This window comes from Azotobacter chroococcum (assembly GCF_004339665.1).
GTDB classification, from domain to species: Bacteria; Pseudomonadota; Gammaproteobacteria; order Pseudomonadales; family Pseudomonadaceae; genus Azotobacter; species Azotobacter chroococcum.
The window spans coordinates 1-54,473 of record NZ_SMMU01000012.1; the positions used below are offsets into that span (position 1 = coordinate 1).

Consider the following 54,473-nt stretch of genomic DNA (forward strand, 5'->3'; position numbering starts at 1 on the left):
CGGTCAAGGTGGAAGACGGCGATGCCGTGGTGTTCATGAACTTCCGCGCCGACCGCGCCCGCGAGCTGAGCCGCGCCTTCGTCGAGAAGGACTTCAAGGAGTTCGAGCGCAAGCGCGTGCCGCAGGCCGGCTTCGTCACCCTCACCCAGTACTCCGCCAGCATCCCGGCACCCTGCGCCTTCGCCCCGGAAGCACTGACCAACGTGCTCGGCGAGTACCTGGCCAACCACGGCAAGACCCAGCTGCGCATCGCCGAGACCGAGAAGTACGCCCACGTCACCTTCTTCTTCTCCGGCGGCCGCGAGGAGCCCTTCGCGGGCGAGGAACGCATCCTGATTCCCTCGCCGCCGGTCGCCACCTACGATCTGAAACCCGAGATGAGCGCGCCGGAGGTCACCGACCGCCTCGTCGAGGCCATCGAGCAGCAGCGCTTCGATGTGATCGTCGCCAACTACGCCAACGGCGACATGGTCGGCCATACCGGGGTGTTCGCGGCGGCGGTCAAGGCGGTCGAATGCCTGGACGCCTGCCTCGGGCGCGTCGTCGCGGCGCTGGAGAAGGTCGGCGGCGAGGCGCTGATCACCGCCGACCACGGCAACGTCGAGCAGATGGAGGACGAGAGCACCGGCCAGGCGCACACCGCGCACACCTGCGAGCCGGTGCCGTTCATCTATGTCGGCCAGCGCCCGCTGCGCATCCGCGGCGGCGGCGTGCTGGCCGACGTGGCGCCAACGATGCTGAAGCTGCTCGGCCTGCCGCAGCCGAAGGAAATGACCGGCCAGCCGCTGGTCGAGCCGGCCTGAGGCGGAAAACGGCGTGGGCGGGCCTCCGGCCTGCCCACCGCCTGTCCGCAGCTGCTGCAATGCCCTGCAGCCTGACGACGGATTTTTAGGCATACTTAGGCCGATCCACTCCCCCCGATGCCGCCCGCCATGCACCGCACCCTCTCCGCCCTGATCCTCGCCCTCGCGCTCAGCCCGGCGCTCGCCGACGAGCGCAGCGAAACCCTGCAGCAGCTGGAGCAGGCCCGCCAGGACATCGCCGAGCTGAAGAAGCTGCAGGAGCAGCTGAACCAGGAAAGGGGCGGCGTGCAGAAGGAGCTGGGCAGGACCGAGCGGGAGCTGGGCGACCTGGAGAAGCAGGTGCGCGAGCTGCAGGATGAACTGGACGGCCGCGAGCGGGAGATCCGTCGCCTCGACCAGGAAAGGCAGACGCTGCAGAACGCCCGCGACGAACAGCAGCGGCTGATCGCCATCCAGGCCCGCGCCGCCTACCAGGGCGGTCGCCAGGAATACCTCAAGCTGCTGCTCAACCAGCAGCAGCCGGAACTTGTTTCCCGCACCCTGACCTACTACGGCTACCTCGACCAGGCGCGCCGCAAGCAGCTCGAAACCTTCGACGCGACCCTGCGCCAGCTGGCTGCGGTCGAGCAGGAACTCGCCACCCAGCAAACCCGGCTCGGCGAACGCAAGGACGAGCTGGAGCGGCGCCGCGAGCGGCTCGCCGCCCTGCGCCAGGAGCGCCGGCAGGTGCTGGCCCGGCTGAACCGGGAGTACGCCAGCGGCGCACAGAGGCTCAAGGCCCGCGAGGAAGAGCAGGCCGAACTCGGCCGGGTGCTGCAGCGCATCGAGGAAACCCTCGCCCGCCAGGCGCGCGAGGCCGAGGCAGCGCGCCAGCGCGCCCTCGCCGAACAGCGCCGCCAGCAGGAGCTCGAAGAGCAGCGCCAGCGTGCCAGAACGGCCGAGCCCGCCACTGAAAAACCGCAGCTGTCCAGCCGTCAGGAAGCGGCCCCCGACGGCCCCTTCGCCCGCGCGCGCGGCAGCCTGCCGTGGCCGGTCGATGGCCGTCTGCTGGCGCCCTACGGTTCAGCACGCAGCGAAGATGCCCGCACCCGCTGGGATGGCGTGCTGATCGGCGCCAGCGCCGGCAGCCCAGTGCGCGCCATCCATGGCGGGCGCGTGGTGTTCGCCGACTGGCTGCGCGGCTCGGGCCTGCTGGTCATTCTCGACCACGGCAATGGCTACCTGAGCCTCTACGGGCATAATGAGAGTTTGTTGAAAGGCGCCGGCGACATGGTCAAGGCCGGCGAGCCGATCGCCACGGTCGGCACCAGTGGCGGGCAGGACATGCCTGCGCTTTACTTCGCCATCCGCCAACAGGGCCGCCCCAGCGATCCCGCCCTGTGGTGCCGCGCGCAGGGATAGCGCCGCTTTCACTCGAGGAGTTCGTTTTCATGCCGCACCTGCCCCGTCCCCTCTCGCTGGCCCTGGCTGCCGCCCTCGCGCTCGGCGCCCCCTTCCTGCACGCCGCGGAGGCGCCTGTGCCAGTCGAGGAGGCGCCCACGCCAGCCGCCGAGACGCGAGGCAAGCCTCTCCTGCCGCTCGACGAGCTGCGCACCTTCGCCGAGGTCCTCGACCGGATCAAGGCCGCCTATGTCGAACCGGTGGACGACAAGACCCTGCTGGAAAACGCCATCAAGGGCATGATCAGCAACCTTGACCCGCACTCGGCCTACCTCGAACCTGAGGAGTTCCGGGACCTGCAGGAGAGTACCAGCGGCGAGTTCGGCGGCCTCGGCGTCGAGGTCGGCATGGAGGACGATCAGCTCAAGGTGGTCTCGCCGATCGACGACACGCCGGCGGCCCGGGCCGGCATCGAGGCCGGCGACCTGATCGTCAGGATCGACGGCCAGCCGACCAAGGGCATGTCCATGCTCGAAGCCGTGGACAAGATGCGTGGCAAGCCCGGCAGCAAGATCGAGCTGACCCTGGTCCGCGAAGGCGGCCGGCCGTTCGAGGTCGAGCTGACCCGCGCGGTGATCAAGGTCAAGAGCGTGAAGGGCCAGCTGCTCGAGTCGGGCTATGGCTACCTGCGCATCACCCAGTTCCAGGTCAACAGCGGCGAGGAAGTCGGCAAGGTGCTGGCACGCCTGAAGAAGGAAAACGGCGGGCAGAAGCTCAAGGGCCTGGTACTGGACCTGCGCAACAACCCCGGCGGCGTGCTGCAGTCGGCGGTCGAGGTGTCCGACCACTTCCTCACCAAGGGCCTGATCGTCTACACCAAGGGCCGCATCGCCAACTCCGAGCTGCGCTTCTCGGCCGACCCGGCCGACGCCAGCGAAGGCGTGCCGCTGGTGGCGCTGATCAACGGCGGCAGCGCCTCGGCCGCGGAGATCGTCGCCGGCGCCCTGCAGGACCACAAGCGGGCCGTGCTGATGGGCACCGACAGCTTCGGCAAGGGCTCGGTGCAGACCGTGCTGCCGCTGAACAACGACCGCGCCCTGAAGCTGACCACCGCCCTCTACTTCACCCCCAACGGCCGCTCGATCCAGGCCCAGGGCATAGTCCCGGACATCGTGGTGGAACGTGCCAAGCTGACCCAGGATGCCCAGCCGGAACACCTGCGCGAGGCGGATCTGGCCGGCCACCTGGGCAACGGCAACGGCGGGCCGGACAAGCCCAGCGGCAAGGATGGCCAGGGCAGCAAGGTACGTCCGCAGGACGACGACTACCAGCTGAGCCAGGCGCTCAACCTGCTCAAGGGACTCAACCTGACGCGCGGTCAGCAATAGGTCACACAGCGAACGGGTGGAAAGCCGCGCCTGCGCCTTCCACCCGGCGCCGGGCGGCTCAGCGCACCACGATGCCGCGGGCGGCCAGATAGGCCTTGGCTTCCGGGACCGTGTACTCGCCGAAGTGGAAGATGCTCGCCGCCAGCACCGCATCGGCCTTGCCTTCGAGGATGCCGGCGGCCAGGTGCTCGAGGTTGCCGACGCCGCCGGAGGCGATCACCGGAATGCCCACCGCCTCGCTGATCGCGCGAGTCACGCCGAGATCGTAACCGCTCTTCACGCCGTCCTGATCCATGCTGGTCAGCAGGATCTCGCCGGCGCCGTAGCCCTCCATCTTCTTCGCCCACGCCACCGCGTCCAGCCCGGTGGGCTTGCGTCCGCCGTGGGTGAAGATTTCCCAGCGCGGCGCCTCGCCCGGGCCGGACACCTTCTTGGCGTCGATGGCAACGACAATGCATTGCGAGCCGAAGCGCTCGGCGGCCTCGCCGACGAACTCCGGAGTGAACACCGCGGCGGTATTGATCGACACCTTGTCGGCACCGGCATTCAACAGGTTGCGGATGTCCTGCACGGTGCGCACGCCGCCACCGACGGTCAGCGGGATGAACACCTGGCTGGCCATGCGCTCGACGGTATGCAGGGTGGTGTCGCGCCCCTGGTGGCTGGCGGTGATGTCGAGGAAGGTGATCTCGTCGGCGCCCTGCTCGTCGTAGCGGCGGGCGATTTCGACGGGGTCCCCGGCATCGCGGATGTTCTCGAACTTGACGCCCTTGACCACGCGGCCGTTGTCCACGTCGAGGCAGGGGATGATGCGTTTGGCGAGGGCCATGGCAGTCTCTCTCGTCGGTTGCATGCCGGCAATGGGCATGCGGCTTCTCGTGCTGATGGTTCCCACGCTCCGGCGTGGGAACCTCGCTCGGGACGCTAAGCGTCCCCGGTTGCGCTCCCACGCCGGAGCGTGGGAGCGATCAGTGGGGATAATCAATCAGGCGATCAGCCCTTGAAGCTGTCGCACAGCGCCTGGGCTTCGGCCACGTCGAGGGTGCCCTCGTAGATGGCGCGGCCGGTGATGGCGCCGACGATGCCGGGCGCGCGGGCATCCAGCAGCTTCTGGATGTCGCCAAGGTTGTGGATGCCGCCGGAGGCGATCACCGGAATCCGGCTCGCCGCGGCCAGGGCTGCGGTGGCCTCGACGTTGCAGCCCTGCATCATGCCGTCCTTGGCAATGTCGGTGTAGACGATGGCGGACACCCCGTCGGCCTCGAAGCGCCGGGCCAGGTCGACGACCTGCACGCTGCTCACCTCGGCCCAGCCGTCGGTGGCGACGAAGCCGTCCCTGGCGTCCAGGCCGACGATCACCTTGCCCGGGAAGGCGCGGCAGGCCTCGCCGACGAACTCCGGCTGCTTGACCGCCTTGGTGCCGATGATCACGTAGCTGACCCCGGCCTTCACATAATGCTCGATGGTCTCCAGGGAGCGGATGCCGCCGCCGATCTGGATCGGCAGGTTCGGGTAGCGCCTGGCGATGGCGGTGACCACCTCGCCGTTGACCGGCTGGCCCTCGAAGGCGCCGTTGAGGTCGACCAGGTGCAGGCGGCGGCAGCCGGCCTCCACCCACTTGGCGGCCATCGCCACGGGATCGTTGGAGAACACGGTGGCATCTTCCATCAGGCCCTGGCGCAGGCGCACGCAGGCACCGTCCTTGAGATCGATTGCGGGGATAATCAGCATGTCTTTTTCCTAACGTCAGAAGAGCCCGTAGGGTGGAAAACCGCGCAGCGTTTTCCACCAGAATCCTGCGGCGCCTACCAGCGCCCGTCCCAAGCGGCGAAGTTCTGCAGCAGCTGCAGGCCGTGGGTGTGGCTCTTTTCCGGGTGGAACTGCACGGCAAAGCGCGAGCCCTCGGCCAGCGCAGCGGCGAAGTCGACCCCGTAGTGGCCGCGGCCGACCACCTGGCGCGGGTTGCCGGCCTCGATGTAGTAGCTGTGCACGAAATAGAAGCGGCCGTTGTCCGGGATGTTGTGCCAGAGCGGATGGTCGACGCTCTGGACGACCTCGTTCCAGCCCATGTGCGGCACCTTGAGGTGTTCGCCGTCCTCGACCAGGCCCTTGCCGAAGAAGCGCACCTGGCCGGGGAACAGGCCGATGCAGTCGACCCCGCCGTTCTCCTCGCTGCGCTCCATCAGCGCCTGCATGCCGACGCAGATGCCGAGGAACGGCCGGTCGACGCTCACCTCGCGGACCAGCTGATCGAAGCCCAGCCGGCGGATCTCCGCCATGCAGTCGCGGATCGCGCCGACGCCGGGAAACACCACCCGGTCGGCCTCGCGGATCACCTGCGCGTCGCTGGTGATCAGCACCTTGCCGGCGCCGACGTGCTCCAGCGCCTTGGCCACCGAGTGCAGGTTGCCCATGCCATAGTCGATCACGGCTACCGTCTGCATCACAGGCACCCCTTGGTGGAGGGCATCTGCCCGGCCATGCGCGGGTCGAGCTCGATGGCCATGCGCAGGGCGCGACCAAAGGCCTTGAACACCGTCTCGATCTGGTGGTGGGTGTTGCTGCCGCGCAGGTTGTCGATGTGCAGGGTCACCTGGGCGTGGTTGACGAAACCCTGGAAGAACTCCTGGAACAGGTCCACGTCGAAGCTGCCGACCCGGGCGCGGGTGTAGGGCACCTGCATCGAAAGGCCGGGACGGCCGGAAAAGTCGATCACCACGCGCGACAGCGCCTCGTCCAGCGGTACGTAGGAGTGGCCGTAGCGGACGATGCCCTTCTTGTCGCCGATGGCCTTGGCGAAGGCCTGGCCGAGGGTGATGCCGACGTCTTCCACGGTGTGATGGTCGTCGATATGCACATCGCCCCGGCACTCGATATCCAGGTCGATCAGGCCATGGCGGGCGATCTGGTCGAGCATGTGCTCGAGAAAGGGCACGCCGATGGCGAAGCGGGCCTTGCCGCTGCCGTCCAGGTTGATCGAAACCTTGATCTGGGTTTCCAGGGTGTTGCGCTCGACGCAAGCCGTACGTTCGGCCATCACAGCTCCGCTAGTCGTGGGACGAAAGGGCGTCATTATAGGCGCAAACCCCAAGCCTGGATAAGCCGTCCGGCGCGGCCCGCCCGGTGCGCAGACGGGCTCCGCTGGTTATCCTTGACGATCCAGCAAGCGACAAGGCCCCCGAAAAACCATGCCCGTCCACGTCGAAACGCTCACCACCGCCAGCCCCCAGGACCGCCTCGACCTGGCGAAGATCTATGCCGATGCCCCCGACTGGCTGCTCAGCCCGCATGCCGATGCCGAGCAGCTGATCGCCGCCGGCCTGGAAAGCGGCACGCTGATCGCCGGCCGCTTCAACGACCGTCTGCTCGGCGCCGCCCTGCTGGCAAGGAACGATGACTGCTGGCGGCTGTCGCACCTCTGCGTGCGCAGGATCACCCGCGGCCGCGGCGTCGGTCGCCGCTTGCTCGACGAGGCCCGGCGCCTGGCCGAGGCGGCCGGCAAGCCCCTGCACCTGTCCGCTCCCGCGGATCAACTGGAAAGCCAGGCCCTGGCCGCCCGCACCCAGCTGCCGCTGGACACCCTCTGAGGCCCGCCCCGGCGCACAGTCGCCGGGCACGCGGCTCGGCCGCCATGACCGGCCGCTATACTCGGCGGCCTGTACCCCTCGCGAATCCCAACAAGGACTCCGCCCATGAAAACGCTCGGCAAAATCCTTGGCCTGATCGTCCTCGGGCTGCTGCTGGTCGTCGTCGCCCTCGGCTTCGCCCTCACCCAGCTGTTCGATCCCAACGACTACAAGGACGAGATCCGCCAGCTCGCCCGCGACAAGGCCAACCTGGAACTGACCCTGAACGGCGACATCGGCTGGAGCCTGTTTCCCTGGCTCGGCCTGCAGCTGCAGCAGACCAGCGTGGCCAGCACCCGCACCCCCGATCAGCCCCTCGCCGACCTGGAGATGATCGGCCTGTCGGTGCGGGTGCTGCCGCTGCTGCGCCGCGAGATCCAGATGAGCGACATCCGCGTCGACGGCCTCGAGCTGCACCTGCGCCGCGACAAGCAGGGCCGCGGCAACTGGGAAGACCTTGGCCGCCCGGCCCAGGCCGGAAAACCCGAGCAGCCGAAGGTGGCCACCGGAGAAACCGCTCCGCCAGCCGAAGCGCCCGTTGAAACCCCGGCCGACAACACCGCCCGGGCGCTGCGCCTGGACATCGACAGCCTGACCCTGAACAACGCCCGGGTGGACTATCTGGACGAGCGCAGCGGGCAGAAATTCAGCGCCGAAAGCATCCAGCTCAGCAGTGGCGCGATCCGCCCGGACAGTGACATTCCGCTCAAGCTGACCGCCTTCTTCGGCAGCAACCAGCCGGTCCTGCGCGCGCGCACCGACCTCGAGGGCGTGCTGCGCTTCGATCCCGCGCTCCAGCGCTTCCAGCTGAACAATGCCCGGCTGTCCGGCGAGGCCTCGGGCGAGCCGCTCAAGGGCAAGACCCTGAACTTCGCCGCCCAAGGCGAGCTGCTCGCCGACCTGGCCGCCCAGGTGGCCGAATGGAACGGCCTGAAACTCAGCGCCAACCAGCTGCGCGCCATCGGCGAGCTGAAGGTGCGCGAGCTGGACAAGGAACCGCAGCTGAGCGGCGGCCTGTCCATCGCCCCGTTCAACCCGCGCGAATTCCTCGCTGGCATCGGCCAGGAGCTGCCGGCGACGGCCGATCCCGCCAGCCTGACCCGCCTCGAGCTGAGCAGCCAGTTGAGCGGCACTCCGAGCGCCGTGGCCTTCGACAAGCTCGATCTGAAGCTGGACGACAGCCGGTTCACCGGCAGCATCGCCGTCGCCGACTTCGCCCGCCAGGCCCTGCGCCTGCAGCTCAAGGTCGACAAGCTGGACCTCGACCGCTACCTGGCGCCGAAGAGCGAGAAAAAAGAGGCCGCCGGCGCCGCCCGCCAGGCGGAGGTCAAGGGCGCCGTGGCCGTCGCCGTCCAGAACAGCGACACCCCGCTGCCCGAAGCGCCCACCCAGCAAGCCTGGAGCGAAGAAGCGGTGCTGCCGGTCGACACCCTGCGCAAGCTGGACCTGCAGGCCAGCCTCGACGTCGGCCAGCTGACCCTCGACCAACTGCCGATCGGCAACGCCCACCTGCAGGCCACCGCCAAGGACGGCCTGCTGACCCTGAAGAGCCTGCGCGGCGAACTCTTCGGCGGCAGCTTCGACGTGCAGGCCCGCCTCGACGCCCGCCCGCCCACTCCCCAGCTGAGCGTGCTGAAGCGCCTCAGCCGGATCCCGGTGGAGAAGTTCATCGAGACCGAGGGCAAGGAAGAGCCGCCGATCAAGGGCCTGCTCGACCTGAACGCCGACCTGGAAACCCGCGGCAACAGCCAGAAGGCCTGGGTCGAGGGGCTCAACGGCACGGCCAGCTTCGTCCTCCACGACGGCGTGCTGCCCGACGCCAACCTCGAACAGCAGCTCTGCCTGGCCATCGCCACCCTCAACCGCAAGGGCCTGAACAATCCGCCCAACGCCAAGGACACCCCCTTCGAGGAGCTGAAAGGCAGCCTGCGCTTCACCAACGGCGTCGCCAGCAACCCCGACCTCAAGGCGCGCATCCCCGGCCTGACGGTCAACGGCAACGGCGACCTGGACCTGCGCGTGCTCGGCATGGACTACCGCATCGGCGTGATCATCGAAGGCGACAAGCGCGCCATGCCCGACGCCGCCTGCCAGGTCAACGAGCGCTACGTCGGCCTGGAGTGGCCGGTCCGCTGCCGCGGCCCGCTGGAGCTGGGTGCCAAGGCCTGCCGCCTGGATCGCGACGGTCTGCGCCAGATCGCCGCCAAGCTGGCCGGCGAGAAGCTCAACGAGAAACTCGAGGAAAAGCTTGGCGACAAGGTCAGCCCGGAACTCAAGGACGCACTGAAGGGGCTGTTCAACCGATGACTCCCGAGCAGTTCAACAGCGCCGTGCTCGACTGGTACGACCGCCACGGCCGCAAGGACCTGCTCTGGCAGCAGGACATCACGCCCTACCGGGTGTGGGTCTCGGAAATCATGCTGCAGCAGACCCAGGTCGCCACCGTGCTCGGCTACTACGAGCGCTTCATGGCCGCCCTGCCGACGCTGGAGGCGCTGGCCGCGGCGCCCGAGGACGAAGTGCTGCACCTGTGGACCGGGCTCGGCTACTACAGCCGCGCGCGCAACCTGCACAAGACCGCGAAGATCGTCGCCGGGCAGCACGCCGGCGAGCTTCCCCGCTCGCCGCAGGCACTCGCCGAGCTGCCCGGCATCGGCCGCTCCACCGCCGGCGCCATCGCCAGCATCAGCATGGGTCTGCGCGCGCCGATCCTCGACGGCAACGTCAAGCGCGTGCTGGCCCGCTACCTGGCCGAGGACGACTATCCGGGCGAGCCGCAGGTAGCCAAACGCCTGTGGGCGGCCGCCGAGCGCTTCACACCGCAGGTGCGGGTCAACCACTACACCCAGGCGATGATGGATCTCGGCGCCACCCTCTGTACCCGTAGCCGTCCGGCCTGCCTGCTCTGCCCGCTGCAGGGCGGCTGCCGCGCCCACCTGCTCGGCCGCGAGACGGACTACCCGGCGCCCAAACCGCGCCGGGAGCTGCCGCGCAAGCGCACCCTGATGCCGCTGCTGGCCAATCGCGACGGCGCCATCCTGCTCTACCGGCGCCCCTCCAGCGGACTCTGGGGCGGGCTCTGGAGCCTGCCGGAACTGGACGACCTGGACGCGCTCGACCCGCTCGCCGCCCGCCATGCCCTGCACCTCGGCGAACGCCGCGAACTGCCGGGCCTGACCCACACCTTCAGCCATTTCCAGCTGGCCATCGTGCCCTGGCTCATAGCGGTGGAGAACGCCGCCCCCGCCGTGGCCGAGGCCGACTGGCTCTGGTATAACCTCGCCGCTCCGCCGCGCCTGGGCCTCGCCGCTCCGGTGAAGAAGCTGCTCAAACGCGCCCAGAGCGAACTGCAGATCCCGGCGGACCCGCCGACTTCGAGGAGAATCCCATGACCCGCACCGTGCACTGCCGCAAGTACAAAGAGGAACTGCCCGGCCTCGACCGTCCGCCCTACCCGGGTCCCAAGGGCGAGGACATCTACCAGAACGTCTCGAAGCAGGCCTGGGACGAATGGCAGACGCACCAGACCATGCTGATCAACGAGCGCCGGCTGAACATGATGAACGCCGAGGACCGCAAGTTCCTGCAGGGCGAGATGGACAAGTTCCTCTCCGGCGAGGAATACGCCCTGGCCGAGGGCTACGTGCAGCCGAAGGAGTGAGTCTCCCGAGCATTCCCAACGCCTGCGCTAAGCGCTTAAAAAAGCTAATTTTTTCGCCGGCTGCAGTTGACGCTCCGGCGGGAAAGAGGGTTTAATGCCGGCCGTTGTTGCCCAGGTAGCTCAGTTGGTAGAGCAGGGGATTGAAAATCCCCGTGTCGGCGGTTCGATTCCGTCCCTGGGCACCACTTCCTTCAAGTGGTACTCCCGCAGTCACAACGCCCTTTCGCCCAGGTAGCTCAGTCGGTAGAGCAGGGGATTGAAAATCCCCGTGTCGGCGGTTCGATTCCGTCCCTGGGCACCACTGATTCCGAACGAAAAGCCTCAGCCATGCGCTGGGGCTTTTTGCTTTATGGGGATCGCAACCATCCGCATATCCCCCTGATCGCAAGACAATCCGCACGCAGCGCGCCAATGCCCCGGACGCCATGCAACTGCTGCCCCCCCGACGCCCACCACGCTATCGCCGCCCATCGCACACGAAAGACAAAAATCTAGAGAAACAGGCCACCAGTTCTCTCCGCAGCCTGTGACCGCGTATCGATTGAGGGGATATCCCCATCAACCCATACGGCTGGCTCCGCCAGTGGAACGATGCCTTCCACAAGCAAGTGATCACACAACAAGAGTCTCGACAGAAAACAGCCCTGTTACCTACCTACACATAATATCCCTATAAATCAGCAAATTAATATTAAAGCCACCAGCTTACTCCGATATCCCGGGTATGATTCCAACGCCACACAACAAAGTGATAGCATGTCTTACCTCTAAACGAGGGATGGCTCTGAGCCCGTTTTCCAACCCGTGAAGAAGGATTCGAGATGATAAAAAGAACAATGCTGTTGGTAGCCGCTTTCTCTTCAATGGCGCTTGTAACCCCGGCCGCCAATGCGGCCGACGAAACCGCCGCCATCGAGGCGGCTGCGGAGCAGTTGCGTGCGCTGATGGTGGACCCGGACAAGACGAAGCTGGAGGCCCTGATCGCCCCGGAATTGAGCTATGGCCACTCCAGCGGCAGGATCGACACCAAGGAGCGCTTCGTCGACGACCTGATGAGCGGCGCCTCCGACTTCCTGTCCATCGCCATCAGCGAGCAGAGCGTGCAGGCCGTGGGCGACACGGCGATCGTCCGCCATACGCTCACGGGCGATACGCACAGCAAGGGCAAGGACCCAGCCAGGGTCAGTCTGAAAATCCTGCAGATCTGGCAGCACCAGGGCAGCGAATGGCAACTGCTGGCCCGTCAGGCGGTTCCCCTCTAACCAGCCCAGTGGAAACCGCCGGGAGCCCGACGCCGGTGGTTTCCACTACCCCCTCGGGCTGGCCCGCCGATACGCCCTGACGAATCAGCGCGAGTGCTCCGTCGAACTCTTCGTCTCCACGACCGGGTCGATGCTCCCATCCTCGAATATGTACCAGTCTTCTCCGAGCAGCTCGGCCGGGTGCATCGTCCGGTCGGCGCCGTTTCCGCAGGCCAGGGAAGTCGCCGGACAGTACCTGTCGCAGCCCCAGCAGATCCGCTCGGGATGCTTTGGGTTCAAGGGAAATTTCTTCGCCATTCTCGTCGCCCTGGTGGTGTGAGTCGGAGGTTCGCAAGCCGCTTCGACAGGCAATCTAACGTTTTTCCCCAGGGATTTCGCGATGGATCGGCGAGTCCGGTCGGTAACCGGCAGGGCGGACGACGAAGGGCGCCCGAGGATGAAAAACCCCGGCGCCTGGGGTATACCTGCGTGTTCCTGGCCAATTCAAGGAGTTCGCCCATGCAGGTCGCAGATGCCATCCGCTCGCGCAAATCGGTTCGCCGCTTTCGTCCCGATCCCGTTCCCCGCGCCCAGGTCGAGCGCATCCTGGAGCTGGCGGCGCAGGCGCCGAGCGGCGCCAACACCCAGCCGTGGAAGGTCCGTGCACTGGCCGGCGCGGCCCGCGATGCACTGTGCCGGGCGGTGAGCGCGGCGGCCGAGCAGGAGCCGCAGCGGCATCACGCCGAGTATGGCTACTACCCCGACCCCTGGTTCGAGCCTTACCTCGAGCGCCGGCGGACCATGGGCTTCAGCCTCTACGACGCGCTCGGCATCGCCCGCGGCGACCGGGCGGCGCGGGAGCGGCAGGCGCTGCGCAACTTCCAGCTCTTCGATGCACCGGTCGGCCTGCTGATTTCCATGGACCGGCGGATGAACACCGGCAGCTTCCTCGACCTCGGCATGTTCATCCAGAACCTGATGCTGGCGGCCCGCGGCGAAGGCCTGCACAGCTGTCCCCAGGGGGTCTTCGCCGACTATCACCAGGTGGTGCGCGGGCTGGGGCTGCTCGGCGAAGAAGAGATCCTGGTCTGCGCCGTGGCCCTCGGCCACGCGGACCCCGAGGCGCCGGAAAACGGCCTGGTCACCGAGCGGGTGCCGGTGACCGGATTCGCCGCCTTCCACGGCTTCGATGAGTCGGCCAGCGGCTGAGCTCCGCCGGCGCCTCCATTCACTCGCGGTAGTCGTCCAGCGGCACGCAGGCGCAGAACAGGTTGCGGTCGCCGTAGACGTTGTCCACCCGGTTCACCGTCGGCCAGTACTTGTGGGCGCGGGTGTGGGCGCTCGGCGTCACCGCTTCCTCGCGGCCGTAGGCGCGCTGCCACTCGCCGAGCACGTCGGCCAGGGTGTGCGGGGCATGCTTGAGCGGGTTGTCCTCGGCGGGCCAGTCGCCGGCCTGGACCTTGGCGATCTCCGCGCGAATGCAGAGCATGGCCTCGACGAAGCGATCCAGCTCGTGCAGGGACTCGCTCTCGGTCGGCTCGATCATCAGCGTGCCGGGCACCGGGAAGGACATGGTCGGCGCGTGGAAGCCGTAGTCCATCAGGCGCTTGGCGACGTCCTCCTCGCTGATCCCGGTCTCCGCCTTGAGCGGGCGCAGGTCGAGAATGCACTCGTGGGCGACCCGGCCGTTGCGGCCGCTGTACAGCACCGGGAAGGCACCGCCCAGGCGATGCGCCAGGTAGTTGGCGCTGAGAATGGCGACCTCGGTGGCGTCCTTCAGCTGCGGGCCCATCATGGCGATGTACATCCAGCTGATCGGCAGGATGCTCGCGCTGCCCCAGGGCGCCGCGCTGACCGCGCCGTTGTCCGGGTTCGGGCCGTCCAGCGGTACCACCGGGTGGTTGGCGACGAAGGGCGCCAGGTGTGCCTTGACGCCGATCGGACCCATGCCCGGGCCGCCGCCGCCGTGGGGGATGCAGAAGGTCTTGTGCAGGTTCATGTGCGAGACGTCGGCACCGATATCCGCCGGGCGCGCCAGGCCGACCTGGGCGTTGAGGTTGGCGCCGTCCATGTAGACCTGGCCGCCGTGACCGTGGATCACCTCGCAGATCTCGCGCACGCCCTCCTCGTAGACACCGTGGGTCGAGGGATAGGTGAGCATCAGGCAGGACAGCGTGTCGCCGGCCGCCTCGGCCTTGCGCTGGAGGTCGGCGAGGTCGACGTTGCCGGACTTGTCGCAGTCGACGATCACCACCTGCATGCCGGCCATCTGCGCCGAGGCCGGGTTGGTGCCGTGAGCCGAGGACGGGATCAGGCAGACATGCCGCCGGCCCTCGCCGCGGCTCTCATGGTACTTGCGGATCGCCAGCAGGCCGGCGTACTCGCCCTGGGCGCCGGAGTTGGGCTGCATGCAGATGGCGTCGAAGCCGGTAATGGCGCACAGCCAGGCCTCCAGCTCCTCGATCATCAGCCGGTAGCCCTCGGCCTGCTCGCGCGGGGCGAAGGGGTGCAGGCTGGCGAACTCCGGCCAGGTGACGGGCATCATCTGACTGGTGGCGTTGAGCTTCATGGTGCAGGAGCCGAGCGGGATCATCGCCTGGTTGAGGGCCAGGTCCTTGTTCTCCAGCTGCTTGAGGTAGCGCAGCATCTCGGTCTCGCTGTGGTGGCGGTTGAACACCGGATGCTGCAGGTAGGCCGAGCTGCGCTGCAGCGCGGCGGGGATGCCCGGGGCGGCGGCATCGTCGAGCACGGCGAGGTCGAGACCATGGTCGGCACCGAGGAAGATCGCCAGCAGCCGCTCGACGGTCTCCGCCGTGCAGGTCTCGTCCAGACTGACGCCGAGCCGGCCGCGGCCGAGGATGCGCAGGTTGATCCGCGCCTCCTGGGCGCTCTCGATGATCGCCGTCTGGGCACCGCCGACCTCCAGGGTCAGGGTGTCGAAGAAGTACCGGTTGAGGCGCTCGATCCCGCGCTGCGCCAGGCCCTCGGCGAGGATCGCGGTCAGCCGGTGGACGCGCCGGGCGATGCGCCTGAGGCCTTCTGGGCCGTGGTAGACGGCGTAGAAACCGGCCATGTTGGCCAGCAGCACCTGGGAAGTGCAGATGTTCGAGTTGGCCTTCTCGCGGCGGATGTGCTGCTCGCGGGTCTGCAGGGCCATGCGCAGGGCGGTGTTGCCGCGGGCGTCCCTGGAGACGCCGATGATCCGCCCGGGCATGGCGCGCTTGTACTCGTCGCGGGTGGCGAAGTAGGCGGCGTGCGGGCCGCCGTAGCCCATCGGCACGCCGAAGCGCTGCGCCGAGCCGAACACCACGTCGGCGCCCAGCTCGCCGGGCGGGGTCAGCACCAGCAGGGCGAGCAGGTCGGCGGCGATGCAGGCCAGCGCCTGCTGCGCGTGCAGCTGCTCGATCAGCGGCCCGAGGTCGCGGATCTCGCCATGGGTGTCGGGATACTGCAGCAGGGCGCCGAATACCGCATGCTCGCTGAGTTTCTCCACGGCATCCACCACCACCTCGAAGCCGAAGCCCGCGGCGCGGGTGCGCACCACCGAGATGGTCTGCGGGTGGCAGTTCTCGTCGACGAAGAAGCGGTTGCTCCTGCTCCTGGCCACCCGACGGGCCATGGCCATGGCCTCGGCGGCGGCGGTGGCCTCGTCGAGCAGCGAGGCGCTGGCCAGGTCGAGGCCGGTGAGGTCGATGGTCAGCTGCTGGAAGTTCAGCAGCGCCTCCAGCCGGCCCTGGGCGATCTCCGGCTGATAGGGGGTGTAGGCGGTGTACCAGCCGGGGTTCTCCAGCACGTTGCGCAGGATCACCGGCGGCGTGACGGTGCCGTGGTAGCCCATGCCGATCAGGCTGGTCCACAGCTCGTTGCGTTCGGCATAGCCTCTGAGCTTCGCCAGGGCGCCCTGCTCGTCCAGCGCCGCCGGCAGCGCCAGGGCGCGGTTCAGGCGGATCGCCGGCGGCACCGTCTGCTCGATCAGCTGGTCGCGGCTGGTCAGGCCGAGGCTGGCGAGCATGGCGCGCTGCTCGGCCTCGTCGGGACCGAGGTGGCGCTGCAGGAAGGCGTCGGGCTGCTGGAGTTGGGCGAGACTGGGAGTCTGGGACATGGCGGCTCTCGGCTGAAAGGACGAAGCCCCGACGGGCGAGGCTTCGGGAGGGAATGGGCTCGGCTTGCGGCGCCCGCGGGCGCCGCAAGCGCCTGGCGATCAGGCCTCGGCGCTGCAGGCGGCCTCGTAGCCGGCCGCATCGAGCAGCTTGTCCAGGTCGCCGGCGGCACTGGGCTTGAGCTTGAAGAACCAGCTGCCGTAGGGGTCGCTATTGACCAGCTCGGGGCTGTCGGTCAGGGCCTCGTTGACCGCGATCACCTCGCCGGCGATCGGCGCGTAGATGTCGGAGGCGGCCTTCACCGATTCCACCACCCCGGCTTCCTGTTCGGCGGCCAGCTGCTTGCCGACTTCCGGCAGCTCGACGAACACCACGTCGCCCAGGGCTTCCTGGGCGTGGTCGGAAATGCCCACGGTGACGGTGCCGTCCGCTTCCAGTCGGGCCCATTCGTGGCTGGCTGTGTAACGCAGATCGGCGGGGATATTGCTCATGTCGTGTCCTCGGGGTTGGGGGCGAAAGGGCTCGCCCGAAAAAATCTAGATCAAGGCCTTGCCGTGACGGACGAAGTTCGGCCGGACGACGCGGACGGGCAGCCAGCGGCCGCGAATTTCCACCTCGGCGCGCTCGCCGGTGGCCGCCGGCACTCGGGCTAGGGCGATGGACTTGCCGAGCGTCGGCGAGAAGCTGCCGCTGGTGATCGCGCCCTCGCCGACGCCCTCCACCCGTACCACCTGGCCAGTACGCAGCACGCCGCGCTCCTCCAGCAGCAATCCCACCAGTTTAGGCTGGCCGCCGGCGCGGCGCTGTTCCTCCACCGCGGTGCGGCCGATGAAGTCGCGCCCGGCCGGGTCCCAGGCGATGGTCCAGCCCAGGTTCGCCGCCAGCGGCGAGACGTTCTCGTCCATGTCCTGGCCATGGAGGTTCAGCCCTGCCTCCAGGCGCAGGGTGTCGCGGGCGCCGAGGCCGCTGGGGGCGATGCCGGCGCCGACCAGATCGCTGAAGAAGTCCGGCGCCTGCGCCACTGGCAGCATGATCTCCAGGCCGTCCTCGCCGGTGTAGCCGGTGCGGGCGACGAACCAGTCGCCCTCGGCCAGCCCCTCGAACGGGCGCAGTTCGTGGATCAGCGCGGCGCGCGGGGCGGAGACCAGTTCGCCGGTGCGCACCCGCGCCTGCGGCCCCTGGATGGCGAGCATGGCCAGGTCGCGGCGCTCGCGCAGCTCGACGGCATGTCCGGCAGATTGTTCCTTCATCCACGCCAGGTCGCGCAGGCGGCTGGCGGCGTTGAGCACCAGGCGGTAGCCGAAATCGGCGAGATAGACGATGAGGTCGTCGATCACCCCGCCGCGCTCGTTGAGCATGACGCTGTAGAGCGCCTTGCCGGGGGTCTCCAGGTGCGCCACGTCGTTGGCCAGCAGACGCTGCAGCCAGGCGCGGGCCTCCGGGCCATGGACATCCACCACGGTCATGTGAGAGACGTCGAAGACGCCGCAGTCGCGCCGGACCTGATGGTGCTCCTCGACCTGCGAGCCGTAGTGCAGGGGCATGTCCCAGCCGCCGAAATCGACGATCCTGGCGCCCAGGGCAAGGTGCTGCTCATAGAGGGGCGTGCGCTGTCCCATGATGGTTCTCCTTCCGTGCCTGGCGCGTCGCCACGCGAAAGACCTGCGAGACAGGCCTGGCAAGGCCGCCGGCAGGCCGCGAATGGCGCGCATTGTAGCCGCAAGGCCGGGTCCGGTCACGGCGCTGGCAAGGTGGGGGCCGGACGCCGCCGGCCCTGGCGGCTCAGCCCGGCTGGCGTGCCGAACGGCGGATCAGGCCGATCACCGGCAGCAGGCCGACCAGCACCAGGGTCAGCGCCGGCAGCGCGGCGCGGGCCCACTCGCCCTCGCTGGTCATCTCGAAGATGCGTACCGCCAGGGTGTCCCAGCCGAACGGGCGCATCAGCAGGGTCGCCGGCATTTCCTTGAGCACGTCGACGAACACCAGCAGCGCGGCGCTCAGGGTGCCGGGCAGCAGCAGCGGCAGGTAGAGCCGCGAGAACAGCTGCGGCCCGCCGACCCCCAGGCTGCGCGCGGCCTCTGGCAGCGACGGGCGGATCCGCGCCAGGCTGCTTTCCAGGGGGCCGAAGGCCACCGCCAGGAAGCGCACCAGATAGGCCAGCAGCAGGGCTGCCAAGCTGCCCAGCAGCAGCGGCTTGCCGGCGCCGCCAAACCACTCGGACAGCGGGATCACCAGCTCGCGGTCGAGATAGCTGAAGGCGAGCATGATGGACACCGCCAGCACCGAGCCCGGCAGCGCGTAGCCCAGATTGGCCAGGCCGACCGCCGCGCCCATGGTGCGTCCCGGCACCAGGCGTCGGGCGAAGGCCAGCAGCATGGCGCAGGCGACGGTGATCAGCGCGGCGCAGCCGCCCAGCCAGAGGGTGTGCAGGATCAGCCCGGCATAGCGCTCGTCGAGGTCGAAGCGGCCGCGCTGCCAATACCACGCCAGCAGCTGCAGGAGCGGCACGACGAAGGCGCAGAGGAATACCAGCCCGCACCAGGTGCTGGCCGCCGCGGCCTTGAAGCCGCGCAGCCGGTACAGCGCCCGGCCGCGCGGGCGCTCGGTGCTCGGCCGCGGCACGCCGCGGGCGCGGCGCTCGCCGTAGACCACCAGCATCACCGCCAGCAGCAGCAGGCTGGCCAGCTGGGTGGCGCTGGACAGGCTGTAGAAGCCGTACCAGGTCTTGTAGATGGCGGTGGTGAAGGTGTCGTAGTTGAACACCGAGACGGCGCCGAAGTCGGCCAGGGTCTCCATCATCGCCAGCGCCAGGCCGGCGCCGATCGCCGGCCGCGCCATCGGCAGCGCCACGCGCCAGAAGGCCTGCCAGGGCGACTGGCCGAGGGCCCGCGCGGCCTCCATCAGGCCCTTGCCCTGGGCCAGGAAGGCACTGCGCGCGAGCAGATAGACGTAGGGGTAGAACACCAGCACCAGGACCAGGATCACCCCGCCGGTGGAGCGCACCCGCGGCAGCCGCAGGCCACTGCCGAACCACTCGCGCAGGAGGGTCTGCACCGGGCCGGAAAAGTCCAGCAGGCCGACGAAGACGAAGGCCAGCACGTAGGCGGGAATCGCGAAGGGCAGCATCAGCGCCCAGTCCAGCCAGCGCCGGCCGGGAAACTCGCAGAGGCTGGTCAGCCAGGCCAGGCTCACCCCGAGCAGGGTGACGCCGGCACTGACGCCCAGCAGCAGGGTCAGGGTGTTGCTGAGCAGACGCGGCATCTGGGTATCCCACAGATGCCTCCAGATTTCGCCGTCCACGCTGTGCCAGGAGAGCGCCAGCACGCTGAGGGGCAGCAGCACCAGGGAGGCGATGGCAAAGACGATGGGATACCAGCGGCGCTGGGCGGAATGGGTCACGACAGCTCCCCGATACGAAAAACGAATCGGGCTGCAGGCGGAGCGCTCCGCCTGCAGCCCGGGTTGGCAGCCTCGGCGGGCGCCTCAGTTCCAGCCGGCGCGATCCATCAGGCGGATCGCCTCGGCCTGGCGCTTGCCGGCGACCTCGACCGGCACGCTGTCGGCCTTGAAGCTGCCCCAGGCGGCGACTTCCGCGGACGGTGCCACCTGCGGATTGGCGGGGTATTCCTGGTTGATGTCGGCCAGCAGGCGCTGGGCCTTGTCGCCGGTCATCCACTCCAGCAGCTTCTGCGCGGCCTGCGGATGCGGGGCGTGCTTGGTCACCCCGGCGCCGGAGAGGTTGACGTGCACGCCGCGATCGGCCTGGTTCGGCCAGAAGGGCTTCACCTTCAAACCGGGGTTCTGCTTGTGCAGGCGACCGTAGTAGTAGGTGTTGGCCATGCCCACGTCACACTGGCCGGCGTCGATGGCCTGCAGCAGGGCGGTGTCGTCGGCGAACACGTCGGTGGCCAGGTTGTTCACCCAGCCCTTGACGATCTGTTCGGCCTGCTTCTCGCCGTGGGCCTCGATCAGGGTGGCGGTCAGCGACTGGTTGTAGACCTTCTTGCTGGTGCGCAGGCACAGACGGCCTTCCCAGTTCTCGTCGGCCAAGGCCTCGTAGGTGGAAAGCTCCTCCGGCTTGACCCGCTCGGTGGAGTAGAAGATGGTCCGCGCACGCAGCGACAGGCCGCTCCAGGTACTGCTGGCAGAGCGGTATTGCGGCGGGATGTTGGCCTTGATCGTCGCCGAATCCAGCGGACGCAGCACGCCTTCCTGCTCGGCCTGCCAGAGGTTGCCGGCGTCCACGGTGATCAGCAGGTCGGCCGGGGTGTTCTTCCCTTCGGCCTTGAGACGGGCCAGCAGCGGGGCCTCCTTGTCGGTGATGAACTTCACCTTGACCCCGGTTTCGGCGGTATAGGCATCGAAGACCGGCTTGATCAACTCGTCGATCCGCGACGAATAGACCACGACCTCGTCGGCCGCCAGGGCGGTGCCGGAGAGCGCGCCCAAGGCCAGGACGGCGAGAATGTGCTTGCTTGCCTGCATGGAACCCACCTCATGTGAATTAAGTGCGGCGAATAATAGTGACTAGCATTTAGCTTCACAACTCGCCATATGTCGCGCGGTATATCGCCAACAGGGTGGGTTCGGCTTTCAGGCCCGCGCCAATTCGGGCAGGTCGCCGCTCAGTCCGAGGGCCTGGCGGACGAACAGCGCCTTGCCCCCGGGCAGCTCGTCCATCCACTTCAGGCCGGCGTTGCGCAGCCAGCGCAGCGGCAGCGGATCGGCCTGGAACAGCCGCTCGAAGCCCTCCATCGCCGCCATCATCGCCAGGTTGTGGGGCATCCGCCGGCGCTCGAAACGGCTCAGCACGCGCAGCTCGGCCAGCCGTTCGCCCCGCCCGCGGGCATGCAGCAGCACCTCGGCCAGGGTGGCGGCATCGAGAAATCCCAGGTTGACGCCCTGCCCCGCCAGCGGGTGGATGACGTGGGCGGCATCGCCGATCAGCGCCAGGCCGGGTTCGACATAGCGCCGGGCATGCCGCTGGCGCAGCGGGATGCAGTGGCGCGGATCGACCTCCAGCACCGCACCGAGCCGCCACTCGAAGGCGGCGCCCAGCGCCGCGGCGAAGGCCGCATCGTCCAGCGCCATCAGCCGCTCGGCCTGCTCCGCAGTGGTCGACCAGACGATCGAGCACCAGTGGCGGTCGCCATCCCGCTCCAGCGGCAGGAAAGCCAGCGGACCGTCGTCGGTGAAGCGCTGCCAGGCGGTACGGCGGTGCGCCTCGGCGCAGCGCACGCTGGTGACGATGGCATGGTGCAGGTAATCCCACTCGCGGGTGGTGCAGCCGGCCAGACGGCGGATCGTCGAGTTGGCGCCGTCGGCGGCGACCAGCAGCGGCGCGCGCAGCTGACGGCCGTCGCCGAGGCTGACCAGCCAGCCGTCGCCGGAGCGGCGCAGGCCGTCCAGGCGCACCGCGGGCAGCAGGCCGATGCCGCTGCCTGCCAGGCGCTCGAGCAGGGCGTCCTGCACCACGCGGTTCTCGACGATGTGGCCGAGCACCTCGGCATGCACGCTGGCCGCGGCGAAGCGGATCTGCCCGGTGCCGGAGCCGTCCCACACCTGCATCTCGCCGTAGGGGGCGGCGCGCCGGGCGCGGATGCCGTCCCAGGCGCCGAGGCGCTCGAGGATGCGCTGGCTGGCGGCGGACAACGCGCTGACCCGCGGCTCGAAGGGCGCCTCAGGGCTCCAGGGGGCCGCCTCGAGCGGCCCGCGGTCGAGCAGGAGGATATCCAGGCCGCTGTCCTGCAGGGCCAGTGCCAGGGTGCTGCCGACCATTCCGGCGCCGACGATGATCAGATCCGCGTGCATGCTTTCCTCAACTCGCAAGGGGCGTCCTGCCACGCCCGCCGTTCTTCGATGATCGCGCGTCAGGCTCAGACCTGCGCACGGGTGCCGAGCCCCATGGCCTGGCGGGCGAACCAGCGCTTGGCCGGCGGCAGCAGGTCGAGGCCGAGCAGGCCGAGACTGCGCCCGCCGGCGAGTAGCGGCGTGGCCATGCCGAACAGCCGGGTGAGCCGGTCGGAGAAGCCCACGGTCAACTGCTGGTCGAGGCGCTGGCGGGCCTGGTAGCGCAGCAGGGTGGCGAAGTCGCCGGGCTCGGCCGGACTGTCCAGCAGTTCCTCGGCCAGGCACAGGGTATCGCGCAGGGACAGGTTGTAGCCCTGGCCGGCGATCGGGTGCAGGCTGTGGGCGGCATTGCCGAGCAGGGCCAGATGCGGGCGCACCTGCTCCTCGGCCTCGACCAGCGCCAGCGCATAGAGATGGCGGCCCCCCAACTGGCGGAAGGCGCCGAGGCGATAGCCGAACTGTTGCTGCAGCTCGGCGAGGAACTGCCGCTCGTCGAGCGCCAGCAACCGTCCGGCGTCGCCCGTCGGACGAGTCCAGACCAGCGCGCAGCGATTGTCCGCCAGCGGCAGCAGGGCCAGCGGGCCGTCCTGGGTGAAGCGCTCGAAGGCCTGGCCGCGATGCGGCTCGCCGGGCGTGAGGTTGGCGATCAGCGCAGTCTGCCCGTAGGGCTGCTGGCGCACATGGATGCCGAGCTGCTCGCGCAGATCGGAGCGGCCACCGTCGGCGAGCACTGCCAGGGCGCAGTCGAGGTGGCTGTCGTCGTCCAGCTGCAGCCGGTAGCCATCGCGCAGCGGGGTCATGCGCAGCACTTCGGCCGGGCAGCGCCAGGTGACCACTTCGGGATCCAGCGCCTGCCACAGGCACTCGCCGAGCCAGGCGTTCTCCACCACATAGCCGAGGGCCGGCACGCCCTCCTCCGCCGCCTGCAGGCGCGCGGCGCCGAAACGGCCACGCTCGGAGACGTGGATCTGCAGGATCGGCTCGGCCCGGCGGGCGATCGCCGGCCACAGGCCCAGGCGCTCGTAGATCTGCCGGGTGCCGAAGGACAGCGCCGAGGAGCGCGCGTCGTAGCTCGGCTGATAGGGTTCGCCGGGCGCGTGCGGCTCGATCAGCACGATCCGCCAGCCGCGCGCCTTGGCGCCCTCCTGCAGGGCCAGGGCCAGACTCGCACCGACCAGGCCGCCGCCGACGATCGCCAGTTCCACCCGGGTCATGTTCAGGCCACCCGGCCGCGAGCCGCGGCCATCAGTGCCTCGATCTCGGCGACGCCCTTGGGCACGCCGCCGGTGAGGATCTCGCAGCCCCCTTCGGTGACCACCACGTCGTCCTCGATGCGCACGCCGATACCACGCCACTTGCGCTCGACCTTGTCGTTGTCGGCGGCGATGTAGATGCCCGGCTCGACGGTCATCGCCATGCCCGGCTCGAGCACGCGCCACTGGCCGTCGATCTTGTAGTCGCCGACATCGTGCACGTCCATGCCCAGCCAGTGGCCGGCACGGTGCATGTAGAAGGGCTTGTAGGCCTCCTGCTTGATCAACTCGTCGACATCGCCGGCAAGCAGTCCCAGCTCCACCAGTCCGGCAACGATCACCCGCACCGTGGCCTCGTGGGCCTCGTTCCAGTGGCGGCCGGGCGCGATGTGCCTGAACGCCTCCAGATTGGCGGCCAGCACCAGCTCGTAGATCGCCTTCTGCTCGGGCGAGAAGGTGCCGTTGACCGGGAAGGTGCGGGTGATGTCGCTGGCGTAGCAGTCGATCTCGCAGCCGGCGTCGATCAGCACCAGATCACCGTCGCGCAGCGGCATGTTGTTCTCGGTGTAGTGCAGGATGCAGGCATTGCGACCGCCGGCGACGATCGAGCCATAGGCCGGCATCCGCGCCCCACCCTTGCGGAACTCGTACTCCAGCTCGGCCTCCAGCTGGTACTCATGGAGCCCCGGGCGGCTGGCCTGCATGGCGCGCACGTGGGCGCGGGCGGAGATGGCCGCGGCCTCGCGCATCACCGCCACTTCGGCGGCGCTCTTGTACAGGCGCATGTCGTGCAGCAGATGGTCGAGGGCGACGAACTCGCTCGGCGGCTGCGCGCCCTGGCGGGCCTTGGAGCGGATGGTCTTGATCCACTCCATCAGCCGGTGGTCGAACGCCTCGTTGCTGCCGATGGCGTAGTAGACCCGGCCGCGCCCCTCGATCAGACCGGGCAGGATGTCGTCGATGTCGGCAATGGGGAAAGCATCATCCGCGCCGTAGTCGCGGACCGCCCCCTCCTGGCCGGCGCGCAGGCCGTCCCAGAGTTCGCGCTCGGGATCGCGCTCGCGGCAGAAGAGCACGTATTCGCCATGTTCGCGGCCGGGAATCAGGGCGATCACCGCCTCCGGCTCGGGGAAACCCGAGAGATACTGGAAGTCGCTGTCCTGACGGTACTGGTGCTCCACATCGCGATTGCGGATATACACCGGCGCCGCCGGCAGGATGGCGATGCTGTTGGGCTCCATCTGTGCCATCAGCGCCTTGCGCCGGCGGGCGTATTCCGGCTTCGGGATGCAGGTCATGTACAGCTCCTCGGTTGACTGGCAAAAGCGTCGGCGCTTCAGTGCACGGACGGCTTGGGCGCCGGCGCAACCGGCCCGGCGCACTCGGCGAACAGCAGGAGCGGCGCAACCCGGAGGTATTCCATGACCTCCATGTAGGCACCCTCGCCCTCCTCGGACTCCTCCAGCGAATTCTGCACCTGGGCGATGGCGGCGAGATCCTGCAGCACTTCCATGGCCTCCGCGCTCAACGGCTTGTCGCGGGCAGTCAGGCCGAAACCGCCGAGAAAGCCCTGGCACCACTGCCCCAGGGCGGTAGCGCGCTCGGCCAGCGGCGCCTCGTCGGAAGGCAGCAGCAGGACCACGGCGACCTCGCCGCCAGCCAGTTCGCCCTTGACCATCTCCTGCAGGCCGACCAGCGCCTGGCGCACGTTGTCCGGAGTCTGGCTGCCGAGCAGATCGGCGGCATCGGTCAGCCAGGCGTCGGCCTCGAAACCGGCGCCGGCGCAGCTGCGACCGAGCAGCAGGCCATGCAGCTCCGCCGGGGACACTTCCCGGCCGGTCGAGGCCAGCAGGGCGGAGAAAGCCGCATAGGGGGATTTATCGGTGGACATATCGGACTCGCCTTCTCCGCTCGCCCGGTCTGCCGCGCCTTGCGAAAGCGCCGGCAGCTATAGGCGCCACGGGGAGCAAATGACTAGAATGTGGTCGCGTATCCTAGCACCGGCGGATGCACCAAGACCATCGAAGCGCGCCGCCGGGGTCTTGAGCCCCGTTCATTCGCAAAGAAAGAGGCGCCATGGAAGACGACGACCTGCAAGCCCTCACCCGTCAGCTGGAGCTGCTGATCCAGCGCCTCGAGCAGATCAAGGCCCATAACCGGTTCCTCCTGGCGAATGAAAAGGCCTGGCGAGAGGAACGCGCCCACCTCATCGAAAAGAACGAAATCGCCAGGCACAAGGTCGAATCGATGATTTCACGTCTGAAAGCCCTGGAGCAGGACTCATGAGCCAGCCGCACACCATTACCGTCCACATTCTCGACAAGGACTACTGCATTGCCTGCCCACCGGAAGAACGGGCCAATCTGGAAAGCGCCGCCCGTTACTTGGATGGGAAAATGCGGGAAATCCGCTCGAGCGGCAAGGTTATCGGCGCCGACCGCGTCGCGGTGATGGCTGCCCTCAACATCACCCACGATCTGCTGCACAAGCAGGAGCGTTTGGACCTGCAGGCCAGCTCGACCCGCGAGCAGGTCCGCACCCTGCTGGAGCGGGTCGACCGCGCCCTGACCAACAATCCGGATGAGCTGACGACTTGAGTTCGGTTGGATTCGGGTATACTGGCGATCACTCCCTGGTGTGTACGCCAGTCGGCCACGTCCCTCTCCCGATACGCAAAACTTTGGAGGCTGTACGTGTGACCCGTGTGCATGTCCGCCTGACGGAAAGCCTTAAAGTCATCGTCAGTCGCCACCTTGAACTTTCGGGTTCAAGGGTCAAGCCGGCAGCGGCACTTCGGGGAGCCCACTTTCTGCGCCTGCCACGCCGCAGCAGCGAATCTCGCCGGATCGCCGTCTCCCCATTATCGACACGCATTCATTCGGCATGATCGAAGCCGCCGGCCTTTCCCGCGCCCAGTTGCGCCGCCTGCTCCGCGAGCGGCGGCGCGCGCTCGCACCTCAACGCCAGCGCCAGGCCGCCCGCCGGCTCTATCGCCAGCTGGCGCAGCATCCGCTGTTCCGCCGCTGTCGCCACGTGGCGCTGTATCTGCCCAACGACGGCGAGATCGACCCAGGACTGCTGCTCGACGCCGCACAGCGGCGCGGCAAGGCGACCTACCTGCCGGTGCTCAACGCCTGGCCGGCGACGCGCATGGTGTTCCAGCGCATCCATCCCGGCGAGGCACTGCACCTGAACCGCTTCCGCATCCGCGAGCCACGGCCGAACCGCGCCCGGCAGCGCAAGGTCTGGACGCTCGATCTGCTGCTGATGCCCCTGGTGGGCTTCGACTGCGAGGGTGGACGCTTGGGCATGGGGGGCGGCTTCTATGACCGCAGCCTGGCCTATCGGACCCGCCACAAGTACTGTCGCAAGCCTGCGCTGCTGGGCCTGGCCCACGAATGTCAGAAGGTCGATCGGCTGGCGCTGGCCAGTTGGGACGTGCCACTGGAGGCCACGGTGACGGACAAGGCCTGGTATGCGGCCGACAGGAAGATGATGAGGCGGGGGCAGTTGCACCGCGATCCCTGCGGTGCCCGCGAATAGGTCAAAGACTGCGGAACAGGCTCGGCGACTGATCGCTCTGCTTTTGCTCCCAGTGGCTTTGCGCGTAGCCTGTGGTGACCACCCCCAGTCCGAAGAGAATGACGAGAACCCACAGTAGATCTGGCTTGCGCTTCATCGATTGCCTCCCCCTTCAAGGCACTGCACGATGATGAACAGCAAAATGGTGGCTGCAAAAGCCACCTCCCCCCAAAAAGCGGCGGCATTCTCCGCCAACTCGACCCGTCAATCAAACCCCGGTCGTCAACAAGATCGAAGCTTTTTCCGACGTCCCGATGACCGGCATCCGGAGCCGATTCCCATGCCGTACTGGCTGATGAAATCCGAACCCGACGTGCTGTCCGCGGCTACACTACAGCGCCTCCGCCAGGCGCGTTGGGATGGAGTGCGCAATTACCAGGCGCGCAACTTCCTGCGAAACATGCAGGCCGACGAGCTGTTCTTCTTCTACCACTCCAGCTGTCCGCAACCGGGAATTGCCGGCATCAGCCGGATCGTCCGGACCGCCTATCCCGACCCCAGCGCCCTCGACCCGCACGGCCCCTACTTCGACGCCAGGGCCAGCGCGGAGAAGAACCCATGGAGCGCAGTCGATGTGGAGTTCATCGAGGCCTTCAGCGACATCATCGGGTTGGCACGCCTGCGCAGCATTCCCGAGCTGACGCAGCTACCACTACTGCAGAAGGGCAGCCGGCTCTCGGTGATGCCGGTGGAGGCCAGCGAATGGGCCGCCGTGCTCGCGCTGCGCTGAGCGGCGGGCGGTCGTCAGGAGCGGGGAGCGTAGGCGAAGACGTCGGCGCGCATCTGCCGGGCCTCCATGCCCGCTTCGAGCAGCGCGTCCAGAGTGGCATAGACCATACCCGGCGAGCCGCTGGCATACACGTGCAACGCCCGGAGGTCGGCGAAGTCCTCGCGCACCGCCTCATGCAGCAGGCCACAGCGCCCCTCCCAGCCACACAGATCGCTGACCACCCGGTGCAGGTGCAGGTTGGGCAGGCGCTGCCATTCTTCCGCATAAGGCAGCCGGTAGAAATCCTCCGGTCGCCGCGCCCCCCAGTAGAGGTGGATCGGCCGGGCGAAGCCGTTCGCCCGGCAATGCTCCACCAGGCTCTGCATCTGCGCCATGCCGGTGCCGGCGGCGATCAGCACCAGCGGACCGTCCGGCAACTCGACCAGACAGGCATCGCCGAACGGCAGGCGCACACGGGCGAAGCCCTGGCGGCGGATGAACGCCAGCAACTCCAGGGCCGATGTCTCGCGCGCCAGAACGTGCAGCTCCAGCTCACGCCCCATGCAGGGCGCCGAAGCCAGGGAAAAGGAGGAGAAACTGCCGTCCTCACGCTGCAGCTGCAGGTACTGTCCGGCGTGGTAGCGCGGCGGCTTGCCCGCCGGGGCGCGCAGGCGCACGCGGAACACGTCGCCGCCGAGCGCCTCACAGTCGACCAACTGGCAGCTCAGCTCGCGCACCGGCAGCTCGCCCGGTGCCAGCACACCATCCCAGTGCAGCACGCAATCCGCCTGCGGCCTGGCCTGGCAGGTCAGCAGTTCGCCCTGGGTGAGCACCTCATCCCCCTGGCGCACCCGCCCCTCGACCAGGCGCGCTGCACAGGCATGGCAGTTGCCGTTGCGACAGCCCTGCGGGCACTCATAGCCGAGCCGCAGCGCGGCATCGAGGATGGATTCGCCGACATTCACATCGAGTTCGGCGCCAGAGGGTTGCAGGGTCACTTTCATGATGTTCCGCCGCTGAAGGGGTCAATCGGGGGGAGCGGCCCGGGCCGCGAACGGGTGAGACTGAAGGATCCGCCGGCCGGCGGCCTCAGTCGATGCCCAGCAGCGGCCAGAGCTCGTCGACGCGCTGCTTCACCGCCGGGTCCTGGCGAATGGCCCGCCCCCACTCGCGGCTGGTCTCGCCCGGCCACTTGTGGGTGGCATCCAGGCCCATCTTCGAACCCAGGCCGGAGATCGGCGAAGCGAAATCGAGGTAGTCGATCGGCGTGTTGTCGATCAGCACGGTGTCGCGCTTGGGATCCATGCGGGTGGTGATGGCCCAGATCACGTCGTTCCAGTCGCGGGCATTGATATCGTCGTCGGTGACGATGACGAACTTGGTGTACATGAACTGGCGCAGGAACGACCACACACCGAGCATGACGCGCTTGGCATGACCGGGATACTGCTTCTTGATGGTCACCACCGCCATGCGGTAGGAACACCCCTCCGGCGGCAGGTAGAAATCGACGATCTCCGGGAACTGCTTCTGCAGGATCGGCACGAACACTTCGTTCAGTGCCACTCCAAGCACGGCCGGCTCATCCGGCGGCCGACCGGTATAGGTACTGTGGTAAATGGCGTCACGGCGCCGGGTGATGCGCTCGATGGTGAACACCGGAAAACGGTCCACCTCGTTGTAGTAGCCGGTATGGTCGCCATAAGGACCTTCGTCGGCCATCTCCCCGGGATGGATGTGGCCCTCCAGCACGATTTCCGCACTGGCCGGCACCTGCAGGTCGCTGCCGATGGCCTTGACCAGTTCGGTGCGCTGTCCACGCAACAGCCCGGCGAAGGCATATTCGGACAGGGTATCCGGCACCGGCGTGACCGCGCCAAGGATGGTTGCCGGATCGGCGCCCAGGGCCACCGCCACTGGGTAGGGACGATCCGGATGCTTCTGGCACCACTCGCGATAGTCGAGTGCGCCGCCACGATGGCTGAGCCAGCGCATGATCACCTTGTTGCGGCCGATCACCTGCTGCCGGTAGATACCGAGGTTCTGCCGCTCCTTGTTCGGCCCACGGGTGATGGTCAGGCCCCAGGTGATCAGGGGCGCCGCATCGCCCGGCCAGCAGTGCTGCACGGGCAGCTTGCCGAGATCGACTTCCTCGCCCTCGAGGATCAGCTCCTGGCAGGGCGCGTCCTTCAGCACCTTGGGCGCCATGCTGACCACCTTCCGGAACAGCGGCAGCTTGTCCCAGGCATCCTTCAGGCCCTTGGGCGGCTCAGGTTCCTTGAGGAAGGCCAGCAGGCGGCCGATCTCGCGCAGTTCGGAGACATCCTCGGCGCCCATGCCGAACGCCACGCGCTGCGGCGTGCCGAACAGGTTGCCGAGCACCGGCATATCGAAGCCCTGAGGCTTCTCGAACAGCAACGCAGGCCCCCCTCGACGCAGGGTGCGGTCGCAGATTTCGGTCATTTCCAGTACGGGTGAAACCGGCGTCTGGATACGCTTGAGCTCGCCACGCGCCTCCAGGGCGCGCAGGAAGTCGCGGAGATCGGAGTATTTCATGGGTGCTGCGAGCCTCGGGCAGCAAGCCTCAGGCCAGAGGGTGGCGGCGCCAACCTGCCACCTTGCGGCCTGCGGCTTGCGACTTGTCGCGGCGGATTACTTCCGCTTCATCGACTGGAAGAATTCCTCGTTGGTCTTGGTGTCCTTCAGACGGTCGAGGAGGAACTCGATGGCGGCGATCTCGTCCATGGGATGGAGGATCTTGCGCAGAATCCACATGCGCTGCAGCTCCTCCTCACCGGTCAGCAGCTCTTCGCGGCGGGTGCCGGAGCGGTTGATGTTGATCGCTGGGAACACGCGCTTCTCGGCGATGCGCCGGTCCAGCTGCAGCTCCAGGTTACCGGTGCCCTTGAATTCCTCGTAGATCACCTCGTCCATCTTCGAGCCGGTCTCCACCAGCGCGGTGGCGAGGATGGTCAGGCTGCCGCCCTCCTCGATGTTGCGCGCGGCGCCGAAGAAGCGCTTGGGCTTCTCCAGGGCATGGGCGTCGACACCACCGGTGAGCACCTTGCCGGAGCTGGGGATCACCGTGTTATAGGCACGCGCCAGGCGGGTGATGGAGTCGAGCAGGATCACCACGTCCTTCTTGTGCTCGACCAGGCGCTTGGCCTTCTCGATGACCATCTCGGCGACCTGCACGTGGCGGGTCGGCGGCTCGTCGAAGGTGGAGGCGACCACTTCGCCGCGCACGGTGCGCTGCATCTCGGTCACTTCCTCCGGACGCTCGTCGATCAGCAGGACGATCAGGTGACACTCGGGATTGTTGCGCGTGATGTTGCTGGCGATGTTCTGCAGCATGATCGTCTTGCCGGCTTTCGGCGGTGCGACGATCAGACCGCGCTGTCCCTTGCCGATCGGCGCGCAAAGATCGATCACGCGGCCGGTAAGGTCTTCGGTGGAGCCGTTGCCGGCCTCCATGGTGAGACGGAGGTTGGGGAACAGCGGAGTGAGGTTCTCGAAGAGAATCTTGTTCTTCGCGTTTTCCGGCCGGTCGAAGTTGATCGAGTCGACCTTGAGCAGGGCGAAGTAGCGTTCGCCTTCCTTTGGCGGGCGAATCTTGCCGACAATGGTATCGCCGGTGCGCAGGTTGAAGCGGCGGATCTGGCTCGGCGAGACGTAGATGTCGTCCGGCCCGGCCAGATAGGAGGAGTCCGCACTGCGCAGGAATCCGAAGCCGTCCTGAAGAATCTCCAGCACGCCATCACCGGAGATTTCCTCGCCGCTTTTCGCATGCTTCTTCAGCAGGGAGAAAATCACATCCTGCTTACGCGAACGGGCCATGTTCTCCAGGCCCATCTGTTCGGCCATTTCCAGCAGTTCGGTAATAGGCTTTTGCTTGAGTTCGGTCAGGTTCATAAGACGATAAGAGGGCAGAAAGCGTTGAGCTTGGGAAAGCCGCGCCGCAGGGAAGGCGATCGGATCGCTGTACTTATTCTAAAGGGGTGCGTCGGCGACGACTGACGGAGGACAGCGGTAAATTCGCTGCGAGAGCCGAATCTAACACCCCGCAAAAGGTGCGTCCAGCCTCGCACGACAAAAACCGCACCCCCGAACCCGGCGAGCAGGCCGCTTTCGGCCTCTCTCGATACACGCAGCTCGCCGGGCTCGAGACCACGGGACCAGCCAGTCCCGGCTTGCATGCTTTCAACCTGCCCGGGAGCGAAGGATGCGCTTGGCAGGCAAACTCAGATATTGCTGTCGAGAAAGGCGGCCAGCTGCGACTTGGACAGGGCGCCAACCTTGGTTGCCTCGACGTTGCCGCCCTTGAACAGCATCAGGGTCGGAATGCCACGCACGCCGTATTTCGCCGGAGTTCCCTGATTTTCATCGATGTTCAGCTTGCAGACCTTCAGTTTGCCCTCGTAATCCTTGGCAATTTCGCTGAGCACCGGGGCGATCATCTTGCATGGTCCGCACCATTCGGCCCAGTAATCGACAAGCACCGGCCCCTCGGCCTGAAGCACATCCTGCTCGAAGCTGGCGTCGCTGACATTGGTGATGAGTTCGCTCATGGAAAATCTCCGTGGTCGGAAGCACAAATTTCCGAACATGATAGCCCGCATTGACCGGCACAGGAAGGCGAGCACGCAGCCCTGCCCCGCCCCAAGCCCTCCGGCATGCGAAAAAGGAAGCGGGATTCGCCCCGCCCCGAGCCCGGCTGCCCATCGCCCTGGAGGCCTCCGCCCGGAGACATTCGGGCGCATCGTCCCAACCGTAGCCAAGCCTTATAATGGACCGTTTATCGCACAAGCTGCTTTGGACCCTTGATCCGTAAACTGGTACAACTGCTGCTCTCCCGTGGCCGGACGGCGCGGTTCCGCCATCGAGACACCTGACATGCCAAAAATCCAAGCCGAGAGCTTCCCCCTGATTGCCGCCATCGACCTTGGCTCCAACAGCTTCCACATGGTGCTGGCCAAGGCCGACCGGACCGAGATCCGCCCGCTCGAACGCCTGGGCGAGAAAGTCCAGCTGGGGGCAGGCCTCGACGACCAGCACCAGCTCAGCGAGGAGGCCATGCAACGCGGGCTCGACTGCCTGCGCCGCTTCGCCCAACTGATCAACGGCCTGCCCAAGGGAGTGGTGCGCATCGTCGCCACCAATGCCCTGCGCGAGGCGCGCAACCGCAACGAATTCATCCGTCGTGCCAACGAGGTCCTCGGCCACCCGGTGGAAGTGATCTCCGGCCGCGAGGAGGCGCGCCTGATCTACCTCGGCGTCTCCCACACCCTGCCGAGCGCGGCCGGCAAGCGTCTGGTCGTGGACATCGGCGGCGGCAGCACGGAATTCATCATCGGCGAGAACTTCGAACCGCTGCTGCGCGAAAGCCTGCAGATGGGCAGCGTCAGCTACACCCGCAACCACTTCGCCGACGGCAAGATCACCCCGGCCCGCTACGCCCAGGCCTATACCGCCGCGCGCCTGGAGCTGATGGCCATCGAGAACGCCCTGCAACGCCTCGGCTGGCAGGAGGCGGTGGGCTCCTCGGGAACCATTCGCGCGGTTGGCCAGGCGATCCAGAGCGGCGGCTACAGCAACGGCGAAGTGACCGCCGAAGGCATCGCCTGGCTGAAGCGCAAGCTGTTCAAGCTCGGTGACGTGGACAAGCTGGACATGGACGGCATCAAGCCGGACCGCCGGGCCATCTTCCCCGCCGGCCTGGCGGTCCTGGAGGCGCTGTTCGACGCCCTGCAGCTGCAGACGATGACCTACTCGGATGGCGCCCTGCGCGAAGGCGTGCTCTACGACCTGCTCGGCCGTCACCACCACGAGGACGTCCGCGAACGCACCCTCCGCTCGCTGATGGAGCGCTATCACGTCGACGTGGAACAGGCTGCGCGGGTCGAGGCCAAGGCGCTCTCGGCACTCGAGCAGGTCGCCGCCGCCTGGGGTCTGGAGGACGAAAGCCATCGCGAACTGCTGAGCTGGGCGGCGCGGGTGCACGAGATCGGCCTGGACATCGCCCACTACCATTACCACAAGCACGGCGCCTACCTGATCGAGCATTCCGACCTGGCCGGCTTCTCCCGCAAGGACCAACAGATGCTCGCCCTGCTGGTCCGCGGCCATCGGCGCAACATCCCGCGGGACAAGTTCAGCGAATTCGGCAGCGACGATGGCGACAAACTGGTGCGACTGTGCATCCTGCTGCGCGTCGCGATCCTCTTCCACCACATCCGTGGCACCCAGGAGATGCCCAGGGTGCAGTTCCGCGCCGGCGAGCGCGAGCTGGAACTGACCTTCCCCGACGGCTGGCTGAACGCCAACCCGCTGACCCAGGCCGACTTCGAACAGGAAGCCGAGTGGCTGGCGCGAGTCGGTTACACCATCCGGGTGTGCTGAAGCACTGGCGGGGCCGCCGTGCTGGCGGCCCCGCCGCGTTTTAGCGCGTACCAAGCATGGGATTGCTCAGCTTCTCCAGCAGCATCGTCTGGGCGTTGCGCGGATTCTGGTTGCCGCTCGGACTGTTGCGCAGATAGCTGCCGTCCGGCTGCAGCTGCCAACTCTGGGTGTTGTCTCCGAGGTAGGCCTCCAGCTCCTTCTTCACCCGCAGCATCAGTTTCTTGCCCTCCACCGGGAAGCAGGTCTCGACCCGCCGATCGAGGTTGCGCTCCATCCAGTCGGCACTGGACAGGTAGAGCTTTTCCTCGCCGTCGTTGAGGAAGTAGAACACCCGCGTGTGCTCGAGGAAGCGGCCGATGATCGAGCGTACCTGGATGTTGTGCGAGACGCCCAGGATGCCCGGGCGCAGGCAGCACATGCCGCGCACGATCAGGTCGACCCGCACCCCGGTCTGACTGGCCTTGTACAACGCACGGATCATCTTCGCATCGGTCAGCGAGTTGATCTTGATGATGATGTGCGCCGGCCGGCCCTCGCTGGCATGCTGAGTCTCCCGGGCGATCATGTCGAGCAGGGCCTTCTTCAGGGTGAAGGGCGCATGCAGCAGCTTCTTCATGCGCAGGGTCTTGCCCATGCCGATCAACTGGTTGAACAGCTTGGAGACGTCTTCGCACAACGCCAGGTCGGCGGTCAGCAGGCTGTAGTCGGTGTACAGCCGGGCGTTGCCGGCATGGTAGTTGCCGGTCCCGAGGTGCGCGTAGCGGCGCAGCTCGCCGTTCTCGCGACGCAGGATCAGCATCATCTTGGCGTGGGTCTTGAACCCGACCACCCCGTAGATGACCACCGCGCCGGCCTGCTGCAGGCGGCTGGCCAGCTGCAGGTTGGACTCCTCGTCGAAGCGCGCGCGCAGCTCGACCACCGCGGTGACCTCCTTGCCGTTGCGCGCCGCCTCCACCAGGGCATCGACGATCTCCGAGTTGGCCCCGGAGCGGTACAGCGTCTGCTTGATCGCCAGTACGTGGGGGTCCTTGGCCGCCTGGCGCAACAGATCGACTACCGGCGTGAAGGACTCGAACGGATGCAGCAGCAGCATGTCCTGCTTGCCGATCACGTTGAACATGTTCTCGCTATTCTGCAGCGCCTTGGGAATCACCGGCGTGAAGGGGGCGTGCTGCAGTTCCGGGTGGCTGTCCAGGCCGGTGATGCTGAACAGGCGGGTCAGGTTGACCGGCCCGTCGACTCGGTACATTTCCGCCTCGGACAGGCCGAACTGCTTGAGCAGATAGCCGGTCAGGTGCTGCGGGCAGGTATCCACCACCTCCAGCCGCACCGCATCGCCGAAGCGCCGGGAGTACAGCTCGCCGCGCAGGGCGCGGGCCAGGTCCTCGACATCCTCGTCCACCGACAGATCGGCGTTGCGGGTCAGGCGGAACTGGTAGCAGCCCTTGACCTTCATGCCTTGGAACAGGTCGTCGGCATGGGCATGGATCATCGAGGAAAGGAACACGAAGTTGTCGCCGGGACCGCCCACCTCTTCCGGAATGCGGATCACCCGAGGCAGCAGGCGCGGCGCCGGCAGTATGGCCAGACCGGAATCGCGACCGAAGGCATCCAGCCCCTCCAGCTCGACGATGAAGTTCAGGCTCTTGTTCACCAGCAGCGGGAAGGGGTGCGTCGGGTCGAGGCCGATCGGCGTCATGATCGGCGCGATCTCCTCGCGGAAGTAGCGACGCACCCAGGCCTTGACCTTGGGCGTCCAGTTCCGGCGGCGGATGAAGTTGATCTGGTGGCGGGCCAGCTCGGGCAGCAGCACCTCATTGAGGATGGCGTACTGGCGGGCCACCAACTCGTGCACCTGCTCGCTGATCCAGGGCAGCGCCTGATGCGGCTGCAGGCCGTCGGCGCCGGCCAGTTCGCGGGCGAAGGCGACCTGCTTCTTCAGGCCGGCGACACGGATCTGGAAGAACTCGTCGAGGTTGCCGGAGAAGATCAGCAGGAACTTCAGCCGCTCGAGCAGCGGATAGGACTCGTCCAGCGCCTGCGCCAGCACGCGGGCATTGAACTGCAACAGAGACAGCTCGCGATGGATGTACAGGCAGGTATCGTCCAGACTCGGCACCGCCGCAGGCAGAGCCTCCGGGACCGGCTCACCCTGGACGGGTGCCGCTTCCTGTTCGGGCTCCGCCTCCTGGAGTTCGGCGAGCGGTTCTTGTGCCGGTTCGGCTTCGAGCAAGGCGTTGTCGTTGAGACCTTCAGTGTTCATCTGAGCTTCCCGGAGCAGTTAATGGCCTTGTTTTAGCAGTTCTGCCGCGCGCCTGGCGAAGTAGGTGAGGATGCCATCGGCCCCGGCACGCTTGAAGGCGACCAAAGACTCGAGGATCACCGCCTCGCCCAGCCAGCCGTTCTGGATCGCCGCCATGTGCATGGCGTACTCGCCACTGACCTGGTAGACGAAGGTCGGCACGCGGAATTCGTCCTTCACCCGGCGGACCACATCCAGATAGGGCATGCCCGGCTTGACCATCACCATGTCGGCGCCTTCGGCCAGGTCCAGAGCCACCTCGTGCAGGGCCTCGTCGCCGTTGGCCGGATCCATCTGGTAGGTGTTCTTGCTGCCCTTGCCGAGGTTGCCGGCCGAGCCCACGGCATCGCGGAACGGGCCGTAGTAGGCGCTGGCGTACTTGGCCGAATAGGCCATGATGCGCACGTTCGAGTGCCCGGCCAGCTCCAGCGCCTCGCGGATCGCCTGGATGCGTCCGTCCATCATGTCCGAAGGCGCCACCACCTGGGCGCCGGCCTCGGCATGGGAGAGCGCCTGCCTGACCAGCGCATCGACGGTGACGTCGTTCTGTACGTAGCCATGCTCGTCGAGGATGCCATCCTGGCCATGGGTGGTGAAGGGATCCAGGGCCACGTCGGTGATGATCCCCAGCTCCGGAAAACGCTGGCGCAGGGCACGGGTGGCTCGCTGGGCGATGCCCTCGGGATTCCAGGCCTCGGCGGCATCCAGCGACTTCTTCTCCGGCGGGGTCACCGGGAACAGCGCCAGCGCCGGAATGCCCAGGGCCACGCACGCCGCCGCCTCCTCGAGCAGCAGGTCGATGCTCAGGCGCTCGACGCCCGGCATCGAGGGCACCGCCTCGCGGCGGTTCTCGCCATCGAGCACGAATACCGGCAGGATCAGATCGTTGGTGGTGAGCACGTTCTCGCGCACCAGCCGGCGGGAAAACTCGTCGCGACGGTTGCGGCGCAGGCGAGTGGCGGGAAACAGACGATTGGCGGGGGTAAAGCTCACGGCGGACTCCAAGACCCGGGCAGGCGGGCGCAATGTGACAGTTATAAGCCGACCAGATGACCGAAATATGACGTTCGGGACTCCAGCGATAGTCGCTCGTCGCCCCGGATTCCCATTGTCGCCAGCCGCGCCGCCGAGAGCCAGCACTTCGCCCGGGATTGCGCGGGAAGGCCTGCCATGGCGTCGTCGGCAAGGCTTGAAGCAGCCTGGCCATGTTGCCGGCATGTCGCCCGACGCGACGAGCAGCTAGGATTGGCCCACCGCTTCTCGTCCATCCCGGATGCGCAGCGCCCGTTCACCAGACCAGCCGGAATCCGCCGCAAGCGGAGTTGCCCGGCCCACTCCAGGAGGCTTCCATGAACAAGAAAGTTGCCGTCATCCTCTCCGGCTGCGGCGTCTACGACGGCTCGGAAATCTACGAGAGCGTGCTCACCCTGCTGCGCCTCGACCAGCGCGGTGCCCAGGTACAGTGCTTCGCGCCGAACGTTCCACAGATGCAGGTGATCGATCACTATCGCGGCGAGGAAATGCAGGAAAGCCGCAACGTGCTGGTGGAGGCGGCACGCCTGGCCCGCGGCAACATCAAGGACGTTCGCGAGGGCCGGGTCGAGAACTTCGATGCGCTGATCCTGCCCGGCGGTTTCGGCGCGGCGAAGAATCTTTCCGACTTCGCGGTGAGCGGCGCCAACTGCACGGTACAGCCCGACGTGCTGGCCTTCGCCCAGGCCTTCGCTCGGGCCGGCAAGCCAGTGGGACTGATCTGCATCGCGCCGGCGCTGGCGGCCAGGATCTACGGTCCCGGCGTGGTCTGCACCATCGGCAGCGATCCGGACACCGCGGCCACCCTGACCAAGATGGGCGCCCGGCATGAGATCTGTGCGGTGGACGAGATCGTCGTCGACACCGAGCGCAAGCTGGTCACCACCCCCGCCTACATGCTCGCCAAGTCGATCGGCGAAACCGCCGGCGGCATCAACAAGCTGGTCGATCGCGTCCTCGAGCTGACCTGAACGACGCCGGCGGTGCGTCCACCGGCTCAGCGGCCCAGGCGCACCAGCAGGCGATCCAGGGCGTTGGCGAACGCCTGTCGTTCGCGCTCGCCGTAGGGCGGTTGACCGCCGCCCATCTGGCCCTGGTCGCGCAGGTCGCTGAGCAGGTTGCGCAGCGCCAGGCGCTCGCCCATGTTGCGCTCGTCGAACTCGCGCCCGCGCGGGTCCAGCGCAGCCACGCCCTTCTTGAACAGGCGGTCGGCCAGCGGGATGTCGCTGCAGATCACCAGCTCGCCCGGAGCGGCATGCTCCACCAGATAGTCGTCGGCCGCATCCGGGCCGCTCGGCACCACGATCAGCCGCACGCAGGCGAACGTCGGCCTGACCTGACTCTGGCCGGCTACCAGCAGCACCTCGAAATTGCGCTTCAGGGCGAACTTGATCACCAGATCCTTGGCCGCCCGCGGACAGGCATCGGCATCGATCCACACACGCACGTCCCGGCTCCCCCGTGCAAAAGCGACAGTATGGCGCAAACGCCGCGCCGAGCCGACCGGACGCTGCCCGGCGGCTCCCTTGCCCGCCTGTCGCGCTTCACCTGGCCGCGCCAGGGCCGCAAACGGAAAGGGCGACCCGAGGGCCGCCCTTTTTGCGAACAGGCTGCAGTCTATGCCGCCGTGCGCCGCCGCCCGGCCAGCCAGCTGCGCCCGTAGAGCACGGCAATGACCGCCACGACCAGCGCCTGAGCCGTCAGCGTCAGGCTATCGGCATGGATGCCCAGCCACTCGAGCTCGAAGAAGGCCACCGGATGCAGATCCAGCACGCCCGCCTCCTGCAGCGCGGCAACGCCATGTCCGGCGAACACCACCGAGAGCAGGCAGAGCAGCGCCGCGTTGATGCCGAAGAAGAGCGACAGCGGCAGCCGGCGCGAGCCACGCAGGATCACCCAGGCCAGTGCGACGAGCAGCGCCAGACCGCAACCGGCGCCGGCCAGGACCATGCCGTGGCCGGCAGGCCCAGCCTGCAGCCAGAGGGTCTGGTAGAACAGGATGACCTCGAACAGCTCGCGGTAGATGGCGAAGAACGCCAGCACGGCGAAGCCCAGGCGTCCACCGCCACCGACCAGGCTGTTCTGGATGTAATCCTGCCAGCTCGCCACATGACGACGGTCATGCATCCACACACCGACCCAGAGCAGCACCACGCTGGCGAACAACGCGGTCGAGCCCTCCAGCAATTCGCGCTGGGCGCCGCTGACGTCGATCACGTAGGCCGCCAGTGCCCAGGTCGCGATGCCGGCCAGCAGGGCCAGCCCCCAGCCGACATGCACGCTGCGCAGCGCCTGCTGCTGCCCGGTGTTGCGCAGGTAGGCGATGATCGCCGCCAGCACCAGGATCGCCTCCAGGCCCTCGCGCAGCAGGATCAGCAGGCTGGACAGGAAGGTCAGCGAACCCGACATGCCTCCGCCGGCGAGCAACGCGGCACTCTCCACCAGCTCGTCCTGAGCGGCCTCCAGGCGTTGCTCCATGGCCTCGAGGGGCAGGGAGTCCTGCAAACCCTGACGGTAGCTCAGGAGCACCCGCTCGGTGGCCTTGCGCTGCTCCGGGTCGAGGTTGTTCAGGGCGTCCTCGACCAGCTCGAAGCCCTCCAGATAGGCGGTCACCGACAGGTCGTAGGCCTCCTGCCGGTGACCGACGCGGTATTCCGCCAGGCTCTGGTTGAGGGTGTCGCGGGCCGAGTCGATCAACTGCTGCGCGCTGCGCTGCGGGAACGGCGGCTGCGCGCGCTGGGCACGGAAGGCCGCGACGGCCTCGGCCCCCTGCTCCGCCGCCACCTGCTCGGGGGTCAGGCCGACCAGTTGCGCCAGGCTGAAGGACGGCCCGGTCGCTCCCGAAGCGGCACTGAAGCTGGCGACATAACTGGCCAGGTCCCAGCGCTGGCGCTCGTCCAGCTGGGCGGCGTAGCCGGTCATGCCGGTGCCCTCGACGCCGAGGGTGATGGTGTTGAACTGATCGTGCAGGCTCAGGCGGTCCATCCGCGCCGCATCGCGCAGGTTGGACGGCGGCGGCTGCAGTCCGGCTCCGGCCGGGCCGTCGCCGGCACCCTCGGCCCCGTGGCAGGCGCTGCAGTACTGGGCATAGAGGGGTGCGGCCCGCGCCGGGTCGGGGGTGACCCGCGGGACCAGGCTGACCTGATAGGTCTCGGCCAAGGCGGCGGCCAGCTGGCGCGCCTGGACGGCCACCAGGGTACCCTCGCGGCGCTGGCGGATGTTCTCGCCCAGCTCGGCAACGCCCTGCATCAGCTTGTCCTTGCCACTGCGTTCCGGCAGGGCGGCGACCAGCTCCTGCAGGACGCCCTGGAACTCCAGCTGCTCCTCGTACTCGCTGCTGTCGATCACCTGTCCGCCGGCCACGGTGGCCGGGTAGTCGGCGCCCAGATAGCCGAGCAGATGCAGGGCGCGGGCCATGCCCTGAGGCTCGGCCTGGGCGATCAGGCAACTCAGCGCCAGCAACGGCAGCAGCAGCCAGCTCAGAAAACGCTTGCGGATAAACATGGCAAATCCAAATGAGAATGAATCCGCCCGAATTGTTACCCTCCTAACGTTTTCCCTCAAGCACCGATCCCGATGACTGGCGCGGCAATTTGCCGCAAGCATCTCAGCCCGGAGTACGGCGCACCAGTGCCAGGAGCCCGGCGGCAGCGACGAAAAAGCCAGCGAAGGTCCGGTTGAGCAGGCGCTGCTGGCGCGGCGAGCGCAGCAGACGCAGGACTCTTGCCGCCAGCCCGGTATAGCCGGCCATGACCAGCAGGTCGACGCCGATCATGGTTGCCGCCATCACCAGGTACTGCACCAGGAGCGGCCGCGCCGGATCGAGAAACTGCGGCAATACGGCAAGGATGAAGACGATCGCCTTGGGGTTGCCGGCGTTGACCAGAAAGCCGCGCAGCATCAGGGCGAGCGGCCGCTCCGGCCGGCGCGGGGCACGCTCGGCAGCCAGTTCGTCGACCGGCGCCTGCCACTGCCGCCAGCCCAGATACGCCAGATAGGCCACGCCGAACCACTTGATCAGGCCGAAGGCCAGCTCCGAGGTCGCCAGCAACGCGCCGAGCCCGGCGGCGACGACGGCGATCTGCAGCGCCAGCGCCAGCTGCAGGCCGACGGCGTTCCAGTAGCCACGGCGAAAGCCGTGATTCAGACCGCTGGACATCGAGGCGATGGCGCCGGCACCGGGCGACAGGCTGATCACCCAGCAGGCGGCAAAGTAGGCAAGCCAGGTTTCCAGGGCCACGGGCGGACTCTCCGGCAGGAAAGGTTGGAAACGACGCCGACCCATCACGGGCCGGCGGTACTGCAGTCGATCAGGCAAGACAGCGCAGCACACCTGCGCACCCGCGGCACGCAGCCGGACTCAGTCCGGCAGATCCTTGTGCAGCTTCACCGGCTCGCTGAGCTTGCGCTTCATCGCGGTACGCACGCGGATGTTGAGCGCCTCGACGGCCAGGGAGAAAGCCATGGCGAAGTAGACGTAGCCCTTGGGCACGTGCACCTCGAAGGACTCGGCGACCAGCAGGGTGCCGACCACGATGAGGAACGACAGGGCGAGGATCTTCAGCGACGGGTGCTTCTCGATGAACTCGCTGATGGTGCCGGCGGCCATCATCATCACCAGCACGGCGATGACGATCGCGGCGATCATCACCGGCACGTTCTGTACCAGGCCGACCGCGGTGATCACCGAGTCCAGCGAGAAGATGATATCGATCACCGCGATCTGCAGGATCACGCCCATGAATCCGGCCTTCTTGGCGCCACCTTCGTGGCCGGTCTCCTCCTCGCCCTCGACGCTGTGCCAGATCTCGAGGGTGCTCTTGAACAAGAGGAACAGGCCGCCGAAGAACAGGATCAGGTCACGGCCGGACACGCCCTGGCCGAGCACGCTGAACAGGTCGGTGGTCAGGCGCATCACCCAGGCGATCGACAGCAGTAGCAGGATGCGCGTAGCCATGGCCAGCGCCAGGCCGAAGAAGCGCGCCCTGGGCTGCTGCTCCTTCGGCAAGCGGCCGACCAGGATCGAGATGAAGATGATGTTGTCGATGCCGAGGACGATTTCCAGGGCGGTCAGGGTGAGAAAGGCGACCCAGATCTCCGGGTTGCTGAGCCACTCCATTTGAGGCTACCTCTCGCTGTGGGGATGGTTGCGGAAAGTCTGGCCCATATTGCAGCCGGCGCTCAGGCGCCGACCTCCAGCTGGGTCTGCAGGGCCTCCAGGGTTTCCAGAGCCTCCAGCCAGGCCTCTTCAAGCTCGCCCTCGCGGCCCTTGAGCGCCGCCTGCTCGGCCAGCAGCTCGCGCAGCTCGTCCTTGCGCGCCGCCTCGTAAAGTGCGGCGTCGCCAAGCCGGATCTCCAGGGCGGCGAGCTTTTCCTGCACGCGGCCCAGCTCCTGCTCCAGCTTGTCCGCCTGGCGCTTGTGCGGCGCCAGCTGCTGGCGCAGGGCGGCGGCGGCCTGACGCTGGGCGCGCTTGTCGGTCTTGTCCCCGTTGGCCGCCGCTTCGGCAGCCGGCGCCTGGCGGGCACGATAGTCCACCAGCCAGCGGGCGTAATCCTCGAGATCGCCGTCGAAGCCCTGTACGCGGCCGTCGGCGACCAGCAGGAACTCGTCGGTGGTGCTCTTCAGCAGATGGCGGTCGTGGGAGACCACCAGCACCGCGCCCTCGAAATCCTGCAGGGCCAGGGTCAGGGCCAGGCGCATCTCCAGGTCGAGGTGGTTGGTCGGCTCGTCGAGCAGCAGGAGATTGGGCTTGCCCCAGGCGATCAGCGCCAGGGCCAGGCGGGCCTTCTCGCCGCCGGAAAAATTGCCCACCGGCTCGTCGCAACGATTACCACGAAAGTCGAAGCCGCCGAGAAAATCCCGCAGGGTCTGCTCGCGCTCGCCCGGGGCGATGCGCTGCAGATGCAGCAGCGGGCTGGCCTGGGCGTCCAGCGCATCCAGCTGGTGCTGGGCGAAGTAGCCGACCACCAGATTCTCGCCACGGGCGAGTCGTCCCCCGAGCGGCTCAAGCTCGCCGGCGAGGGTCTTGATCAGGGTCGACTTACCGGCGCCGTTGGGGCCGAGCAGGCCGATCCGCGCGCCGGGCACCAGCTGCAGCTTGACCTTCTCCAGCACGGCCTTGTCGCCGTAGCCGAGGCGGCCTTCGGCGAGGTCGAGCAGCGGGCTGGAAACCTTGTCGGCCTCGCGGAAACGGAAATCGAAGGGCGAGTCCACATGCGCCGGGGCCAGCTCCTCCAGCCGCTCGAGCGCCTTGATGCGGCTCTGCGCCTGGCGCGCCTTGGTCGCCTGGGCCTTGAAGCGGCGGATGAAGCTCTCCATGTGGGCGCGCTGCGCCTGCTGCTTCTCGTAGGCCTGCTGCTGCTGCGCCAGGCGCTCGGCACGGGTGCGCTCGAAGGCCGAGTAGCCGCCGCGGTAGAGGGTCAGCTTGCGCTGTTCCAGGTGCGCCACGTGGTCGACCACGGCGTCGAGGAAGTCGCGGTCGTGGGAGATCAGCAGCAGGGTGCCGGGATAGCCCTTCAACCACTCCTCCAGCCAGAGGATGGCGTCGAGGTCGAGGTGGTTGGTCGGTTCGTCGAGCAGCAGCAGCTCGGAGGGGCACATCAGCGCCTGCGCCAGGTTCAGGCGCATCCGCCAGCCGCCGGAGAAGTCGCCGACCCGGCGCTCCATCTGCTCGGTGGCAAAGCCCAGCCCGGCCAGCAGCTTGCGTGCCCGGGCATCGGCCGTGTAGCCGTCGGCGTTGTCCAGCTCGGTGTGCAGGCGGGCGATGGCCGCCCCGTCGTGGGCTGCCTCCGCCGCCGCCAGCTCGCACTGGATGCGCCGCAGATAGCCGTCGCCGTCGAGCACATAGTCGACCGCCCGACGCTCGAGGTCGTCGACCTCCTGGCGCATGTGGGCGATGCGCCAGTCCGGCGGCAGCTGGCAGTCGCCGGCATCGGGCGAGAGCTCGCCGCGCAGCAGGGCGAACAGGGTGGATTTGCCGGCGCCATTGGCGCCGATGAGACCGACCTTCTGGCCGGTGTGCAGGGTCAGTTCGGCGTCCTCGAGCAGACGCTGCGGACCACGTTGCAGGGTAAGATGCTGGATTCGGATCATGATGGCGGCGGAGTTTATCAGCTTCGCACGCACCGCGGAGGGACACGGCATGCCGCTCGACCTGCGGGCCTTCGCCCTGCAGTTGTACCAACGCCCCGGCATCGAGGCCGCCTGCCTGGATTTGCAGGCACAGGGCGCAGATGTCTGCCTGCTACTCTGCGGCGCTTGGCTGGAGGCGCGCGGCGTGGACTGCACGGCCTGGCGCTGCGCCGAGCTGCGGCAACTGGCGCAGCCCTGGCAGGCGACGGTGATCGCACCGCTGCGGCGGCTGCGCCAGGACTGGCGCCCGGCCGCCCGCGGCGACGCCGTGCTGGCCGAGCTGCGGGAGCGACTGAAGGCACTGGAGCTGGATGCCGAGTGGGCGCTGCTGCAACGCCTGGAAACGGCCTGCCGCGACTGGCCGGCAGAGCCCGGCGCCGCGCAAGCCTGGCTGGAAGCCCTGACGGATACGGCAGCAGCCTGCCGCGAGGCGCTCGGAACCCTGCGCGCCGCGGCACGCGCGGATTAGGAGGCGCTCGGCTCGTCCGCTGCGGACGCGGCGCTCGCCGCGACGGATTCGGCCTTGCTGGAGGCCGGCGCTGCGGAACGGCTGCGCCGTGCCGCCGGCTTGCGGGGCGCGGCAGCCGGCTTGGCAGGCTGCTCGGCCGCGGCTGCCGGGCTCGGCGTGCGCTTGGCCGGAGCCGTCGCCTCGCCGGCCGCCGCGGCCGGCTTGGCGCGGCGGGAAGCAGCAGGCTTGCGAGCCGCCGCTTTCGGGGCAGGCTTGCTCTGCGGCTGGGCGGCCGGCGGCGTTCCGGGAGCCATCAGCGTCCGGGCAGCAGCTTCCCTCACCTGGGCAACGCCCTGCGCCAGCTCCAGCGCCTGCAGGGTGTCATGACGCAGCCGGACGATATAGTCGCGGGTTTCCGCCTGGCGCGCCTTGAGCTCGTCGAGCAGCGGCTCCAGTTCGTCGACCGCCTTCCGGCCCCTGACCTGAGCCTTGGCCTTGCCGGCCAGGGCCGCATCCTGCAGCTTCGCGCGCGCCTCGTGCAGTTTTTCCTGGACCTTGCTGCGCTGCTTTTCCAGCTTGGCCAGCGCCTTCTCCGCATCCTGCAAAGCCTGGGTACAGGCCTCCTCCAGATGGACGAGCAGACTCTGCGAAAGCTGCTGCAGCAGGTGCAACGGGGTTGTGACAGGGGGTTTCTTGGTCGACATGACTGCTCCTAGCGAAGGGACTCCATCCATACTAACCACCCACCTCACAGCCGCCAACGAGCAACGAGGCCGGCGCTGGCGGCGGACTCCGGACAGGAACCCGAGCCGCTGCGGCAAGCAAGGCGGCCTGCTGCCGGGGAAAGGGATCAGGCGCTGGCGGCGATCTGCCGGTGCGCGTTGTGCAGCACCTCGATCAGGCAGTCTTCCAGCTCGAAGCGTTCACGCAACAGGCTGCCGAGCGTCTCGAACTCGTGACTCAGGGAACCGTCCTGGCAATCGCCGTTGTCGCAACGGTCGTTGAAGGCCAGCGCCGCCTGGGTGATCGCCTCGAGACGGGGATAGATCTGCCGGGCCAGATCGAGTCCGCGTCGGTCGCCGAAGGATTCGGCCTCGCTCATCAGTTGCTCGTAGACCTCGAAATGCCCTGCGGAAACGTAATCGACCAGCAGCTCGCAGAAAACCTGCAGGGCTTCGGCATTGATCACGGGGGCCGGCTGCTGGTGCTTGATGGTCCCGAAGGCATCGGCCAGCGCGCGTCGCTCGACCAGCCAGCGATCGATCAGGAGATGGACACCGCCCCAGCGTTCCTGGGCGTCTTGATGAATGACAGGCATGGTCTGGCTTCCCTACGTTGTTTTGTTTTTCTAACCCCGGCGGGGCTCGCTATCGGTGCATCCGGCGTGGGAGGGTTCGATCGGACGACAGGATCGACTGACACATGCCGGCAGAGTATGCCCGTCGCGCCGTGCCAGCAAGCCATGCGCCGACGAAAGTTCATACGCTTGTTCGAGGCGCCAGGCGGGCGCCCCGGGGGAGATCAGACGCGACGCAACAGTTGGAACAGGGCGAACAGGATCATCGCGACGAACGCCAGCAGGCTCCATTCCGGCAGGCTCATGCCGAACAGCGTCCAGCCGACCTCGGCGCAGTCGGCCGTGCCATGCAGGACCTGGCGGACGATTTCCTGGAACGGCAGTGCCTCCATCATGTATTCCAGGCTGGGCAGGCAGGACGGCAGCTGCTCCGGCGGAATGTTCTGCAGCCAGACCTGGCGCCCGGCGGTAGCCGCCCCACCCAGCGCGGCGAACAGGGCGAAGCCGGCATACAGCCGCCGGCCGAGCAGCGCCGGCCCATGCAGCGCGGCGACCAGACAGACCAGTCCGAAGAGGATGACGAAGATGCGCTGCACGATGCACAGAGGACAGGGATCCAGGCCGACCCCATGCTCCAGGTAGAGCGCACCGCCGAGCAGCGCGAGACTAGCGAGAAAGGCGAGAAGAAAGAGGGAACGTGGGCTGGCCAGGCTCATGGCTGCTCCGAGTCGAAGACAAGGGCGCTACGGTAGAGGAAAGCGCCCCGGGCTTTCAAGGTACGAAAGCTCTAGGGCGCTCGATTCGTGCAGAGCCCGACAGTTGCCCGCACGAAGGGGAACGCGGCCGCCCTCAGGGGGTGGCCGGCTCGGACAGCGCAGGCAGCCGGTCGAGCTTCAGCCCTTCCTGGAACAGCCGGTTGCTGTGCTCGGTTTCGCCCAACTGGGCCAGCAGGCGCGCCAGCTCGGCACAGGTTTCGGCGCTGCGGCTGAGGGCCAGGCTGGCCTCCAGGTATTCCCGCGCCTTGTCGAACTGCTCGTTGACCAGGCTCAGGCGGCCGAGAGTCAGCAGCAGCAGCGGATCTTCCGGCTGCTTCTCCAGCAGGCTCTGGGCCAGATGCAGCTGGCGCGACGGGTCGCTGCTGCGTATCTGGCCGTAGAGATAGGCCAGACGATCCTCGTAGTGCTGCTTGAGGGCTGCACGCAGGACCGCCTCGGCCTCGTCCTCCGAACCCAGCTCGCGCAGACGGGTGGCGTAGGCATAGAGCAGGCCGGCATCGTGCTGCAGCGACGAAGGCATCTGGCTCCAGCAGCCGGTCACCAGACTGCGGGCGGTTTCGCCCGCCTTCAGTTCGCCCTTGCCGGCCCGCTCCAGAGCCGCGGCCCAGGTCAGGTGCTCCAGATCGTCCAGCTTGTCGGCCGGCAGCACGCGGCGCTTGCGCAGCGTGGGCAGCAGCTGGCACAGCGCCGACCAGTCCTGCAGTTGGACGTAGAGTTTCTGCAGCAGGCCCAGGACATAGGCATGCTGGGGGTGATCCGCGTGCAGCTGTTGCAGGACGGCCAGCGCCGGCTGGTATTCGCCGCGGTCGATCAACAGGCGGGCCTGGGTCAGGCCGATGGCGACCTCCGCCTTCGGCTCGCGCTCGCGGGCCTGGCGCAGCAGGTCGTCGCTCTGGGCGTACTCGCCCAGCTCGTTGGCCGCCCGCGCGGCGCCCAGGTAGTGCACCAGCGGCTGCTGGTCGCTGGCCGCGGCCCGGCCCAGCTGACGCAGCGCCTGCTCCCAGTTGCCCTCGGCCAGATCGCGCTGCCCGTGCAGGGCGGCCTGGCGGGCGCGCCGGTTGCGGTTGCGCTGCGACCAGGGCAGCACCACGCCGGCCGAAGCGGCGACCAGGCCGACCGCCCAGCGCAGCACGAAGAAGGCGACGCCCAGCACCATCAGCAGGCCGAGGAAGACCCAGAGGCTGGACTCGAAACGGTAGCCCTTGTAGGCGAACAGCACGTAGCCCGGATGCTCGGCGATCGCCATGCCGAGCAGGACGGCGCCGGCGATGACTGCCAGCAGGAGCAGATAGAGACGGCTCATTGACGGGTGCCCTCCTTCTTCGTGGAGGCGGCGGCAGCCTCGGCCTCTTCACGCTGCGCCTGACGGCGCTGCAGATAGTTCTGCAGCGCGCTCACGGTCGGCGACAGGTCGGGCATCTGCAGCGCCACCGGCTGCCTGGACAGCTCGGTCAGGCGTTTGCCGAGGGCGGCGCTCTGCGGATGATCCGGATTGAACTGGCCGGCCAGCACTTCCTGGGCCTGCTGCAGCGCCTGCCGGTAAACTTCGGGAGAGGCATTCAGCACCGCCCACTGGGCCTGCTCCAGGGCCAGCGCCAGGGTCAGGTGGACCTGCGCCAGGTTCTGTCCGCTCAGCAGCGGGCGGATGTCCTGATCGGCGTGCAGGTCGACGCGCACGAAGCGGGAGACCTTTTCCCACAGTTGCTGCCAGCGGTCGGCGACGAGCGGCGCCTGCTCCTGCTCGTAGATCGGCGCCAGCGGCTTGAGCTGGGCAGCCTGCTCGCGCAGCGCACCGAGGCTCAGGAAGAGGCCGATGCGATCCGGCGGAGTCAGGCTGCGCAGGGCTTCCAGACTGCGCGCCAGCACCTGGCGCACCGGGAAGGAAGCCGGATCGTCCTGCTCGCGCAGGATGCCGTCGGCCGCCTCGAGCAGATGGCGGGCGCTGTTGATGTCCTGCATGGCCGTCAGACGCAGGTTGGCCAGGCGCAGCAGGTATTCGGCCTCGGCCAGCCGCCAGTCCTCGCGGCTAGCGCCGGTCAGCTTGTCGAGCCGCTGGACGAGCTTCTCCTGGCCGCTCTCCAGCATGGACATGGTGCGCCAGCGCTCCTCCAACTCGGAACGCGCCGCGAACTGCGACAGGCGGCCGGTGATGCTCCGCTCGCTCTGCTTCAGGGCATCCATCTGGCTGCTCAGGGCGGCCTCGAAGCGGCTGCTCTGCACCAGCTCGCCGGCCTGCATCTCGCGCAGCTGCCAGAGGCCCCAGCCGCCGAGACCCGCGCCGCCGGCGCCGATCAGCAGGGCCAGGACGGCCACGGTGCCGGAGACTCCGCCGCCACCCTTGGCGGTCGGGGCGGGCGCGGCGAGCGGTTGTTCATTGTTGTTGTTCGTAGGAGTGTTCGGGGGGGCTGCTTCGCTCACGTATACATCCTTCGGGTCAAAAGGTCGGCGCTGGGCGGCCCTGGAGCGCGGCCAGCAAGGCAGTGGCACTGGCGCCATGGCAGTCCACGACAGTCTGGAATCCCGCCGCACGGGCCATTTCGGCGACCCGCGGACTCGGCACGAACAAGGGTATCCGAAGCAGTGCCGGCCAGTCAGCCGCCGCCAGCTGGCGCAGATGCTCGAATCCTTGCCCGCTGCTGATCTGCAGGCCGTTCAGGCGCCCCATGCGGATCCGCTCGAGCAGGGTGCCGGGCGGGTAGTCCGGCAGGGTGCGCCGGTAGAGTTCGACATGATCGACGGGCAGCCCCCGGCTGTGCAACGAGTCGGCAATGAGTTCGCGACCGCCCTCCCCGCGCAGGATCAGCACCCGCGGCCGGAGCACGGCCAGCGCTGCGGCCAGCTCGGGCAGCGCCAGCAGCGCCTCGCTGTCCTCGCCGGCGGTCGGCCAGACGGCCCTCAGGCCGTAGTCGGCGAGGATCTCGCCGGTCGCCGCGCCGACGCCGAACCAGCACTGGTTCGCCGGCGGCTGCGGCCAGTAGCGGTCGAGCAGCTCCAAGCCCAGGCGGGCGGCGGGCTTGCTGACCACGATGACCGCGCTGTAGCGATCCAGGTCGAGAAACAGACTGCGCAGTTCCGGGGTTTCCGCCAGCGGCTCGATGGCCAGCAGCGGCAGGCTGCTGCCGTGGATGCCCTCCTCGGCCAGGCGGCCGGCCAGGGCGGCGCACTCCTCGGCCGGACGGGTGAGCAGCAGACGCCATCCATTGGAGTCCGGCCGCACCGTCATGGCCGCTCGCTCTCGCCGTAGACCGCCGCCAGAATCCGCTGCGCGCCCTGGGCCAGCAGCGCCTCGGCCACCCGCACGCCGAGCGCCTCGGCCTCGCCGCTGGGGGCACGCTCTTCGGCGCGCAGCAGCAGGCTGCCGTCCGGCTGGCCGACCAGACCGCGCAGCCACAGCTGGTCGCCCTCCAGCTCGGCATAGCAGGCGATGGGCACCTGGCAGCCGCCGTTGAGGCGCTTGTTCAGCGCACGTTCGGCGCCGACCCGCAGGGCAGTCGGCTCATGGTTGAGCGGCGCGAGCAGCGCCTGGATCTCGCGGTCGGCGCTGCGGCACTCGATGCCCACCGCACCCTGCCCGCCGGCCGGCAGGCTGTCGGCGACGGCGATGCGGGAGCGGATGCGCGCCTCGAAGCCGAGGCGGATCAGCCCGGCGGCGGCGAGGATGATGGCGTCGTACTCGCCAGCATCCAGCTTGGCCAGACGGGTATTCACATTGCCGCGCAGGAACTGGATCTTCAGGTCGGGGCGGCGCGCGAGCAGCTGGGCTTGGCGGCGCAGGCTGGAGGTGCCGACCACGCTGCCGGCCGGCAGTGCGTCGAGACTGGCAAAGGCGTTGGAAACGAAGGCGTCGCGCGGATCCTCGCGTTCGCAGATGCAGTACAGGCCGAGCCCCTCGGGGAACTCCATCGGCACGTCCTTCATCGAGTGCACGGCGATGTCGGCTTCGTTCTCCAGCAGGGCGGTTTCCAGCTCCTTGACGAACAGCCCCTTGCCGCCGATCTTCGCCAGCGGCGCGTCGAGCAGCTTGTCGCCGCGGCTGACCATCGGCACCAGGCTGACCACCAGCCCCGGGTGGGCCTGTTCCAGACGCGCCTTGACGTGTTCGGCCTGCCACAGGGCCAGGGCACTCTTGCGGGTGGCGATGCGGATCTCGCGGGACATGGGGCATTCCAGAACGACGGAGTGCTGGGGATGATAGCAGGATCGGGCTGAAAGCTGGGCAGTCCTGCCCATGGGGGACATGCCGTCCATGCGCGGTGATGGCGGCAGGCCTCCCGGCCGGCCGGACGAACCTCAGGGCGCGGCCAGGTGGTTGTGCATCAGCTTGCGCACCCCGGCGACGTGCCGTCGGCTCACGGTCAGCGCGGAGTCGCCGAGGCCGCGCAGATAGAGCTGAAAATGCCCGAGCGGCGTGCGCTGCAGCCGTTCGATGCGGTCGCGGGCGACCAGCGCATTGCGATGGATGCGCACGAAGCGCTCGCCGAACTCGTCCTCCAGGGCCTTCAACGGCTCGTCCAGCAGCACTTCGCCGCCCTCGTGGCGCAGGGTCACGTACTTGTGGTCGGCGATGAAGAAGATCGCCTTGTCCACCGGCACCAGCTCGATGCCCCGGCGGGTGCGCGCGCTGATATGGGTGCGCGGCACATTGCCGTCCGTCAGCGGCGGACGGGTCAACGCGGCCAGCTGGACCCGGCTGGGACGCTGGGCCCTCTGCAGGGCCTCGCGCAGCTGCTCGAGCCGCACCGGCTTCAGCAGATGGCCCACGCCGGTGTTCTGCAGCGCCGCCACGGCGAATTCATCGGCGGCGGCGCAGAAGATCAGGGCGGGCGAGGCCTCCCGCTCGCACAGCCGGGCGGCCACCTGCAGGCCGTCCAGCCCGGGCATGCGGATATCCAGCAGAACGATATCCGGCCTCAAGTTGTCGATCAGGGCCAGCGCCTCCTCGCCGTTGCCGGCCGGAGGCTCGAGCACGCGATAGCCATCGAGCTCGCTCACCTGTCGGCAGAGCTGCTCCCTGGCCAGAGGGTCGTCGTCGACGATCAGAACATTCATGTTGCTTCGGCTTCCCGCGTCAGTCCGGACATGAATAGCGTAGACAGCCGGAGTGACAGCCGTCACGGTCCGGGCCGGGAGAATTGTGCGGCACGCAGCGCCGGGCGCGGCCGGCAGGGGCTGCAGGGTTTTCCCGCATACCCTGCTATCATCCGCGCAACCTTCATCCATCCACCCTGACGGCCGCCTCCGCGGCCGTCCGCATTTGCGCAGCAGCCGAGAGAACGCCATGAGCGCCGAGAAAACCAACCAGTCCTGGGGCGGCCGTTTCAGCGAGCCGGTCGACGCCTTCGTCGCCCGCTTCACCGCCTCCGTCGACTTCGACAAGCGCCTGTACCGCCACGACATCATGGGCTCGATCGCCCATGCCACCATGCTGGAGCAGGCCGGCGTGCTGAGCCTCGCCGAGCGCGACGCGATCATCGACGGCCTCACGCAGATCCAGGCCGAGATCGAGGCCGGCCAGTTCGACTGGCGCGTCGACCTGGAAGACGTGCACATGAACATCGAGGCGCGCCTGACCGACCGCATCGGCATCACCGGCAAGAAGCTGCACACCGGACGTAGCCGCAACGACCAGGTGGCCACCGACATCCGCCTGTGGCTGCGCGACGAGATCGACGTGATCATCAAAGAGATCACCCGCCTGCAGGAAGGTCTGCTGGCCCAGGCCGAGCAGCATGCCGAAGTCATCATGCCCGGCTTCACCCACCTGCAGACCGCCCAGCCGGTGAGCTTCGGCCATCACCTCCTGGCCTGGTTCGAGATGCTGTCGCGCGACCACGAGCGCCTGGTCGACTGCCGCAAGCGGGTCAACCGCATGCCGCTCGGCTCGGCCGCACTGGCCGGCACCACCTACCCGATCCAGCGCGAGATCACCTGCCGGCTGCTCGGCTTCGAGGCCATCGGCGGCAACTCGCTGGACGGCGTGTCGGATCGCGACTTCGCCATCGAATTCTGCGCCGCCGCCTCCCTGGCGATGATGCACCTGTCGCGCTTCTCCGAAGAGCTGGTGCTGTGGACTTCCGCCCAGTTCAACTTCATCGAGCTGCCCGACCGCTTCTGCACCGGCTCGTCGATCATGCCGCAGAAGAAGAACCCGGACGTCCCCGAGCTGGTGCGCGGCAAGTCCGGCCGGGTGTTCGGCGCGCTGACCGGCCTCCTGACCCTGATGAAGGGCCAGCCACTGGCCTACAACAAGGACAACCAGGAGGACAAGGAGCCGCTGTTCGACGCCGCCGACACCCTGCGCGACAGCCTGCGCGCCTTCGCCGACATGGTCCCGGCGCTCAAGCCGCGCATCGAGGTGATGCGCGAGGCGGCGCGCCGCGGCTTCTCCACCGCCACCGATCTCGCCGACTACCTGGTGCGCAGGGGCCTGCCGTTCCGCGACTGCCACGAGATCGTCGGCCACGCGGTGAAGTACGGCGTTGCGACCGGCAAGGACCTGGCCGAGATGTCGCTGGATGAGCTGCGCCAGTTCAGCGACCAGATCGGCGAGGACGTGTTCGCCGTGCTGACCCTGGAAGGCTCGGTCAACGCCCGCGACCACATCGGCGGCACCGCGCCCGCCCAGGTGCGCGCCGCCGTGGCCCGCGGCAAGGCGCTGCTGGCCGCGCGCTGAGACCGGGCAACTGCGCGGGCGCGCCGCCCGCGCTACAGCCAGTTCTTGAACCTGAACCAGGCGTAGGACAGCGCCGCCGAGCCGACCATCAGGCCCAGCGCCAGCGGGTAGCCGAAGTACCACTCCAGCTCCGGCATGTGACGGAAGTTCATCCCGTAGACGGTGCCGACCAGGGTCGGCGGCAGGAACAGCACCGCGGCGATGGAGAACACCTTGATGATGCTGTTCTGCTCGATGCTGATCAGCCCGAGGGTGGCCTCGAGCAGGAAGCTGCTCTCCCCGGACATCTTCGCCTGGTACTCGCCGAGGGAGCGCACGTCCCGTTCGGCGGTCTGCAGCCAGCCCCGCGCCGCCTCGTCCAGCCAGCCGTTGCCGGCCTGGCGGACGTAGCTGATCTGCCGGTCGATGCTCAGCAGGCTCTCGTTCAGTCGGGCCTGCAGGGCATTGTGCCGCCCGAGCAGCTTGACGACCTTCTGCAGGTCGGTCTTTTCCGGGTGGCGCTCGGCGGACTCGCTGAAGATCGCCCGCGACAGGCTGTTCAGCTGCTTCTGCAGCGTCTCCAGCACGTCGGCGATGCGGTCGACGACGCTGTCGATCAGCGCCGCGAAAACCAGCTCGCTGCAGCACTTGGAGCCGAGCCGCTGGACCCGCTGCCCGGCGAAGGTGCGAAACGCCGACAGCTCGGCGTAGCGCACCGTCACCAGCCACTGCCGGCCGAGCACGAAGGACACCTCGGCGATGCCCGGCTGATGCTCGCTGATGCCGCTGACCAGGCTGGCGGTCATGTAGAGGGTGCCGGCGCTCTCGTAGAAGCGCGAGGAA

At 67.9% G+C, this 54,473-nt stretch carries 52 protein-coding genes, 2 tRNA genes and 1 other RNA gene (1 of these 55 running past the window's edge); 20 read left to right on the forward strand and 35 right to left on the reverse strand.

Features of this window, described 5'->3' with window-relative positions:
• From gpmI to EV691_RS11900, 3 genes are all read left to right on the forward strand, one after another.
• Positions 1–803 (forward strand): 2,3-bisphosphoglycerate-independent phosphoglycerate mutase (gene gpmI, locus EV691_RS11890; protein ID WP_131837554.1); only part of this gene is annotated, 803 nt, incomplete at its 5' end.
• Between the two features lie 129 nt (positions 804–932).
• A complete protein-coding gene (locus EV691_RS11895) occupies positions 933–2,204 on the forward strand; it encodes a murein hydrolase activator EnvC family protein (protein WP_131297195.1) in 1,272 nt (423 codons plus the stop codon).
• 29 nt (positions 2,205–2,233) lie between these two features.
• Positions 2,234–3,571: a S41 family peptidase gene (locus tag EV691_RS11900; protein ID WP_131297196.1), complete on the forward strand. Its 1,338-nt coding sequence runs from the start codon at positions 2,234–2,236 to the stop codon at positions 3,569–3,571.
• 58 nt (positions 3,572–3,629) lie between these two features.
• On the opposite strand, the gene hisF is transcribed toward EV691_RS11900, so the two are convergent.
• The 4 genes from hisF to hisB form a co-directional block, all read right to left on the reverse strand.
• Positions 3,630–4,400 (reverse strand): imidazole glycerol phosphate synthase subunit HisF, encoded by a 771-nt coding sequence (gene hisF / locus EV691_RS11905; protein ID WP_131297197.1) that lies wholly within the window; start codon positions 4,398–4,400, stop codon positions 3,630–3,632.
• Between the two features lie 164 nt (positions 4,401–4,564).
• Entirely contained in the window at positions 4,565–5,302 is a 738-nt protein-coding gene (hisA, locus tag EV691_RS11910; protein ID WP_131297198.1) for a 1-(5-phosphoribosyl)-5-[(5-phosphoribosylamino)methylideneamino]imidazole-4-carboxamide isomerase, read from the reverse strand.
• A 74-nt stretch (positions 5,303–5,376) separates the two neighbouring features.
• Positions 5,377–6,015, reverse strand: coding sequence for an imidazole glycerol phosphate synthase subunit HisH (hisH, locus tag EV691_RS11915; protein WP_089169432.1), 639 nt, complete (start codon positions 6,013–6,015; stop codon positions 5,377–5,379).
• Positions 6,015–6,608, reverse strand: a complete 594-nt coding sequence (gene hisB, locus EV691_RS11920; RefSeq protein ID WP_131297199.1) for an imidazoleglycerol-phosphate dehydratase HisB — start codon at positions 6,606–6,608, stop codon at positions 6,015–6,017. The genes hisH and hisB overlap by 1 nt, the downstream gene beginning before the upstream one ends.
• Before the next feature lie 151 nt (positions 6,609–6,759).
• Here hisB and EV691_RS11925 point away from each other — a divergent pair, with 151 nt between their 5' ends.
• The 7 genes from EV691_RS11925 (at position 6,760) to EV691_RS11955 (ending at position 12,120) form a co-directional block, all read left to right on the forward strand.
• On the forward strand, positions 6,760–7,158 hold the full coding sequence (locus EV691_RS11925; RefSeq protein ID WP_131297200.1) for an acetyl-CoA sensor PanZ family protein: 399 nt from the start codon (positions 6,760–6,762) through the stop codon (positions 7,156–7,158).
• 105 nt (positions 7,159–7,263) lie between these two features.
• The gene (locus tag EV691_RS11930; RefSeq protein ID WP_131297201.1) at positions 7,264–9,504 is read left to right on the forward strand and encodes an AsmA family protein; all 2,241 of its coding nucleotides are present in this window, start codon (positions 7,264–7,266) and stop codon (positions 9,502–9,504) included.
• Positions 9,501–10,589: an A/G-specific adenine glycosylase gene (mutY, locus tag EV691_RS11935; RefSeq protein ID WP_131297202.1), complete on the forward strand. Its 1,089-nt coding sequence runs from the start codon at positions 9,501–9,503 to the stop codon at positions 10,587–10,589. Before EV691_RS11930 ends, mutY begins: the two co-directional genes overlap by 4 nt.
• Positions 10,586–10,858: an oxidative damage protection protein gene (locus tag EV691_RS11940; RefSeq protein ID WP_089169437.1), complete on the forward strand. Its 273-nt coding sequence runs from the start codon at positions 10,586–10,588 to the stop codon at positions 10,856–10,858. Before mutY ends, EV691_RS11940 begins: the two co-directional genes overlap by 4 nt.
• A 109-nt stretch (positions 10,859–10,967) precedes the next feature.
• Positions 10,968–11,043, forward strand: a tRNA-Phe gene (locus EV691_RS11945).
• Positions 11,044–11,083: 40 nt separating this feature from the next.
• Positions 11,084–11,159 (forward strand) — tRNA-Phe (locus tag EV691_RS11950).
• A 562-nt stretch (positions 11,160–11,721) separates the two neighbouring features.
• Positions 11,722–12,120 carry a nuclear transport factor 2 family protein gene (locus EV691_RS11955; RefSeq protein WP_207390124.1) on the forward strand — a complete coding sequence of 133 codons (399 nt, stop codon included), beginning with the start codon at positions 11,722–11,724 and terminating at the stop codon, positions 12,118–12,120.
• An 84-nt stretch (positions 12,121–12,204) separates the two neighbouring features.
• Here EV691_RS11955 and EV691_RS11960 read toward each other — a convergent pair whose 3' ends face one another.
• Positions 12,205–12,417: a DUF3079 domain-containing protein gene (locus EV691_RS11960; RefSeq protein ID WP_131253710.1), complete on the reverse strand. Its 213-nt coding sequence runs from the start codon at positions 12,415–12,417 to the stop codon at positions 12,205–12,207.
• Between the two features lie 201 nt (positions 12,418–12,618).
• Here EV691_RS11960 and EV691_RS11965 point away from each other — a divergent pair, with 201 nt between their 5' ends.
• Positions 12,619–13,308, forward strand: a complete 690-nt coding sequence (locus EV691_RS11965) for a nitroreductase (RefSeq protein WP_131297204.1) — start codon at positions 12,619–12,621, stop codon at positions 13,306–13,308.
• Positions 13,309–13,327: 19 nt separating this feature from the next.
• Here EV691_RS11965 and gcvP read toward each other — a convergent pair whose 3' ends face one another.
• The 9 genes from gcvP to EV691_RS12010 form a co-directional block, all read right to left on the reverse strand.
• Complete coding sequence (gene gcvP, locus EV691_RS11970) at positions 13,328–16,201, reverse strand: aminomethyl-transferring glycine dehydrogenase (protein WP_131297205.1); 2,874 nt, start codon at positions 16,199–16,201, stop codon at positions 13,328–13,330.
• A 99-nt stretch (positions 16,202–16,300) separates the two neighbouring features.
• Entirely contained in the window at positions 16,301–16,690 is a 390-nt protein-coding gene (gene gcvH / locus EV691_RS11975; RefSeq protein ID WP_131253716.1) for a glycine cleavage system protein GcvH, read from the reverse strand.
• Positions 16,691–16,735: 45 nt separating this feature from the next.
• Positions 16,736–17,818: a glycine cleavage system aminomethyltransferase GcvT gene (gene gcvT / locus EV691_RS11980; protein ID WP_131297206.1), complete on the reverse strand. Its 1,083-nt coding sequence runs from the start codon at positions 17,816–17,818 to the stop codon at positions 16,736–16,738.
• Positions 17,819–17,981: 163 nt separating this feature from the next.
• Positions 17,982–19,598, reverse strand: coding sequence for an ABC transporter permease (locus tag EV691_RS11985; protein WP_131297207.1), 1,617 nt, complete (start codon positions 19,596–19,598; stop codon positions 17,982–17,984).
• Positions 19,599–19,682: 84 nt separating this feature from the next.
• Positions 19,683–20,684, reverse strand: coding sequence for an extracellular solute-binding protein (locus tag EV691_RS11990; protein WP_131297208.1), 1,002 nt, complete (start codon positions 20,682–20,684; stop codon positions 19,683–19,685).
• A 108-nt stretch (positions 20,685–20,792) separates the two neighbouring features.
• On the reverse strand, positions 20,793–22,010 hold the full coding sequence (locus EV691_RS11995; protein WP_131297209.1) for a 2-octaprenyl-3-methyl-6-methoxy-1,4-benzoquinol hydroxylase: 1,218 nt from the start codon (positions 22,008–22,010) through the stop codon (positions 20,793–20,795).
• A 65-nt stretch (positions 22,011–22,075) separates the two neighbouring features.
• Entirely contained in the window at positions 22,076–23,263 is a 1,188-nt protein-coding gene (ubiH, locus tag EV691_RS12000) for a 2-octaprenyl-6-methoxyphenyl hydroxylase (RefSeq protein WP_131297210.1), read from the reverse strand.
• A 2-nt stretch (positions 23,264–23,265) separates the two neighbouring features.
• On the reverse strand, positions 23,266–24,600 hold the full coding sequence (gene pepP, locus EV691_RS12005; protein ID WP_131297211.1) for a Xaa-Pro aminopeptidase: 1,335 nt from the start codon (positions 24,598–24,600) through the stop codon (positions 23,266–23,268).
• Between the two features lie 38 nt (positions 24,601–24,638).
• The gene (locus tag EV691_RS12010; protein WP_089169449.1) at positions 24,639–25,193 is read right to left on the reverse strand and encodes a YecA/YgfB family protein; all 555 of its coding nucleotides are present in this window, start codon (positions 25,191–25,193) and stop codon (positions 24,639–24,641) included.
• A 185-nt stretch (positions 25,194–25,378) separates the two neighbouring features.
• On the opposite strand from EV691_RS12010, the gene EV691_RS12015 reads away from it, so the two are divergent.
• The 4 genes from EV691_RS12015 (at position 25,379) to EV691_RS12030 (ending at position 26,845) form a co-directional block, all read left to right on the forward strand.
• The gene (locus tag EV691_RS12015; RefSeq protein WP_039806438.1) at positions 25,379–25,588 is read left to right on the forward strand and encodes a TIGR02449 family protein; all 210 of its coding nucleotides are present in this window, start codon (positions 25,379–25,381) and stop codon (positions 25,586–25,588) included.
• The gene (locus tag EV691_RS12020) at positions 25,585–25,899 is read left to right on the forward strand and encodes a cell division protein ZapA (protein WP_039806440.1); all 315 of its coding nucleotides are present in this window, start codon (positions 25,585–25,587) and stop codon (positions 25,897–25,899) included. The genes EV691_RS12015 and EV691_RS12020 overlap by 4 nt, the downstream gene beginning before the upstream one ends.
• 29 nt (positions 25,900–25,928) lie before the next feature.
• Positions 25,929–26,106: non-coding RNA, 6S RNA (gene ssrS / locus EV691_RS12025), on the forward strand.
• 79 nt (positions 26,107–26,185) lie between these two features.
• Positions 26,186–26,845 carry a 5-formyltetrahydrofolate cyclo-ligase gene (locus EV691_RS12030; protein ID WP_131297212.1) on the forward strand — a complete coding sequence of 220 codons (660 nt, stop codon included), beginning with the start codon at positions 26,186–26,188 and terminating at the stop codon, positions 26,843–26,845.
• 1 nt (position 26,846) lies between these two features.
• Here EV691_RS12030 and EV691_RS24135 read toward each other — a convergent pair whose 3' ends face one another.
• Positions 26,847–26,981, reverse strand: coding sequence for a hypothetical protein (locus EV691_RS24135; RefSeq protein ID WP_264371134.1), 135 nt, complete (start codon positions 26,979–26,981; stop codon positions 26,847–26,849).
• A gap of 183 nt (positions 26,982–27,164) precedes the next feature.
• Between EV691_RS24135 and EV691_RS12035 the strand changes: the two genes are divergently transcribed.
• Positions 27,165–27,614, forward strand: a complete 450-nt coding sequence (locus EV691_RS12035; protein ID WP_131297213.1) for an EVE domain-containing protein — start codon at positions 27,165–27,167, stop codon at positions 27,612–27,614.
• Between the two features lie 14 nt (positions 27,615–27,628).
• Here EV691_RS12035 and EV691_RS12040 read toward each other — a convergent pair whose 3' ends face one another.
• From EV691_RS12040 to trxA, 4 genes are all read right to left on the reverse strand, one after another.
• Positions 27,629–28,597, reverse strand: a complete 969-nt coding sequence (locus tag EV691_RS12040; RefSeq protein WP_131297214.1) for a CDP-6-deoxy-delta-3,4-glucoseen reductase — start codon at positions 28,595–28,597, stop codon at positions 27,629–27,631.
• A gap of 85 nt (positions 28,598–28,682) precedes the next feature.
• Positions 28,683–30,149 carry a 4-hydroxy-3-polyprenylbenzoate decarboxylase gene (ubiD, locus tag EV691_RS12045; protein ID WP_131297215.1) on the reverse strand — a complete coding sequence of 489 codons (1,467 nt, stop codon included), beginning with the start codon at positions 30,147–30,149 and terminating at the stop codon, positions 28,683–28,685.
• 96 nt (positions 30,150–30,245) lie between these two features.
• On the reverse strand, positions 30,246–31,505 hold the full coding sequence (rho, locus tag EV691_RS12050) for a transcription termination factor Rho (RefSeq protein ID WP_089169454.1): 1,260 nt from the start codon (positions 31,503–31,505) through the stop codon (positions 30,246–30,248).
• A gap of 329 nt (positions 31,506–31,834) precedes the next feature.
• Positions 31,835–32,161, reverse strand: a complete 327-nt coding sequence (gene trxA / locus EV691_RS12055; RefSeq protein ID WP_039806448.1) for a thioredoxin TrxA — start codon at positions 32,159–32,161, stop codon at positions 31,835–31,837.
• A 325-nt stretch (positions 32,162–32,486) separates the two neighbouring features.
• Here trxA and ppx point away from each other — a divergent pair, with 325 nt between their 5' ends.
• A complete protein-coding gene (gene ppx, locus EV691_RS12060) occupies positions 32,487–33,992 on the forward strand; it encodes an exopolyphosphatase (RefSeq protein WP_131297216.1) in 1,506 nt (501 codons plus the stop codon).
• Positions 33,993–34,032: 40 nt separating this feature from the next.
• Here the strand turns inward: ppx and ppk1 are convergent, their stop codons facing one another.
• Both ppk1 and hemB read right to left on the reverse strand, forming a co-directional pair.
• Positions 34,033–36,255, reverse strand: coding sequence for a polyphosphate kinase 1 (gene ppk1, locus EV691_RS12065; RefSeq protein ID WP_131297217.1), 2,223 nt, complete (start codon positions 36,253–36,255; stop codon positions 34,033–34,035).
• 18 nt (positions 36,256–36,273) lie between these two features.
• Positions 36,274–37,287 (reverse strand): porphobilinogen synthase, encoded by a 1,014-nt coding sequence (gene hemB, locus EV691_RS12070; RefSeq protein ID WP_131297218.1) that lies wholly within the window; start codon positions 37,285–37,287, stop codon positions 36,274–36,276.
• 356 nt (positions 37,288–37,643) lie between these two features.
• Between hemB and elbB the strand changes: the two genes are divergently transcribed.
• On the forward strand, positions 37,644–38,297 hold the full coding sequence (gene elbB, locus EV691_RS12075; RefSeq protein WP_039806452.1) for an isoprenoid biosynthesis glyoxalase ElbB: 654 nt from the start codon (positions 37,644–37,646) through the stop codon (positions 38,295–38,297).
• Between the two features lie 26 nt (positions 38,298–38,323).
• Here the strand turns inward: elbB and EV691_RS12080 are convergent, their stop codons facing one another.
• The 5 genes from EV691_RS12080 to EV691_RS12100 all read right to left on the reverse strand — a co-directional run bounded on the left by EV691_RS12080 (position 38,324) and on the right by EV691_RS12100 (position 44,418).
• Entirely contained in the window at positions 38,324–38,773 is a 450-nt protein-coding gene (locus tag EV691_RS12080) for a YaiI/YqxD family protein (protein WP_131297219.1), read from the reverse strand.
• Between the two features lie 170 nt (positions 38,774–38,943).
• On the reverse strand, positions 38,944–40,830 hold the full coding sequence (locus EV691_RS12085; protein ID WP_131297220.1) for a cytochrome c/FTR1 family iron permease: 1,887 nt from the start codon (positions 40,828–40,830) through the stop codon (positions 38,944–38,946).
• Positions 40,831–40,933: 103 nt separating this feature from the next.
• Positions 40,934–41,566, reverse strand: a complete 633-nt coding sequence (locus EV691_RS12090; RefSeq protein WP_131297221.1) for a LysE family transporter — start codon at positions 41,564–41,566, stop codon at positions 40,934–40,936.
• Positions 41,567–41,686: 120 nt separating this feature from the next.
• On the reverse strand, positions 41,687–42,445 hold the full coding sequence (locus EV691_RS12095; protein ID WP_131297222.1) for a TerC family protein: 759 nt from the start codon (positions 42,443–42,445) through the stop codon (positions 41,687–41,689).
• Positions 42,446–42,507: 62 nt separating this feature from the next.
• Complete coding sequence (locus tag EV691_RS12100) at positions 42,508–44,418, reverse strand: ATP-binding cassette domain-containing protein (RefSeq protein WP_131297285.1); 1,911 nt, start codon at positions 44,416–44,418, stop codon at positions 42,508–42,510.
• 49 nt (positions 44,419–44,467) lie between these two features.
• On the opposite strand from EV691_RS12100, the gene EV691_RS12105 reads away from it, so the two are divergent.
• Complete coding sequence (locus tag EV691_RS12105; RefSeq protein WP_131297223.1) at positions 44,468–44,926, forward strand: TIGR02444 family protein; 459 nt, start codon at positions 44,468–44,470, stop codon at positions 44,924–44,926.
• Here EV691_RS12105 and EV691_RS12110 read toward each other — a convergent pair.
• The 8 genes from EV691_RS12110 to EV691_RS12145 form a co-directional block, all read right to left on the reverse strand.
• On the reverse strand, positions 44,923–45,609 hold the full coding sequence (locus EV691_RS12110) for an AlgP family protein (RefSeq protein WP_131297224.1): 687 nt from the start codon (positions 45,607–45,609) through the stop codon (positions 44,923–44,925). The genes EV691_RS12105 and EV691_RS12110 overlap by 4 nt on opposite strands.
• A gap of 146 nt (positions 45,610–45,755) precedes the next feature.
• Positions 45,756–46,223, reverse strand: a complete 468-nt coding sequence (rsd, locus tag EV691_RS12115; RefSeq protein WP_131253749.1) for a sigma D regulator — start codon at positions 46,221–46,223, stop codon at positions 45,756–45,758.
• 203 nt (positions 46,224–46,426) lie between these two features.
• Complete coding sequence (locus tag EV691_RS12120; protein ID WP_089169465.1) at positions 46,427–46,918, reverse strand: disulfide bond formation protein B; 492 nt, start codon at positions 46,916–46,918, stop codon at positions 46,427–46,429.
• A gap of 133 nt (positions 46,919–47,051) precedes the next feature.
• Positions 47,052–48,281: a heme biosynthesis HemY N-terminal domain-containing protein gene (locus tag EV691_RS12125; protein ID WP_089169466.1), complete on the reverse strand. Its 1,230-nt coding sequence runs from the start codon at positions 48,279–48,281 to the stop codon at positions 47,052–47,054.
• Positions 48,278–49,396: a uroporphyrinogen-III C-methyltransferase gene (locus tag EV691_RS12130; RefSeq protein WP_242672470.1), complete on the reverse strand. Its 1,119-nt coding sequence runs from the start codon at positions 49,394–49,396 to the stop codon at positions 48,278–48,280. The genes EV691_RS12125 and EV691_RS12130 overlap by 4 nt, the downstream gene beginning before the upstream one ends.
• Before the next feature lie 16 nt (positions 49,397–49,412).
• Positions 49,413–50,201 (reverse strand): uroporphyrinogen-III synthase, encoded by a 789-nt coding sequence (locus tag EV691_RS12135; RefSeq protein WP_131297225.1) that lies wholly within the window; start codon positions 50,199–50,201, stop codon positions 49,413–49,415.
• Positions 50,198–51,136 (reverse strand): hydroxymethylbilane synthase, encoded by a 939-nt coding sequence (gene hemC / locus EV691_RS12140; protein ID WP_131297226.1) that lies wholly within the window; start codon positions 51,134–51,136, stop codon positions 50,198–50,200. Before hemC ends, EV691_RS12135 begins: the two co-directional genes overlap by 4 nt.
• Positions 51,137–51,268: 132 nt before the next feature.
• Positions 51,269–52,027 carry a LytR/AlgR family response regulator transcription factor gene (locus EV691_RS12145; RefSeq protein ID WP_089169469.1) on the reverse strand — a complete coding sequence of 253 codons (759 nt, stop codon included), beginning with the start codon at positions 52,025–52,027 and terminating at the stop codon, positions 51,269–51,271.
• A 229-nt stretch (positions 52,028–52,256) separates the two neighbouring features.
• Here EV691_RS12145 and argH point away from each other — a divergent pair, with 229 nt between their 5' ends.
• On the forward strand, positions 52,257–53,651 hold the full coding sequence (argH, locus tag EV691_RS12150; RefSeq protein ID WP_131297227.1) for an argininosuccinate lyase: 1,395 nt from the start codon (positions 52,257–52,259) through the stop codon (positions 53,649–53,651).
• A gap of 32 nt (positions 53,652–53,683) precedes the next feature.
• On the opposite strand, the gene EV691_RS12155 is transcribed toward argH, so the two are convergent.
• Positions 53,684–54,473: the 3' portion of a magnesium transporter CorA family protein gene (locus EV691_RS12155; protein WP_131297228.1), read on the reverse strand. Its footprint extends 185 nt past the window's final position; only the last 790 of its 975 coding nucleotides appear in the window; its start codon lies beyond the right edge, outside the window; its stop codon occupies positions 53,684–53,686.

What these genes read in the sequence shown, in the direction of transcription:
- hisB (WP_131297199.1), bottom strand. Translation starts at nt 6,608, where the DNA reads ATGGCCGAACGTACGGCTTGCGTCGAGCGCAACACCCTGGAAACCCAG.
- EV691_RS11960 (WP_131253710.1), bottom strand. Translation starts at nt 12,417, where the DNA reads ATGGCGAAGAAATTTCCCTTGAACCCAAAGCATCCCGAGCGGATCTGC.
- EV691_RS11965 (WP_131297204.1), top strand. Translation starts at nt 12,619, where the DNA reads ATGCAGGTCGCAGATGCCATCCGCTCGCGCAAATCGGTTCGCCGCTTT.
- EV691_RS12125 (WP_089169466.1), bottom strand. Translation starts at nt 48,281, where the DNA reads ATGAGCCGTCTCTATCTGCTCCTGCTGGCAGTCATCGCCGGCGCCGTC.
- EV691_RS11900 (WP_131297196.1), top strand. Translation starts at nt 2,234, where the DNA reads ATGCCGCACCTGCCCCGTCCCCTCTCGCTGGCCCTGGCTGCCGCCCTC.
- EV691_RS12015 (WP_039806438.1), top strand. Translation starts at nt 25,379, where the DNA reads ATGGAAGACGACGACCTGCAAGCCCTCACCCGTCAGCTGGAGCTGCTG.
- ubiH (WP_131297210.1), bottom strand. Translation starts at nt 23,263, where the DNA reads ATGACCCGGGTGGAACTGGCGATCGTCGGCGGCGGCCTGGTCGGTGCG.
- EV691_RS12100 (WP_131297285.1), bottom strand. Translation starts at nt 44,418, where the DNA reads ATGATCCGAATCCAGCATCTTACCCTGCAACGTGGTCCGCAGCGTCTG.
- EV691_RS11895 (WP_131297195.1), top strand. Translation starts at nt 933, where the DNA reads ATGCACCGCACCCTCTCCGCCCTGATCCTCGCCCTCGCGCTCAGCCCG.
- hemC (WP_131297226.1), bottom strand. Translation starts at nt 51,136, where the DNA reads ATGTCCCGCGAGATCCGCATCGCCACCCGCAAGAGTGCCCTGGCCCTG.
- EV691_RS12035 (WP_131297213.1), top strand. Translation starts at nt 27,165, where the DNA reads ATGCCGTACTGGCTGATGAAATCCGAACCCGACGTGCTGTCCGCGGCT.
- hisA (WP_131297198.1), bottom strand. Translation starts at nt 5,302, where the DNA reads ATGCTGATTATCCCCGCAATCGATCTCAAGGACGGTGCCTGCGTGCGC.
- gcvP (WP_131297205.1), bottom strand. Translation starts at nt 16,201, where the DNA reads ATGTCCCAGACTCCCAGTCTCGCCCAACTCCAGCAGCCCGACGCCTTC.
- hisH (WP_089169432.1), bottom strand. Translation starts at nt 6,015, where the DNA reads ATGCAGACGGTAGCCGTGATCGACTATGGCATGGGCAACCTGCACTCG.
- EV691_RS12030 (WP_131297212.1), top strand. Translation starts at nt 26,186, where the DNA reads ATGATCGAAGCCGCCGGCCTTTCCCGCGCCCAGTTGCGCCGCCTGCTC.
- EV691_RS12120 (WP_089169465.1), bottom strand. Translation starts at nt 46,918, where the DNA reads ATGAGCCTGGCCAGCCCACGTTCCCTCTTTCTTCTCGCCTTTCTCGCT.
- ubiD (WP_131297215.1), bottom strand. Translation starts at nt 30,149, where the DNA reads ATGAAATACTCCGATCTCCGCGACTTCCTGCGCGCCCTGGAGGCGCGT.
- EV691_RS12020 (WP_039806440.1), top strand. Translation starts at nt 25,585, where the DNA reads ATGAGCCAGCCGCACACCATTACCGTCCACATTCTCGACAAGGACTAC.
- ppx (WP_131297216.1), top strand. Translation starts at nt 32,487, where the DNA reads ATGCCAAAAATCCAAGCCGAGAGCTTCCCCCTGATTGCCGCCATCGAC.
- EV691_RS12110 (WP_131297224.1), bottom strand. Translation starts at nt 45,609, where the DNA reads ATGTCGACCAAGAAACCCCCTGTCACAACCCCGTTGCACCTGCTGCAG.
- EV691_RS11925 (WP_131297200.1), top strand. Translation starts at nt 6,760, where the DNA reads ATGCCCGTCCACGTCGAAACGCTCACCACCGCCAGCCCCCAGGACCGC.
- gcvT (WP_131297206.1), bottom strand. Translation starts at nt 17,818, where the DNA reads ATGGGACAGCGCACGCCCCTCTATGAGCAGCACCTTGCCCTGGGCGCC.
- EV691_RS11930 (WP_131297201.1), top strand. Translation starts at nt 7,264, where the DNA reads ATGAAAACGCTCGGCAAAATCCTTGGCCTGATCGTCCTCGGGCTGCTG.
- gcvH (WP_131253716.1), bottom strand. Translation starts at nt 16,690, where the DNA reads ATGAGCAATATCCCCGCCGATCTGCGTTACACAGCCAGCCACGAATGG.
- EV691_RS12040 (WP_131297214.1), bottom strand. Translation starts at nt 28,597, where the DNA reads ATGAAAGTGACCCTGCAACCCTCTGGCGCCGAACTCGATGTGAATGTC.
- hisF (WP_131297197.1), bottom strand. Translation starts at nt 4,400, where the DNA reads ATGGCCCTCGCCAAACGCATCATCCCCTGCCTCGACGTGGACAACGGC.
- trxA (WP_039806448.1), bottom strand. Translation starts at nt 32,161, where the DNA reads ATGAGCGAACTCATCACCAATGTCAGCGACGCCAGCTTCGAGCAGGAT.
- EV691_RS12105 (WP_131297223.1), top strand. Translation starts at nt 44,468, where the DNA reads ATGCCGCTCGACCTGCGGGCCTTCGCCCTGCAGTTGTACCAACGCCCC.
- mutY (WP_131297202.1), top strand. Translation starts at nt 9,501, where the DNA reads ATGACTCCCGAGCAGTTCAACAGCGCCGTGCTCGACTGGTACGACCGC.
- elbB (WP_039806452.1), top strand. Translation starts at nt 37,644, where the DNA reads ATGAACAAGAAAGTTGCCGTCATCCTCTCCGGCTGCGGCGTCTACGAC.
- EV691_RS12095 (WP_131297222.1), bottom strand. Translation starts at nt 42,445, where the DNA reads ATGGAGTGGCTCAGCAACCCGGAGATCTGGGTCGCCTTTCTCACCCTG.
- ppk1 (WP_131297217.1), bottom strand. Translation starts at nt 36,255, where the DNA reads ATGAACACTGAAGGTCTCAACGACAACGCCTTGCTCGAAGCCGAACCG.
- EV691_RS11990 (WP_131297208.1), bottom strand. Translation starts at nt 20,684, where the DNA reads ATGCAGGCAAGCAAGCACATTCTCGCCGTCCTGGCCTTGGGCGCGCTC.
- argH (WP_131297227.1), top strand. Translation starts at nt 52,257, where the DNA reads ATGAGCGCCGAGAAAACCAACCAGTCCTGGGGCGGCCGTTTCAGCGAG.
- EV691_RS11955 (WP_207390124.1), top strand. Translation starts at nt 11,722, where the DNA reads ATGGCGCTTGTAACCCCGGCCGCCAATGCGGCCGACGAAACCGCCGCC.
- rho (WP_089169454.1), bottom strand. Translation starts at nt 31,505, where the DNA reads ATGAACCTGACCGAACTCAAGCAAAAGCCTATTACCGAACTGCTGGAA.
- EV691_RS12135 (WP_131297225.1), bottom strand. Translation starts at nt 50,201, where the DNA reads ATGACGGTGCGGCCGGACTCCAATGGATGGCGTCTGCTGCTCACCCGT.
- EV691_RS12010 (WP_089169449.1), bottom strand. Translation starts at nt 25,193, where the DNA reads ATGTCCACCGATAAATCCCCCTATGCGGCTTTCTCCGCCCTGCTGGCC.
- EV691_RS12145 (WP_089169469.1), bottom strand. Translation starts at nt 52,027, where the DNA reads ATGAATGTTCTGATCGTCGACGACGACCCTCTGGCCAGGGAGCAGCTC.
- EV691_RS11995 (WP_131297209.1), bottom strand. Translation starts at nt 22,010, where the DNA reads ATGCACGCGGATCTGATCATCGTCGGCGCCGGAATGGTCGGCAGCACC.
- rsd (WP_131253749.1), bottom strand. Translation starts at nt 46,223, where the DNA reads ATGCCTGTCATTCATCAAGACGCCCAGGAACGCTGGGGCGGTGTCCAT.
- EV691_RS11940 (WP_089169437.1), top strand. Translation starts at nt 10,586, where the DNA reads ATGACCCGCACCGTGCACTGCCGCAAGTACAAAGAGGAACTGCCCGGC.
- EV691_RS12085 (WP_131297220.1), bottom strand. Translation starts at nt 40,830, where the DNA reads ATGTTTATCCGCAAGCGTTTTCTGAGCTGGCTGCTGCTGCCGTTGCTG.
- EV691_RS24135 (WP_264371134.1), bottom strand. Translation starts at nt 26,981, where the DNA reads ATGAAGCGCAAGCCAGATCTACTGTGGGTTCTCGTCATTCTCTTCGGA.
- pepP (WP_131297211.1), bottom strand. Translation starts at nt 24,600, where the DNA reads ATGACCTGCATCCCGAAGCCGGAATACGCCCGCCGGCGCAAGGCGCTG.